This is a genomic window from Rhizobium sp. NPDC092011 (assembly GCF_044756305.1).
Taxonomy (GTDB): Bacteria; Pseudomonadota; Alphaproteobacteria; order Rhizobiales; family Rhizobiaceae; genus Rhizobium.
This window is the reverse complement of sequence record NZ_JBIVSO010000012.1, coordinates 115,343-162,505: the sequence shown is the minus strand read 5'-3', so window position 1 is coordinate 162,505 and position 47,163 is coordinate 115,343. Positions and strand designations below refer to the sequence as shown.

The window sequence follows — 47,163 nt, the reverse complement described above, 5'->3', positions numbered from 1 at the left end:
TGCCTCCTATGTAGGCAGGATAAGGGAAATAGAAGATTCGGAGACGAGGGATGGAAAAGGGATCCGTGGATGCAAGATCTGGTGCCCGCATGGTTGACGTGGCACGCTTGGCAGGCGTCTCGCATATGACCGTATCGAACTGCTTCAAGTATCCCGACAAAGTGATACCGGAAACACGACTGAAGGTGCTCGAAGCGGCGTCCAAGCTGGGTTATGTACCGAACCTGATTGCAGGAAACCTGGTATCCGGGCGCAGCAAGGTGATCGCCGCAATCATTCCGACCATTCAGAATTCAAGCTTCGCGGACATGATCATGGGACTCGAGCAAGAACTCGATGCGCATGGCTATCACTTGATAGTCTCGGTCGTAAGCTCTTCTGATCGAGAATATGATGCCGTGCGAGCACTCATCGGACGCCGCGTTGATGGGATCGTGCTAACTGGCGTTGATCGCGACGAGTCAACCTTCCGGTTGCTTGACCAATCCGGTATCCCCACGGTCGAAACGTGGAGCCTGAACGGGCCGTTCGTCGATATGGGGGTCGGATTCATGGACCGCGCGGCTTCACGCGATGCCACACAATTGATGATCGACAAGGGACTGCGAAGGATCGGCGTCGTCGGCTATGAAACCGGGGAGAAACACAGATACCAGGAGCGGCTGGCCGGGTTCATGGATGCCATGACAGCCGCTGGTTTGCCGACCGATCTTGTTGCGCTGGTGCCTCTGAAACTGGGCTTTCCCGGCGGCAGGATGGCGCTCGCGGAACTCATAGCCAGGGACGCTCAACTAGAGGGGGTTTTCTGTTACACGGACGTTCTCGCTTCGGGCGTGGTTTTCGACTGCATGAGGCGAAATTGGCAGATTCCAGACAGGCTCTCAGTCGTCGGATATGGCGATTATGAGATCGCAGCCGAGTTGTCGCCCGGCTTGACCACTGTGCGATCGCCCGGGGACAAGATTGGCCAGGAAGCGGCGCGAATGATCATCGCGCGGTACTCTGACAAGAAGGTACGAAAGAAAATCGCAGATGTAGGTTACAGCATCATTCGGCGGGGAAGCGTTTAGCAAGCTCCAGTCTAGCATATTGCCGCCTTGAGATAGCGGACCGTCACACTGCTTTTTTCACCGGCAACATCCTGTGGGTCGCCACTGGCGACGATATTTCCACCCTCCTCGCCCGCGCCAGACCGCCCGAGGTCGACTATCCAATCGACCTGGGCAACGATGCGCATGTCATGCTCGACCACGATTACCATATTGCCGGAATCGGCAAGTCCCTGAAGGTGGCGCATCAAGCGGTCGGCATCCATTCTATGCAAAATCGGGTCAAAGAATGCGATCGCTATTCACGGCCACATCTACGCAATCGCGAGAAATCTTCAAACCACTATCCATATACTAGTATGGAGTATATGCGGGTTGCTCGCAGCGAGTAACACATAGTGAGAGATTGCGGCAACCGACAAACCTCGACCGATTGCTGCAACCGTAATTACAGCTTCGCCCGGTCGTCGCATTGTCACGATCTGCTGGAGCAATGGGGCGCAGTCGGTTCCGGCTTCGATCGCACGTTCCAACGCTTCTGCCTGTCCCCTGATGCGCCGTAGACGTGTGATCACCAGCTTCTTCTCTTCTGGTGAATTTCGCATCTTCCTGAATGATGGACGTTACATACTATACAAGGGGGAGTTTCAACCCTGTCTCAAGGCGTCGACATGTGCGCGGCAGTTCTGGTTTTTGGAACTGAGAGGCAGACAGGAAGTCGGAAGGCGATGCCCGCCCAGGGCAGATGGCGGTTCCGCCCGGAAAATCTCAGGCTGACATGGCAGGTGCGATCCAGCATGAGCACGGAAAGCCCAAGGCATGTCCCGCCGGGTTTCGGGTGTCCCGCCCAGAATGAGATGTTATCGGTGTCGCTGAACGTGCTGCCGTCGTCCACGCTCGGCTTAGGAGATCGAACGTGTATTCCCTCCGGGACTGAGTATGCCTCGACGGTGCAATTGTGAGAGGGGTAATAGCATCTTAAAGCAGGAATCTAGGAAAGGCCCTCGCCAAATTTGAACAGCCCAATTGATCAAGAGGACCGGACGTGATGAGTAATGGTGTCTTCCTCTTTCTTGGTTATCTGCCGCTTGTGCAATAAAAGTTTGACCATCTACAGCAAGGATGAATGGTCTAGAATATTCGTCCGATTCATCGATCATGTATTACCTCCTAAATTGACCGCACATTTCCTCAACGGAGCAAAGAAAACCGAAGTTCAATGGTCGCGGCAGGACGGCCTCACACTGCGAGAGAGGCGGTGATCTCGATTTCGACTTTTGCTCCGCGTGCGGGGATTTGGCATATCAGGAACGTGCTGGTGGGCCGAATATCCTTGAACACCTGTCCAAGCACCGGGCTTACGGCCTCGGCGGCTTCAAGATCCGTTACGTACACCCGGCTTGCCACCGCATTGGCGAGGCTTGCCCCCGCTTTCTGCAATGCGTCCTCGATGTCCGCGAACGCATTGCGCGCCTGGTCCGCGGCATCCGGAGGGAACAGGCCCGTTGCCTTGTCGCGCCCCGTCGTGCCGGACACATAGATCGTCGTCCCGTCGATAACGGCCTTGGCGTAGCCCGCGGTCGTTTCGGAAGGGGCACCGGAAAAGATTCTCTTTGGCATTCCTGTCTCCATGGTCATGAGCGCCGATGCCGCCAGGCGGATCAGGCGTTGGATCGTTGTCAGAAGCGCGCCGGCGAGAGAGCCGAGATATCCACCGATGGGGATTGCCCTGCCGCAAGTTCGGCCATGACTTTCCCGGCCATCGGGCCCAGTCCGAAACCATGGCCGCTAAATCCGGTCGCGACGAGAAGCCCTTCGACCGCCTCGACCTTGCCCATGACGGGAACGACGTCGGGAAGGGTATCGATGATGCCGGCCCAAACGGTGTCGATGGCAACTTCCGCCAATGCCGGCAGGAACCTGCGCAATTCGGCCCGGGCCTGCCGGACGCGATGGAGGGCGGGCTGCACGGCTTCGCGGGTCGGCGCGATATCCGCTATCGGCGCGGCGCGATGCGAGGGGATGAAGGGCTGGATGGGACCCAGATAGTTGATCCGCGCCGCATCCGGATTGCCTTTTCTCGTCTCCCGATAATGGCGCATATACCGCCAGGAATCGAGCCGCATATCATACTCTCCCCCCGCCACCGACAAAACGATCGCTCCGTTCACATCCTGTCGAAGGCCGGTCTGCGGCAACGAGATACAGGGATCGATGGTCAAGTGCGGCACGGGCAGGGAGCGCGCGACGGTCGCTCGTATTCTTTCCTGGGGAAGATCGTATCCGACCGCGCGCAGGAGCCTGCCGCTTCCCGTGCCGGCGGCGCAGAGAACCGTATCGGCGCGGCAAAGCCTGCCATCGATCCAGACGCCGTGAATGCGTCCGGCCTGGATATCCAGGCGCTTCACGCTCCCGCCGAGGACGACCGAGACGCCCCGCTCGACGGCGGCCTCGAACAGCGCACGCGTGGCGCGTCCCGGTTCCGCCCGCCCGTCCGAGGCGGTGAACATGGCGCCTCGAACACCGGCCTTTTCCGAAAGGAAGGGGAGTTTTCCGGCAACCTCGGCCGGGGTCAGCAGTTCGGTATCGAGACCGAAGTCCTTCGCCTTGGCCTGCCAGTCCGCCTGATGGGCCATGTCCGCGTCATTGACCGCCAGGACGATGTTGCCGCCGCAAAACCAGCCGACGCTGCGTCCGAGATCCTTTTCAAGACCGTTCCACAGGCGCAGCGAGGCCATGGCGAGAGGAAGCTCGCGGAAGTCCCGTCCCTGCTGGCGGACGAAGCCAAGATTGCGGCCGGATTGCGCGGAGCCCGGCGTGTCGCGCTCGACGAGCAGGACACGCAGGCCGGAACGCGCGGCATAAAGCGCCGCCGAGCACCCGACGATGCCGCCGCCGACGACGATCAGATCCCATGCGTTCGATCCGTGAAGGTTTCCCCGAGCGCCCATTCAATGAACCTTCGCCATGAAGGAGCGGGTACGCTCGAAAGCGGCGCTGTTGAATATCTCGGAAGGCGCTCCCAGTTCCACGATCCTGCCTGCCTGCATGAAGGCGATGCGATTGCAGACCTCGCGCGCGAAGGACATCTCGTGGGTGACCACCATCATCGTAAGGCCCTCGTCCGCCAGGGATCGCATGACGTCAAGGACTTCCCCGACCAGCTCCGGGTCGAGCGCGCTGGTGGGCTCGTCGAAGAGCAGGACCTTGGGCTTCATCGCCAACGCCCGCGCGATGGCGACACGCTGCTGCTGGCCGCCGGACAACATCCGGGGATAATTCTGCATCTTGTCGGCCAGGCCGACGCGCGCCAGAAGCTCGACCGCCAGCGCCTCGGCCTCCCGCCTTGCAATGCCGAGAACATGGATGGGCGCCTCCATGACGTTCTCGAGGGCGGTCTTGTGCCCGAACAGATTGAAGTTCTGGAACACCATTCCGATCCGCGCCCGCTGCCGGGCGATCTGCCTTTCCGACAGCTCGTAGGCGAAGTTTCCCTCACGCCGATAGCCGATCAGCTCCCCGTCGACCGTGATGCTTCCCTGCTCGATCCGTTCGAGGTGATTGACACAGCGCAGGAGGGTCGACTTGCCCGAACCGGACGGGCCGATCAGGCTGATGACCTCGCCGGCCGCGACGTCAAGATTGATGTCGTGCAGCACCGGCAAGCTGCCATATCTTTTCGACACCCGGTCAAAGACAATCATCGGATCTGACATTTATCGAACCTTCCGGCGAAACAGGCGTCCTACAGGGGTAATGGCGGTGACGGTCGACCGGCTGAAATGCCGCTCTATCCGCATCTGGACGGCACTCAGGATCGTGGTCGCCGCCAGATACCAGAGGCAGGCGACGATCAGCAGCGGAATGGTCTGGAAATTCCGGGAATAGATCGTCTGGGCCGAGTAGAGCAGGTCGGCCAGCGAGATCACGCTCACCAGGGAGGAGGTTTTCAGCATGCCAATCGTCTGGTTGCCGGTCGGCGGGATGATCACGGGCATCGCCTGCGGCAGGACGATGCGCCACAGCGCTTTTCCGCTGGTCATGCCCAGCGATTTCGCAGCCTGCCTTTGGCCCGGGTCCACCGACATCAGGCCGCTGCGGATGATCTCGGACATATAGGCACCTTCGTTCAGTCCAAGCCCGAGAACCGCCGCCGTGACGGGCGATATGAGCGTGTTGGTGGGAATGGAGACCCATAAGGATGTAAACGGGATGCCGAGAGAAAGCGCGGGGAAGAGCGCACCGAGATTGTACCAGAATATCAACTGGACAAGAACCGGGGTGCCGCGAAAGAACCAGATATAGGCATTGGCCACGGTCGAGATGACGACGTTGTCCGTCATGGCGAGAATGGCGAAAACCGTTCCCAGGACGACGCCGATCGCCATGGTGACTAGCGTCAGCCACAGCGTCAGCGAGAGGCCCGAAAGGATACGGGCGTCGAACAGATATTCTCCGACGACGGCCCATCCGAAATTGGGATTGGCCGCGATCATGTTCGCGCAATACAGCACGAAGACGATCAAGAGGGCCGCGGCCAGCCGCGTCTTCCAGGCGGTGGCCGGGACATAGGTCAGCACCGGCCGGTCCGATGGGCCCGTCAATGCCAGAGTTGAATCATTCGACATGATCGCTGTCTCTCAATAATGGCCGGTTTGATGCGGCCGGTGGCGGGGGCCACCGGCCGCGATTTTCATTCCGTAGCCGGAACAGTGGCGAGGTTGATGCCCGGCTCGTGTTCCATCGCCATCGGCGTAACGGTCCATCTCTCGTAGATCTTGTTGTATTCGCCGCTCGCCCGGATTTCCTTCAGAGCCGCCAGCACGGCTTCGCCGAGATCCGTTTCATCCTTGCGAAACGCGATGCCGCTCGGCATGCGGGCGAGAACCGGCATGTTGACGACCTTCACGGGACGCGGAGCCGCCTTCTGGATTTCCCCGGCCATGGCCGCGGAAGTCAGCACGAAATCGGTGCGCCCGGAATAGAGGGAAAGCAACGTCGACTCCGACGTTCCGAATTCGGAGACGGAGGGCTTCTCCTTGCCGGCGGCGGCGCAGGCGTCGCCGATCTCCTTCGTGATCATGTCGACCCATTCGGTGCCGCTCTGCGCGGCTCCCTTCAGGCCGCAAAGGCCGAGATGGTCGTCGATCCCGCTTCCTTTTTCCTCAAGGACATAGGCGGAGGAAGTGGTGTAGCCGTAGTCGACGAAGCTGACGACCTTTTGCCGCTCCGCATTGTCGGTGATCCCCTCCATGGCAAGATCCCAACGACCGGACTGGACACCGGGGATGAGCGAGTCGAAAGCGACGGACGTCACCTCGATCTTCACCTTGAGACGGTCTGCGATCGCGTTCCAGAGATCGACTTCGAAGCCGACCATCTCGCCGGCATCGTTGATGGACTGAAAGGGAGGATATTTCGCGTCGGTCACCAGTTTGATGACCCCGGCGTCCTTGTATTTCTGGGGCAGAATGTCGGCCGCCGACTGCGCATTGGCGGTGCCCGCCATGACAAGCAGGCCGATTGCGGCGATGGCGCCCACCGCGGAGACGGAACTGTAGCGTTTTACTCTCTCGAAAATCATGACGTGTTCCCCTTTTGTGGCCTCAGGTTGCCGACCAGCCACTCGGCCTGTTGTGGCTCGCCGTTGTGCCCCGATGAGATCGGCGTTTCGCTTCAGCCGATCACGAACGGATTTGCGATTTCCTCGGCGGTGGAGAGCCAGACGGCCTTGGTCTGGAGATATTCGTAGATTCCGGCCACGCCGTTCTCGCGCCCGAGACCGCTCTTCTTGTAGCCGCCGAAGGGCGTGGTGTAGGAAATGTCGCGATAGGTGTTGACCCAGACGCTGCCGGCCTCGAGCTGTTCGGACATTTTCAGGGCAAGGCGCATGTTCGAGGTCCAGACGCCGGCACCGAGGCCGAATTCGCTGTCATTGGCGATGGCGAGGGCCTCTTCCGGCTCGTCGAAGGCGATGGCCGATAGAACCGGGCCGAACACCTCTTCCCGCGCGATGCGCATATCGTTGTTGACGCCGGCGAAGATGGTCGGCTCGATGAAGAAGCCGGTGCCGCATTCCGCAAGGTCCGGGCGCTTGCCGCCGAGGACGAGCTCGGCGCCTTCCTGGCGGGCGATATCGATATAGCCGAGCACCTTCTCGAACTGCATGCTGTTGGCGATCGGCCCGATCTGGGTCTCGACCTTGCGCGGATCGCCGATGCGCGCCGTTTTCGTGAAGGCGGCGAGCTTCTCCAGGAAACGGTCATGGATCGAGCGATGCACGAGCAGGCGCGAGCCGGCGATGCAGGTCTGGCCGACCGCGCCGAAGATCCCGCCGACCACGCCGCGCACGGCATTGTCGAGATCGGCATCGGCGAAGACGATGTTGGGCGACTTGCCGCCGAGCTCCAGGCTGACGCGCTTGATGTCCCTCGCCGCCAGCGCAGACAGATGGGCTCCCGTCTTCGTCGAGCCGGTGAAACCCAGGTGCCGCGTCAGCGGATGCGTGACCAGCGGCTCGCCCACTTCCGGGCCGTAGCCGGTGACGACATTGATGACGCCGGCCGGGAAGCCGGCCTTCTCGACCAGTTCCATGAGCTTGAGTGCGGTGGCGGAGGTGAATTCCGCCGGCTTCATCACCAGCGTGTTGCCCGCCGCCAGCGCAGGGGCCGCCTTGAGGGAGAACAGCAGCAGGGGCGCGTTCCACGGCACGATGCCGACGCACACGCCGAGCGGCTCATGGCGCGAGAAACTCAGCGCCGGCTTGTCGCAGGGATGGACCGTACCCTCGATCTTGTCGGCATAGCCGGCATAATAGTGATACCAGTGCGGAATGTAGCGGATCTGGTGCCGCATCTCCTCAAGCAGGCGGCCGTTGTCGCGCACCTCGATCTCGGCCAGCGCGTCGGCATGCTCCTCGATGAGGGCGGCGAACTTCTGGATGATACGGCCGCGCTGGGTCGGGTGCATCCTGCCCCAGGGACCCTGCGTGAAGGCGCGGTGCGCCGCACGCACCGCGCGATCAGCGTCCTCGGCATTGCCCCGCGGGATCAAGGCCCATGGCTTCGCGGTAAAGGGATCGACTGTCTCGATATATTCCCCCGAGGCCGGGGCGACCCATTCGCCGTCGATATACATGGATAGTTTCGGCAGGTCTTGCATGGGCATGGTCTCTCCTTTTCGCGGGATGCAATAGCGCTTCAAGCAGCATATCGATATCTGTTTTGATTAAAAGTGATATTCCTATTTGCTGTCAAGGATGGAATTATCGAGTCGATAAATTAGTTCTATGCGCAAGAATTCGTCATTTTTACAATTATATGCCTAAAAAATAAGCAATAATGCCGTCGAAACATCAAAATTCAGAAATTTCCCTTGCCTTCATGGCAAATTTGGTGTGATTTGCGCCTCAGAATAATGATATCATTTTGGAGGACATGGTGGCGCTAGACCAGCCCCTGTACGAACGGATCAAAAGCGCAATCGATCGCCGTATCGAGACCGAAGAATGGCCGCCCAACTTTCAAGTCCCTTCGGAAGAGGATCTTGCCAGCGAATTCGGCGCGTCCCGCCTCACCGTGCGCCGGGCCCTGCGCGAGCTGCAGACGGACGGCGTGCTGCTACGCGTCCAGGGGCGGGGCACCTTCGTCATCGGCCCGCGCATGCAATGCGCCGTGTTCAATCTCGCCGACATATCGGAGGAGATCGCTTTCGGCGGTGGCGCCCATAGCTGCCGGCTCCTCCGGCATTCGGCCCTCACCAGGGACGATCCCGGCTGGAACATGCTCCAGCTTGGCGCCGAGGACACCGTTTTCCATTCGCGCCTGCTTCATCTGGAGGACGGCAGCCCGATCCAGTTGGAAGACCGCTATGTGAATGCCGTGGAGGCGCCGGACTATATCGAGCAGGATTTCTCGAAGGTGAGCCCGCACGGCTGGCTGCTGCGCGAGACCATCGTCACGACCGTCGACAACACGATCCGTTCCATCCGCGTCGACGACGAAACCCGTCTTAACCTGCAGATCGGCGCCGACCAGCCGTGCCTCCTGCTGGACCGCTCGACCTGGCGCGACGGCATTCCCGTCACGCGCAGCCGTTTCATCTATCCCGGCGACCGCTACCGCATGCGCTCCCGGCACGAGGCGCGCACCAATCGCATCGTCACCATCCCCGCCCTATCCGGCACAAGCCGCTGAAGCCCTGGCAGAAGGAGCCGCCCATGAGAAATTTCGTTCGCACACTCCAGGAGCGCGGGGACCTGCTGGTCGTCGACCGCGAGATCGACCCGGCCCATGAGCTCGCCGCCGTCACCCATCTCGCGCAGAAGAAATGGGCCAAGCCCGTGATGTTCACCAATGTGAAGGGCACGCGCTTTCCCGTGGTCACCAATATCTACAGCACCCGCGAGCGGCTGGGCGAGGTGATCGGCATCGACGAGAATGACTTCTGCCGGCAGTGGAGCAAGCTGTCCTCGCTCGGCTCGGCCGAGATGCGCGACCCCCTCGTTCCGGCGAACGAGACCCCGGAATACGAGGAGGTCAGGCTCTCCGACCTGCCGCTGATCACCTATTCGGACCGCGACGGGGCGCCCTATTTCACCTCCGCCATGTTCATCGCCAAGGATCCCGAGACCGGGGTGGGCAACCTCTCCTATCACCGCTCGATGTTCATCAGCGACAACGAGCTGCGCTGCCGCCTCGCCCCGCGCCACCACCTGACGATCTACCACGAGAAGGCCGAAAAGATGGGCCGGCCGCTCGAGGCCGCCATGCTGATCGGCCCGCCGGCCCACGCCTTCCTGACCGCCGCTGCTCCCCTGCCCTATGACGTGGACGAGCTGGAAGTGGCCGCGCGCCTGCGCGGCACGCCGATCGCCATGCGCAAGTGCAACCATATCGACCTTGAGGTTCCCGCCGAGACCGAGGTGGTGATCGAAGGCCGGTTCCTGCCCAACGAGCGCCGCCCGGAAGGTCCGTTCGGCGAGTTCATGGGCTATTACGTCCCCGTCGGCCCCAATGCCGTCTTCGAGGTGCTCGGCGTCACCGTGCGCAAGGACGCCATGTTCCATTCGATCCTCTGCGGCTCGCCCGAGGAGGTGCTGACGCTCGAGCTTTCCGTCTCGGCCAATATCTACCAGCGGCTGAGCGCGGCGCTTCCCGGCATCGTCAACGTGACCTGCCAGCCCTTCGTCAACCATGCGATCGTGCAGATCGAGCCCCAGTTCGAAGGCCATGCACGCCAGGTCATGCTGGCGACCATCGGCGCCGAGCCGATCTGGGCCAAGCAGATCACCGTCGTCGATACGGATGTCGACATCTACGACATGGACGACGTGCAATGGGCGATCCTGACCCGCTGCCGCCCGGACAAGGACACGCTCGTCATCCCAGAGACGCCGTCCTTCTACCGCGACGAGGCCAAGGACCACTGGGGCCGCCTGCTGGTCGACGCCACCAAGCCCTGGGGCCGGGAGCAGGAATTCGAGCGCAAGCGGCTGCGCATGGTGAACGACATCCGTCTCTCCGACTGGTTCGCCGGCGCCTGACCATGAGCACGCAGCGGCTGATCATCGGAATCACGGGCGCTTCGGGTGCGGCCTATGGTATCCGCGCCCTCGAGCTTGCGCGAGCAGCGGGGGTGGAGACCCACCTCGTCGTCAGCCGCTCGGCCCTTTTGACGCTGAACCAGGAGCTCGGCCTGCAGAAGGCCGATCTCGAAGGCCGGGCCGATGTGATCTACCCGGTCGCCGATATCGGCGCGACGATCGCCAGCGGATCGTTCCGCACCATGGGGATGCTCATCGCACCCTGTTCCGTGCGGACGATGTCGGAGATCACCACGGGCGTGACCTCCACCCTGATGAGCCGGGCCGCCGACGTGGTGCTGAAGGAGCGCCGGCGCCTCGTGCTCATGCTGCGCGAGACGCCGCTGCATCTGGGGCATATCGAGACGATGGCGGCACTCACCCGGATGGGGGCCATCATCATGCCGCCCGTCCCGGCCTTCTATGCCAAACCGCAGAGCCTCGACGAGTTGGTCACTCATTCCAGCGCCCGCGCCCTCGACCTTTTCGATATCGATACCGGAGCCGTGCGGCGCTGGGGCGGCCTGAAGGAGAGCCTCACTTGAGCTTCCTGTGTCCCTTGGGGGCCAAAGGTCCGCTTGCGTTGACGACGCGGTTCTGCCGGGCTTCGTGCGAACTGCGCAACCGATAGCGATCGCCCGGATAGAGAAAGCGGCTGCGGGTCATCGGCGTCCCGTCGCGCCAGGTCGACCGGTCCAGCAGGAGACAGGGCTGGGTGCTGTCAATCTGCAAGAGCCGGCACGCCTCCTCGTCCGGCCGGATGGCGCGGATCGTATTGTCCACCGATGTCACCGTCGTCTCGCGAAGCAGGTAGGCGTGCGGCGTAATCTTGGTGAAGTCCTGCTCCAGGAACGACGGGGCCTCGCTGGCATTGACGTAGCGATCCTCGAGCTGGATCGGCGTGCCGTCCTCCAGATGCAGCAGCCGTGCATGAAAGACGACGCCGTCCGGCCCCAGGGCCAGCATGTTGGATTGCGGGTCGCCTCGCGGCACCGCGCAGAGCTCGATCACCCTGCAGGCATGGGCGCCGCCGTTGAGCGCGATTTCCTCGGCCATGTCGGAGATATTGAAGATGGCACATTGCATGCGCCGGCCGACCACGAATGTGCCGCGCCCCTGAATGCGGATGAGGACGCCCTCGACCTGCAATTCACGCAAGGCGCGTCTCACCGTCAGCCTGGACGCCCCGAACTCCTCCGCAAGCTCGACCTCCGCCGGAACCTGGAATTCAGCGGGCCACTCCTCCGCCTCGACACGGCGATCGATTGTCGCTTTTATCTTCTCATAGAGGTGCTGATCGGGTTCGGGCATGCTTGGCCTTGGTAATGATATCCTTTTGAAGGACTAACACATCCATTTGTGCGTGTCACCTTTGCAATCCGGAGTTGAAGCCGGCCTGTTTCTCACCAAAGGCCCGGCTTCGACTTCGCGAAGTGAACTAGCGCGAAAGACGCGACCTATGATGATACGGTCATTCGCGCATGCAGCATCAGCCCCGTGCAAGCGACCATACGACATCCGCGATGAGGCGGGCTTGTGGCACCTCTTCCGGCAGAGTGCGGCCGGCGAAACGTTCGAGAACCATATGTGCGACGAGGTTGATCCGCGCTCGCCCCTCCTCTTGACCTTCATCGCGCGGCAGATCGGCGATCGCTTCCTCCAGCACCGCGACCTCCAGCTTCTCGGCGTCCAGTTCCAGCGCCTTGAGTTCCGAGCGGAAAGACACAACCGGTGGGTGGCTCTCCATCCAGGGATTAGCCTTTAGCTGCACCCTGATCGCGCGCAGGGGGCGGACGACCTCTGCACGCCATCGGCGGCAGTTCTCGTCAAGGTTCCGAATCGCGTCGGAATCAATATGGCTGCCTTTCCCGGCCGCTTGGAGCACCGCAAGGAACAACGGTACGTCAAGTTCAAATCTCTCCTGCAATTCTAAGCACGCCTGGGCGACGCCCGGCATTGCATAGACCTTCCGCATCACGGTCCACAAATCGGTACCAACGAAAGCTTCAACCATTATGTATTTCCTCGCCTATGGCTCTCTATCGTGCCGCACACAACCGTCGATGGCTCGTGTACTATACATCGGCAACGAAAACATACGCAAAAGCACCTCCGTCGGTCTTGTCGTGGGTTGGTGTTCGACGAACGCAGGATCACTCATTCTTCCGTGAGCTGCTAACAAATTGCGGTGTCGATCAACCACTTCCAATAGTTCGGTGTTGGCATACTCTGACAGAAAATTAGTAAAGAAGGTTGTTTACGTAGGTTATAATATCGTTCAACGTGGAAGCGTTTTAGCGACCATAAGCCTCCGGTAGAGCGTGAATGCAGCTTGAAATCGTGGTCTCTCATGCTACCCTCGCGTCAGTAATCTCCTATGGAACATCTTTGACAGTAATGTCTGTGTACTCCTCCCACGCAGTCGTGTAGGGGTCATAACGTGCCGAAATGTCAGCCCAGGGCATCCCCCGTCCGCAGCCGCCAGAAGATGCCGTTCAACACCCCCGGTCATCCACCCGCTTCACACCGCGCACCTTCGACGGCAACAGCGGCTGGATCACGTCCCATTCAAAAGCCGTCAGATCAAAACGCGCCATGACCACCTCCTTCCTGCCGGAAAAGTGAATCATATCGCGATCAACAGCAGAAGCATTTTATGGGTATGTGACCTAATGGGCGCTACTTAAAATATGTCCGCAAAATTTTCATGATAGCCTCCACATTTTCGTCATGAGCCCTGTCGTCGTTCGGATTGATATTGGGACCGAACGTCTCCCTCAAATGGCTCTCCATCACTTCGGTCATTAACCCATTGGCTGCTCCACGTAGCGCCACTATTTGCTGAAGCAGCGGGGCACAATCGGTGCCAGCATCGATAGCACGTTCCAGAGCCTCCGCCTGACCTTTAATACGCCGGACGCGTGTGATTGCCCGTTTTTTGTCTTCTGGTGAATGTGGCATGGTGCTTTCCTAAATTTTTGCGTCACCATACTGTACAGGGGGGGAGTTTCAACCCTTCTTTAGGCCCTTCGCCAGACCTTCTGGAAAATCGATTGACCAAGTGGGCTAGAGATCGAGCCTGTGCATTTAGGCGGCGATCGAATGAGGTGGTGATCGGTTGCGTCTATCTTTCAACGGAAATCCGGCTCCGGGCCTGAAATTCGACTACAAGCTCCGCTGGTTCGATGGCCTGTACTCCTATTCCGCGGAGCTCTTCGAACTCGACGTCCCTTTGGCTTTGGTGGGAGATTTCAATGTCATGCCGTCGGACTTAAGGGTTTAAGCGCTGGAACGCTGACGAGTAGATGGTTTGTCCCGGCCGGAGGTGCACGCAGCTTATTCCGAACTCATTGCCACGAGCTGGACAGATGCCTACAGCGACATCCCGAAGAGCGGATCTATAGGTCTCTAAGTATTTTCGGAACGCAATCGCCCGCGACGCCGTGCTGCGCATCGACCACTTGCGCCTGAGATATTACGTGAAAGTCTGCAAGGTCGCCTTGAGGGCCGAGGTCACAAATCTGAAAATAGGCGACAGGGTTGTGGTGCACGCCAATGCGCACTAAGATATGATAAATCCTTGAAATATATGGATGGTTCCGCTACGGAAACGGCCACTTGGCTTTTGCGACGGACATTCCCGCCGCGCGCACCGTCATCATCTCATCATTGGCTCGATAGGGCCGCACGACCCATTTCTAGCCTTCTCTTTCCGCGTACACTTCCATCGGTTGCCGAACGCCCTTGAGTCGATGGAATCCGGCGCTGAAGAAGTTTTCCGTGTCTTTGATTGGCAGAAGGGACCGAAACGCTGATGAGATTACGAGCGGTCGTCCTATTTCGTTGCATATTGACGCGATTCGACAAACTTCGTTCACGGCTGGACCGATCACTGTAAAATCCAACCGATCACAACTACCGATGTTTCCATAGAAAACCTCACCAACATGAAGTGACAGATAGATCGAGGTTACAACTTGGCCGCTGTCCCAACGGACACGATTGAGCGATTGCAATCGTTCTTCTAGTTCCCTTCGAGCTGCGAGGGCGCTCTGAGCGGCGGTCTCAGGAGACTCCGCGTTAAATATTGCGAGAGTGCCATCTCCGATAAGCTTTAAGACATCCCCACCATTCTTTGTCACGGAGAGAATTGCAGCTTCTGAATAGTCGTTGAGTAGACCGATGAGCTCCCCACTTGCGACCTGCTCTGACAAGGACGTGTAATCCGCCATGTCCGAAAACCAGAGGACGGTGTGAATGCTATCGACCGCACCTCGCGCAATTCGTCCCTGAAGAACCCTGCGGCCAGGATCGCGACCGAGATATACACTAACCAGCGACTGGGCTATCCTCCGGACAGCCGCTGTTTTAATCGATAGAGCAAGCGTCGGGAGGAGCTCGCGAAGAGCTTCCACTTCGCCTTCTGAGAATCCATTGTCTGATTTGCTTGACCACCGCGAGTAAAGATTGTCCATTTCGCCGATAGTATCGACTTCACACAGTCTTTGGATCATTGCGAAATAGTCTGTCTGACCTTCATCTCGGAGTTCGTTCAGTACAAGAAATGGAAGCGTTTCGGCCCCCCGCAACGACACACGCAGTTCAGTCTGTCCGGCTTGTTGCATGGCGTAGAAGGGACTGCGTAGCCAGATTTGGGCATTTTCTTCAGCGTTGTCGCGGAGAAATTGCTGTTGTGATTGCTCTACGCCCTCGTCTTCGTCCCAAAAAAAACCCCAGGATTCGAGTACGGGATGAAGAGTATCAATAAAAAGAACGCCCTGCGAGATCATTATCCCATGTCGGCGACACCCTTCACAAAACCCGACAAGTATCTCACATTCGGTTCGCCCCAGCAGGCCTTGAGAAACCAACCACCGCTTAATTTCGGTCAAAGCCGCGTTTTTCATAAGTGCCCTACTCATCTTGAATACGCAAAAACAATGGGATAATTATGCGATATTACTATCAGCACACGAAGTAATCTTTTCAGGCCGAGTATACCACTAAGGATTTGCTTACGCGAGTGAAGGGTGTTGGCTACAAAGCTGCGATAGCTTTCCAGCTGTCTAAATCCGCAAAGTGTTTCAGGGGGTATCAGGATGACGGGAGTGTCGAGTTGGCCGCGCTGTCCGGTGCGACGAGAGCCCGCCCATGCAGAGCCGGCTCCCCCGTACCGGTATCGCCCGGCTCGAAACGTCGCTCAGTATTCGACTTCCTGAGTCCTTGTGCCGCGACGGCTGGCCTCCAGCGCTGCGGTGAGGGTGCGGGCGTCGTAGCTGCCGCGCAGGCGGCGACCATCGACGAAGAACGTCGGAGTCGCATGCGCCCCGCTGGCGACCGCACTCACAAGATCCCGCTGCACACGCTCGATCACCAACGGGCTATCGAGATCCACGATAAACCTGTCGACATCGAGGCCGAGCTCTGCGGCGTACCCGATCAAGTCCTCTCGCTCCAGGGCATGCTGACGCGTGAACACGAAGTCCAGCCACGGCCAGAACATCCCTTGGTTCGACGCGGCCTCGGACGCCCGCGCGGCGATCGGCCCGTGCGGGTGGTGCGGCAAGTGGCGCACCACATAGCGGAGGTCGTCCCCGAATTGGCCGCGCAGATCATCCCACGAGCCGGTCGCGTGCGCGCAGTACGAGCACTCGAAGTCCACGTACTCAACGAGAGTGAGCTGGGCGTCTTCGGGGCCGCGGATATGGTCGACCTCGGGATCCACCGGAGGCTCAAGCGCCATCGGCAGATCCGCCGTCTCCTCACCCCATCTCCGGGCGGCGACCTTGAAGACGAACCACCCCAGCAACGTAGCGAGCACCATCGACACCAGCACGCCGACCGTAGCCTGGCGGCCCAGGTCGGAGGTCGTGCCGAACGCGAGCCCGATGATGAGCAGGGACACGGTGAACCCGATACCGGACAGTGCAGCACCGCCGAACACGCTCCCCATCCCGACGCCCTCGGGCAGCCGACCCAGGCCGAGGCGGACCGCGGCGAGAGTGATGAGTCCGATGCCCAGGAGCTTGCCAAACACGAGCCCTGCGATGACGCCCCAGGTCACGGGCGAGCCGAAGGCCTCAGTGAGCAGCCCGCCACGCAGGTCCACCCCGGCGTTCGCCAGGGCGAACACCGGCACGATCAGCAGCGCGGTCGGCAGCCGCAGGAACTCGTGCAGCCGGTCGTTCACCGCGATACCCCGGGACAGCCCGCAGTCCACCGCACGGGCCGATGCGGCACTCGGAGACTGCCAGAAATCCCGGAACAGCTGTCTTGCCGCGACGACCTTGTGACGCTGCGTCGCGTAGGCCGGGATCAGGAGACCTGCCACCATCCCGGCAAGGGAGGCATGGATGCCGGAGTACACGGTTGCGAACCACAGCACGATCACGATCAGCACATACGGCGTTGCCCGCCATTGCCGGGTACGGCCTAGCAGCCACAACCCGACGAGACTTGCGAGGGCGATCAGCAGCGGGACGATCCGGATCTCCTCGCTGTAGACGATGCCGATGATGGACACGGCGAGAAAGTCGTCGACCACGGTTAGGGTGAGCAGGAACACGCGCAGCTGACCGGATAGCCGCGGGCCGACGATCGCCAGGGTGCCCAGCATGAACGCCGTATCGGTGCCCACCACCGCACCCCACCCATGCAGGCCCTCACTTCCGGCCAGCCCCACGATAAGGACATATACCAGCGCAGGAAGCACGACCCCCGCGACCCCTGCGATCAGGGCGAGACGGGCACGGCTTCTGTCCCGGAGAGATCCGTGGGCGAACTCTTGGCGCACCTCAAGGCCGATCAGGAAGAAGAAGACGACCATCAGGCCGTCATTGACCCAGTGGTGCAGATCCATGTGCAGGCCGAACGGGCCGAAATTGAACCCGACATCCAGGTGCCACAACGCAAAATAAGCATCGGACAGCGGCGAGTTCGCCCACACGAGCGCCACGACCGTGACGATCACCAGCAATACCGCTGCACCAGGCTCCGTGCGCAGATAGTGGGCAACTCGTCTCCATCTGATACTCGCCGAGGATTCACCGAAAGAAGAGTCTGCCATGTTCTTGTCCTGTAATGCGTGAGGGAGCGATGAGTCGATTTCGGGGAAGATCGGTCAAGCGCCGGCGCTTGGCGACGCTGAGTCATCAAGCGAGCGCAGCCAAGCAAGCCTATCTCCCAGCCTGCGCTCGACGCCTCTGTCGGTTGGCTGGTACCAGCCCGGCCGCGCCACGCCCTCGGGAAAATAGGTTTGCCCGGCAGCATAGCCGCTGGGCTCATCATGGGCATAGCGGTAGCCTTCGTGATACCCCATCTGCTCCATCAACTTCGTCGGTGCATTGCGAAGATGGAGCGGAACAGGATGGGAGCCGCTGCGCTTGACGAATGCCTTGGCCTGGTCCCAGGCGGCATAGGAGGCATTCGACTTGGGGGCGAGGGCGAGGTAAGTCGCCGCCTGCGCCAGCGGTATCTCACCCTCGGGCGAGCCCAGCCTGTCGTAGGCCAGCGCGGCGTTGAGTGCCAGTTGAAGCGCCTGCGGGTCGGCATTGCCGATGTCTTCGCTGGCCATCACCACCATGCGGCGGGTCACCTGGCTCACGTCGCCGCTTCCGTCGAGGATGCGGGCCAGCCAATACAAGGCTGCATCGGGGTCGGAGCCCCGCAGCGACTTGTGGAAGGCCGAGAGCTGCCAGTAGAACTCGTCGCCGCCCTTGTCGAACCTGCGCAGCGATGGGCTGGTGGACAGCCTGGCGAACTCGCCATCGACCACGGCCTTTCCAGACCCCGACGCAGCATTCGTCACCTGCTCAAGCAGATTAAGGAAGCGCCTCCCATCGCCATCGGCGAAGCCCTCGAGCAACTCCAGTGCGTCCGCATCTAACGTGACGCCCTGGAGATGCGGCAGTGCGCGTTCATAGAGCTGGTTCAGCTCGTCGCCGGAGAGCGGTTCGAGGGTATAGACCTGTGCCCGCGAGAGCAGTGCGGAATTGACCGCCAGGCCGGGATGCTCGGTGGTTCCCCCTACCAGGGTCAGAAGCCCCGACTCGACATGGGGCAGCAAGGCGTCCTGCTGCGCCTTGTTGAAGCGATGGATCTCATCGACGAAAAGTACTGTCGATCGACCATGATTGTCCAGTTCAGCCTGGGCCTCGTCGATGGCCTGCCGGATATCCTTTACCCCGGCAAGCACGGCAGAGATTGCGATGAACCGGCTGTCTGTCGTACTGGCGGCCAAGCGCCCCAAGGTGGTCTTGCCCACACCTGGCGGCCCCCAGAGGATGAACGAGTGCAACTTGCCCGCCTCGAAGGCAAGTCGCAGCGGCTTGCCCGGGCCAAGCAAATGCCGTTGCCCGACGAATTCATCTAGCTTCTTGGGGCGCAGGAGTTCGGCCAAGGGAGGCTGGGGCCTTGTTGTGAATAAGTTAGTCAAGATCACCTCACAGTGGAATCGCGACGAACGGCGCAGCGCTCGTACGCCAACCGAATCCACCAGTCGCTCGCCAATGATAAGAATACAGGGATCTACTATATAGTATATTGATCTTGCCGTGCAACCTTACAGCTTCGTGTGTTAGCAGCGCTCATCGTAGATCCTCCGCCCGACAACGCTGCAGAGGTTAAACTTCGCGACCATCTTCCAGAAGATATTCGTCAGGAATATTGATACTGGGAGGGTGTATTCATATATAAGATTGTGGCAGGGTAATCGGGCCTTGTTTAGCCACGTAACTGTTGGACATCCCATCTACTTTAAAGGAGCCGGATATGGCGAACGGTTGGGGACCCGAAGGCGGGATTCAGGACCAGATTGATGCGACTGTAACCGATGCACTATCGGCGGCACGTTCTCGACTTCCATCGGGACACGGTACCGTCGAATGCGAGGTGTGTGGCGAGGAGATCCCGTTGAGACGTCGCCAGGCCATTCCGTCCGTCAGGACATGCATTGCTTGCCAAAGTGAACGCGATAAACGACCAGTGTTCTCCACGATCAACCGCCGTGGCAACAAAGATAGCCAACTGCGTTGATGGGAGTAGCAGATAGGCTCTTAACCTCTTACGGAACGGACGCGAGTTGTCATCTTCGCTCGACGGTGAACGCTCGTTCCTCCTGACCTTGAAGCGCCTTTTATTTGACGCTTGGGATTTTCAGCCCTGCAAGCGATCGAATGATTCTGCGAAGGAATTTTTGAGTTTGACAACTGGTGCTCTCCTCGTCGTCCTAGCATAGGAGGCGTCGAGATCGTGCGGCATGGTCGACGATATGAGGGGCTCACCTTCGAAGGTGTGGCGGGGGTTGGGTAGATAAAGACGATGAGAATATTCACCATTGGATTTACCAAGTCTTCGGCTCAGCACTTTTTCGCGAGGTTGAGGGACTCTGGCGCCAAACGGCTTGTCGATGTTCGCCTCAATAATGTTTCACAGCTATCAGGCTTCGCGAAGCGTGACGACCTGAGATATTTTTCCGAAGCCCTTTGTGGAATGGAGTATGAGCATCTGCCGGAACTTGCGCCGACGAAGGAAATGTTCGAAGCGTACAAGGTAAGAGGGGGAGACTGGAACACCTATGCCGCAAGATTTCTAGATCTAATTACGCGACGCCGGATCGAAATGATCGACAAGGAGAAGATTGAAGATGGATGCCTGTTGTGCAGCGAGGACAAGCCTCACCACTGTCACCGACGACTTGTCGCAGAATACCTAGCCGCAAAATGGCCTGACGTTGAGATCGTGCATCTGTAGAGCATCGAGATGGCCCCCACGAGGGCCCCCAACTTTGGGTTTACGCACGTCTGCTGGAAAATTCGATCAGGCGTTTTACGCATCCCCACGGGACCGTGCACTATTGTGCCGCATCTGGTCTCCGCCGCGCTCTGGCCAGCCACAGCTCCACCGAACTCGGACGCGGGTTGCTTGACTTCTCGGTTACGGATAGGTCGCGGGTGACGAGAATTTCGTTACCTGGAACATGAGCACCATATGTTCATTATAGGGCGCGGCGAGACGCGCGGCAGCGGCGCAGAAAAACGGCCGTCTGCCTGCGAGATCGCCGCCTTTCCAGTCAGGGGCCGCAAGGGCCAAACGGTGCTTGTCAGCGAGGACGAGCATCCGCGCGAGACAACGTTCGAGAAGCTCGCCAGCCTGCCCACGCCGCTTCGGTCCAACGGCACGGTGACCGCCGGAAACGCCTTGGGCGTCAACGATGGCGCACAGCCCAGGTCCTCGCCTACCTGCGCGCCGTCAAACGCCATCGCCTTCAGCCGCTTGCCGGCGTCGGTCCTACGGCCATAGTCAGATGACAAAGAGCCATGGTGGGTTTTAAGCGGTAGCCGCTGTCATAGCGCATTCGATTGAGGCTCGGTAGTCCAGCAAGAAAGCGCTATGAACCCAAATCAACCGATGCTCTTCGCCATGTAAACGACAATGCCTCCGTTCATGGCTTCCTTTCGTTCAACCTGGTACCCCAACGAGCTGTAAAGACGTAAGTTTTCCTCGAACTTGGCGTTCGTGTAGAGCCGTATAGCGCTCAATCCGTCTGTTGCTGCAATCTGCTCGGCGTGAGCGATCATCCTCCTGCCAAAACCACGCTTTTGGTAAGGCGGGGCTACCGCGACATTCTCTATCAGCAAGTATCGGGGGTGTTGGATCGTTTCGATTAGAGCGGCAATTTCCTTTCCGACAATTAGAAGGTCGGCGCGGTGGTCGCGGATATGGGCGGCATGGTCTGCCTTCATCGGCAGAGGTTCCCGACCGATATGCGGAACCCACTTTGCATATGCTAAGCGGGTTATCGTGGTGACAGCCTCAGCGTCTTCGATAGTAGCAATTCGGATTGTCTCGGTCATACTACATCCATTGGCGTTTACAGGGACTAGCGGAAGTTGGTCGCCCCCCTCTTTTTCAGTTGGAGCCACGGAGCGAAAAGCCCGCCTACCAAACGCTGACGGTGGTACGGGCGATCCTTAATCAGAAGAAGGTCGGTCGGAGTGTTGCCCCTCTTCAGGGTAGCGCAAATAAGACGACCGTAAGCCAAACCATTCTACCTGACGCGATTAACGCCTTCGTAGGCGAAGCTACCACACAATCTTGCTCACCCCATTTTGGTGTTTTGATCCCTAAGTATCTCCCGCGCCGCATTATGACCTGGAATGCCTGTTACGCCGCCGCCCGGATGCATTGAGGATCCACAGATGTAAAGCCCGCCAATCGGTGTGCGATAATCAGCGTAGCCGGAGACCGGGCGTTGGAAGAACAACTGGTCGGCCGACAGCTCACCATGGAAAACATGGCCCTGCGGCAGATTCACGATCCGCTCCATATCGGGCGGCAGTAAAAGCTGGGCCTCGATCACATCGTTGCCGAAGCCGGGCGCGTAGCGCTCGATGGCGGCAAAGACGTTCTTGCGGAAATTATCCTTTTCCTGCGCCCAGTCGCCGCCCTTCAGGCTGTAGGGCGCGTGGCCACCGTAAAAATTGATGACATGTTTGCCCTCCGGTGCCAGCGTGTCGTCAATGAAGCTGGGCGTGACTTGTGTCATATACGGTTGTGATGAGTACCATCCGTACTTCGCATCGTCATAGGCGCGTTCGAGGTAGTTCACGTCAGGCGCGATACGGGTATAGGTCGGGTAGGGGAAATCACCCAGCATACCGTCTCGCCGGATGCGATCGAGGATTTTGTATTGCGGCGGCCGATGGCAGGCCACGTTCATCTTGAATGCGGTCGCAAACGTGCGGTAGCCGCGAATCTGACGCAGGACCTCATCGGGAAGATGCTGCTCACCTACCATATCAAGGTAGAGTGTCTTGGCGGATACGTTGGAAGCGATAACCGGCGCCTCGTAGGTCCGTCCTTCTTTCGTGACAACGCCGGTTGCGCGGCCGTTGCGGACAATAACTTCGCTGATTTCCGCGCCGGTGACGATCTCCACACCCTTCGAGCGGCCGTAGTCGGCGAGGCACTCGGTGATCTTGCCCATGCCGCCCTTGACGAAGCCCCATCCGCCCGCCTCACCCATGATATGATGCATGATGACATAAGCGGTGCCCGGGCTCTTCGGCCCGGCGAAGGTGCCCATCGATGCATAATAGGCGATCACCGCGATGACCCTGTCGTCTTCGAACCACTCCTTCAGAAAATCATAGGCGCTCATCGTCATCATATCGATGATCCGATACATTTTCCGGCCGACCTTGCGGTAGCGCCAGAGCAGCGAACTTGCATGCTTGAAGGTTTTCCAGTCTCGCCGGCTGAGATCCGGTGGTGTCTCCCACAGAAGCTGACGCACGACCTCCGTCGCTTCGCGCAGATAGGCGTCGAAGGCGGGATAGATATCGGCATCCTTTTCGGAGAATTTGCGGAACGAGGCCTGCGTCTTGGCCATGTCTCCTGAGAAGAGAATGTAACCTTCGCCCTCGTCCACGGGGGCAATCATGTCCGAGCAGGGAAGAACCTCGTATCCGCGGCCGGGTAAATCGAAATCGCGGATGACGCGGGGATGGAGCATGCCCGTCATGTAGGAGAAGATCGAGGCACGAAACCCCGGGGTGAACTCCTCGGTTACAGCGGCGCCTCCGACGATGTGCCGGCGCTCGAGAACGAGAACCTTTCGCCCCTCTCGAGCGAGATAGTTGGCGCAGACGAGGCCGTTGTTGCCTCCGCCGACAATGATCGCGTCATAGTGCGAATGCGATGCTGCCTGTTTCTCCGTCATATCCCCTGATGCCTTCCGTTGCGCGCTCGGGTAAAGATGTGTATGGCTATAAATATATAGTCATCTATAAAGATGTACATCTCTATAAGGAGAATCACCAGCACTTATCTGAAAAGGCCGCTGCAAAGCCTGGGGACGCGATCGGATTGATCCGACCATCGCTGCGCTTTCGAACTGTCTGATCGGGTCTCAGCGATGCCGATGACGATCGCACCATTCTATCGCGGGGACCGTGACTGGACGGTGGCCTGCGCTGCGGATGAACCTTAACCGACAACCAAATCTAGGAAGCCGTGACATGACGCCTGAGAAACAAACCGCTGTCGACTGGGTCAATGCGAATAAAAATGCCCTGTCCGATTGGCATACGACGATCTGGGATTTTCACGAGCCTGCATGGCGGGAATACAAATCGGCGGCCTGGTACGTGGAGCGTCTGCGAGCGGAGGGTTTTACGGTCGAGGCGGGGTCGGCCGGAATGCCGACGGCGTTTTGCGCAACGTGGGGGGATAGCGGCCCGATCATCGCGTCTTACGCTGAATATGATGCGGTGCCCGGCAACTCCCAGCAGCGCACCCCCTATATGGCGCCGCGCGAGGGCGTCAATCGTTGGGCTCCCGGCCACACCGACCCTCATTCCGCCCTCGGCATCGGCGCACTCGGCGGCATACTGGCGGCCAAGGCGGCGATGGAGAAGCATGGCATCAAGGGGCGGCTGAAATTCTTTGGCGAACCGGCAGAGAAGGTTTGCGGCTCGAAGCCGGTGCATGCGGCCCACGGTTACTACGACGATATCGACGCCGCCATCAGCTATCATCCGGGCTTTAGGCCGGGGCTGTCGAATACCTGCATCTGGGACAGCCATTGTGGGGCGTACTGGAGCAAGATTTATACGTTCGAATGCACGAAGCCTGAGACCTGGGCAGGCATGGCGGCCACGTCGAATACGTCGATATCCAGCGTCGCGCGCGCACCAGGGGCCATCGATGCGGTGTGTTTGATGTACACCACCACAAAATACACCAAGGAGGCGATGCTGCCCCATAGTGGCACCTGGATCCTCAACGAGGCGATCCTGGCGGCCGGGCAGGCGACGTCGGACAATCTGCCGCCGCGTTTCAGCCAGATCCAATATTCTTGCCGCACCCCGACACTGGAGATGGCGGAGCGGGTTATCGCTGTGCTCGACCGCAATGCCGAACACGTCGCCAAGATCGCGAATTGCGAGGTTCGTAGCGAGTGGGTCGCAAGGACACGCGTTGGCCTCCCCAATCACGCAATGGCCGAGATCGCCTATCGCAATCTCGAACTCACCGGACCGCCGGAATTTGGCGACGAAGCCAAGGCTTTCGCCCGCGCGATACAATCAAACCTGGGCCTGGCGCCCATGGATGAGCCATTTCAGGCCGGCATGAGCACGCTGACCACGCCCCAGGATGGAGAGGCGCACAATCGCGAGGTCATGCCGTCCTGGCAGCTCAACTATGGCGCTGACGACTATGTCGACTACACTTGGCACGCGCCGACGGTGAGGCTGATCATAGGCCGCCCCAAGCTTGAGCAGCCTGAAGGCGGCTATCAATATCCTGAATGGGTGTGGAATGCGCTCGGCGGCTTTTCCCCAGCCATCGACCCCACGATTTTCTCTGCCGCGCGCTGCGTCGGCGCGACGATCATCGATCTGCTGACCGACCCCGAAGGCCTGGCCCGTGCTAAAGCCGAGTTCGAGATGCGCACCGGCGGCGGCATCGGCGGCACGAAGTGGGTCAAGCCGCTGCTGCCGGCAGATTTCGCCGCGCCCATTCATTATCGTTGGCCGGAATATGTCACCACGGTGCGCGGCACGGAGTGGTGGATACCCGAACGGGCCTGAAGCAATCTCCGACGCCGAAGCGACTTCGCTTCGGCGTCGGACAATAAGGAAATGCTCTAGCGGTTCACCTTTGGCCAGGACGGATCGAGAAAGCGCTGAATCTCGATGAGATAGCCGGCCGGATCCCTGAGGAAGCAGTTGTAGACATTATACTGGCTGTTGAAAGCCGGCGGTTTTTCGAACGCAACGCCCTTTGCTTTTATGTGTTCGTACCAGCCGTCGACGTCCTCGGTTACCAGGGTAATGATGACGCGATCACGGGCAAACAGCGAGCCGTCCTTGCTGCAGACGGCGACAAATCCCGAGCCCGAGCTGTAGATTCGGCAAGCTCCCTGATCGAGAGCCAGAGGAAGTTCCAAAACGCTTCCGTAAAAATGAGCGGATGCGTCGAGGTCGTCGGTAAAGAGGAACGTGACAAGCTGGTCGAAGGGGGGAGGCGTCATGGGGTATGTCCTGTGAAGGTTTGATGTAGAGATCTCGCATTGCGCTTGCGATGTTCGTCGGCAGGATTGCGGACGCCGTCGGCTTTTCAGTCGAGCCAGCGCGCCGCCTTGTCCAGAAGGCGGTATCCGCTGCCTATTATCGGCAGGAACCAGGGTTTGCCGTTGTAGAAATATAGCTGAGGGAACCGGCTTCCTATGATGCCGCGATCCGTATTCGGCCGGCCCAGCATGTGTTCGGCAATACGATGGCCCAGATAGGTCTGGCCTGAAATGCCGTTCCCGTTGCAGCAGGAAACGTAATAGATTCCGTCGCTCATGCGGCCGCCATGCGTGCAGAAATCCAGCGCGAAGCTGACATTGCCCAACCAGGCATGGGATAATGCGACGCCGCGTGTTTCGGGGAATGTGTGCTCCATGAAGCCGCGCAAGCCTTTGGCGCCTTGTTCCGCGGTCGAGTTCCGGAACCGCGCTCGACCGCCAAACAGGATACGCTTTCCGTCAGGCGAGCGGCGAAAATAATAGAGCACACGTTTGGTGTCGAAGACCGCGCGGTTTTGTGGGATCAGCCTTTCGAGCAGGTCGAAAGGCATTTCCTCCGTTGCGATCATGTAGCTCTGCACCGGGATCGAGCGCTTTCGCAGCCATGGCGTCTCGGGACCGGCATAGCCGTTCACGCCGAGGAGAATCCTGTCGGTGCGGATCTCGATTGGATCTCGATTTTCCACATCTTGCAGACGCGCTACATGACCCTGCCCATCTTGCCGGGCGCCGAGGAAGCGCCATCCGGTGAAGATGCGGACGCCCAACTCCAGGGCCCGCCTGGCCAAAGCCTGAACATATTTTCCGGGATGGATCGTGCCCTGGCCACGAATGACCATGGCGCCGCGATAGATGTCGGTCTTTAGAACAGAATGAACCTCGTCCTGCTCAAGGATGTCCATGTTTTGTTGGTTTTCGGAAGCGAGGTGACCGCGCATCTCACGCAGCCTGACCAAGTCCTTGCGCGTGTAGGCCGCGACGACGGCGCCGGACAGGTTCAGGTCAATCGGGTCGCTCAATGTGGCTGCGCGCTGAATCATGAAGGACATGGAGGCGCCGTAGTCATCGATGATTTCTGTTGCCCGCTTCTCGCCAAAGCGCTTGCTTGCCTGAGCGAGCGTGAATTTCGCGCTATTGCCGATCATCCCTCCATTTCGAGAGCTGGCACCCTCACCGATACGCATCGCATCGACGACAACGACGTCGGTCAGGCCCGCCTCGGCCAATGTGATCGCCGCCGAGAGCCCCGTGTAACCGGAGCCGATGATCAGAGCGGTGCAGGTCGTCTTGTCGAAAGACCGCTCGCCGTGTTGAGGCTCGGCTTCTTCCCACCAGAAAGGTGTTGTCTTCATGAACGCTTCTCGTTTCGTTGATTTCGGAACACCCGGCTGGACGAAGGTGAGATGGGCTCACAGCCGCGTGGAGAAATAGACCTTCTTGACGGCGCTCACCGTCTTCCAGCTGCCGGTAAAGCCTGGTTCCAGCACGACCAGATCGCCGGAACCGAAACGCTTCGGAGTGGGAACGCCGTCTTCGAAAAGATCGATCTCGCCTTCAAGAATATAGAAGCTCTCGATGAAATTGTTGTCCCGGACCACCCGGTGGTGGCCGGGTGTCGCCGACCATGTGCCGGTCATGATCGGTCCATCGATCAGGGGCCAGGTCATAAATGCCGGCGCTCCATCGATCAGCAGTGCTGGATCTGGAAGGCCTGGCTCTCCCTGGCCCAGATCAGCCCTCCGCGCATATTTGAGTTTACAGACGATCTTAGCTTCCTGATCCAACAGAATGGTTCCTTCTGATAACGCGCCTGTACCGGGATCTCTTGCTTGAGTTCGCCGTACCCTTGCATTGTCGTGGTTCCCGGCGATATCCCGTCCGGCTTGACGCTCATGAGGCTTCCGGTTAGAAATTTCCGTGAAAAATAGGGTATAATTAAAAAACTTGTCAATGGATTTTAACATAGGTAATTTTTTAAGTCTCAAAGACGCGCCAACAAGGAAACAATCGCAGTGCAGCCTGATCTAAGCCTTCTCGATGTGGAGTCCGATGCGAGCGTGGTCGGGTCGACGTTGCGGCGACGCCGACAAATACGCGGCTTGTCGCTCAAGCAGGTGGCCGACACCTCGGGAATTTCCGTCGGCATGCTGAGCCAGGTCGAGCGCGGGCTCGCCGCCCCTTCGATCAAAACCCTCAGGGCGATCTGTGCTGCGATGGACATGCCTGTCAATTGGCTTTTCCAGACAAACGACGGGCCGGAAAGCCAGGCTGCCGAATATATCGTGCCGCGCGACGCCCGCCGGTCGCTATCCTATCAGGATGGGCTGATACTCAAGGAACTGCTCACGCCCGACACGCAGCCGGAAATCCAGATGATCCGTTTTGTGCTCAAGCCGGGGGCCTCTTCGGGTGAGGCTTACAACAACTCAGAGGGGGGCAAATGCGGGATCGTTCTGGCCGGAACACTTGGACTTGAATTGAACGGTACTGGTTTTGTCGTTCAAACGGGTGACAGTTTCGCCTTCCCCGCGACGGATATGGTGCGCTTCTGGGCCGTTGGCGATGAGAACTGCGAGGTCATCTGGGTTGTGGCGCCCGCCACGGTGTAAATAGAAAACGGCGGGCGGAAGGCGACCGCGCGTAACGTGTTTGTGCGGAGCGGCTCATTTTCAGCATGCATCATGCGGGCGTCATATGAGCGACAATGTGCGCCGGGTTCGGACAGGTTTTGACCGCGACCGTGGTGCCTTCGCGGCGTTAGCCGCCGTCTCGCCTGTTTGATTTTTCCGCCGATCAAAGCCTGCGCCGGGCGCAAGGGGCAGCGATGTCGGCCAGCGGCGTTCATCGGCTGATCGCTTTCGGTGGTGTGCGCCGATGCTATGCCTGAATCGCGCGGCCGGCCGCTTCCTTGTCGTAAGATTTCTGTCCGGAAAAGTTACCTATATTAAAAATGCATTGCATAAGTTTTAATATTGCCCAATTTTCCTCGGTGTCCATAATTCTTGCGCCCGTGCGCAGCACGTCGCGCGCGATATCGTCGAGAGCCGTTGCCCTACAAGTTTGCGGCAAACGTGAGCGCGAGAATCTGCTGCAGAGCGCTTTTTCATATGATGCGGCCTCTAATATATAGCTGTCTATAAAATGATAGTTGACTTTAATTTTGATGTCAGCTTACGTGATGGGAACGGGGAAGGAGGCCCGATCCGAAAATGAAGTCTGGAACCGAACTCTTGATGATCCCGGGGCCGACCACTCTGCCGGCCGAGGTGCTGCGGGCCTTGGCCCGGCCTTCGATAGACATCTATCAAGGGCCGCTGCACGACGTGTCGATCGACTGCATCGCAGGCCTGCAGGAGCTCTTCGGCACGCGTGAAAAAACCTACATTTTTACCGCCAATGGCCACGGTGCCTGGGAGGCGGCGCTCTGCAACACATTGAGCCGCGGCGACCTTGTGCTGGTGCTGGAATCCGGCTTTTTCGCCGTCGACTGGGCCGACACTGCCAAGCAGCTGGGTCTTGAGATCGAGATTCTGCCGGGCAGCTGGCGCGCTGCTGTCGATCCGCAGGCGCTGGCTGAACGGCTGGCCAAAGATACGGACCGGCGCATCCGCGCCGTGCTCACAACGCAGGTCGATACCGCATCGGGCGTCTGCAACGACATTCCGGCGATCCGCCGCACACTCACCGATACCGGCCATGACGCGCTGCTGATGGTCGATTGCATCGCATCGCTCGGGGCGACAGAATTCCGCTTCGACGAATGGGGCATCGACCTTGCTGTCGCCGCATCCCAGAAGGCGCTGATGACGCCGCCGGGCCTCGCTTTCCACGCCGTTGGCCCGCGCGCACGTCAGCGCCACCAGACGGCCGGTCTTCGCACGAACTACTGGGACTGGACGTTGCGCGATCGACCGGACCACTACTATTGGCACTCCGGCACGCCGCCTGTGAATCTCCTCTTTGCCCTGCAGGCTGCGTTCGGCCTCATCCGTCGGGAAGGCCTTTCGGCCGTCATCGCCCGACACGACCTCCTGGCCGAGGCGACCCGGCAGGCCGTGTGCTGCTGGTCGGTGCCGGGCGGTGTCGAACTCAATATCCCGGCTGCGGGTGAACAGGCCAATTCCGTGACCCTCGTGCGCATTCCGGAGGGGACGGTGCGCCCGGTGGTGGAATTCTGCCAGCAGCACTGCGGCGTCCTCTTCGGCGAAGGTATCGGGCCCGCGCTGCGTGGCCGGGCGATCCGTATTGGCCATATGGGCCATGTCGGCGCCCCGCAGCTCCTTGGCGCGCTCGGCTGTCTGGAAATTGCCTTCAAGGTGTTGGACATCCCCCATGCCGAGGGCGGGGTCGCGGCCGCGATCGCACACCTCGCCAAAGCTTCGCAGGGCGGCAACGTCCTTGCCATCGATCAGCATGTCCAATGCATAAAAAAGAGAGGAACGTGACATGACCAGACTTCTGGCAGCATTGCTTTTGTGCACAGCGGCGACTGTCGGCCTGAGCCCGGCCTTCGCGGAGGACAAGCCGGCTCTTCCGGAGCGTATCGTTTCAACGGGTACGGTGCGCGTCGCCGTCAATGCCGCCTATCCCCCCATGGAATCGCGCGACCCGACGACCAATGAATTTGTCGGCTTCGATATCGACCTCGGTAATGCACTTGCCGCCGAGCTCGGCCTGAAGGCCGAATGGATCGACGGTCAGTTCTCGCAAACGCTCCCGTCGCTGGTCTCGAAGCGTGTCGATCTCATTCAAAGCTCCATGACCGACACCTGGGAGCGTCAGAAGACCGTTGATTTCGTCGACTATATGGTATCGGGCGATCAGGTCTATGCGATGGTCGACGGCCCGATCAAAACGGTCGAGGACATTTGCGGTCAAAAGGTAACCGTAAGCCAGGCAACGACAACAGAGAAAACGCTCCGCAAATGGAACGAGGATAATTGCATCGGCAAGGGTAAGCCTTCCGTCGACATCGTTATCGACAGCAGCTTCGGCCAGCAGATCGCCAACATGAAGCAGAAACGCACGGTCGCCGGCGTCCAGGGGGTGGAGGGCATCGGCCTCATCATCAAGGACTCCAAGGGCACGATGAGGACCGTTGGCGAACCGCTCGCCGTCAGCCACACGGGTCTTGCCTTCCTCAAGGAGGACACGCAGCTGCGTGACGCCTACATGTGGGCGCTGAAGCGCCTGCACGCCAACGGCACCTATGACAAGCTCCTCGAAAAATGGAATCTTGAGGGCGCGGCCTATCCTGAGCCGACGATCAACAAAGCCACGGAATAGGGTGCATGGGACCATGGTCCCTGCCTCGCCGCGGATCCGCGGCGAGGCCTCTGCGATCGATCAGCATGCCAAATCCATAAAAAGAGAGGAACGTGACATGAGTAGACTTCTTGCAGCATTGCTTTTGTGCACGGCGGCTGATCCGGCACGCTGACAATGTCCGCGATTACCACCTAAGTCATTGATTGTACGTCGATCTATCCCGCGAAATGCACCTAAAACCTGAGTTTCGCACCTGTAACGATAGCCCGGTTTCTTAGAGCTATCTGTTAACAAGACAAACAAAAACCCGCCGGTGAGGGCGGGTTTTGATAAGGCTGGCTTTCTCGGATCTTATTGATCGACGTCGTGTCGATAGTAAATTCTCGATTGGCAACTTTTGGCGTCTATGGCCGGAACGATGTTGCGGTTGTTGAGCTTGCGGAACATTTCGGTCGGCTTTTTCCCATTAAGTTTTGCAAGTGCTGTGAGTGAAATATGGCGGCGATTAAAGTCCGTCAGCAGCTCCTTCGTCGTAAGCAAGTGTGTCTGCTTCCGATGCTGAACGGGCTGAGACTTCAGAAACCCTTTTCTCATCAGCGCCATCGCGTCCGCTTCGCAGACGTCGATCTCTTCGGCCACGTCGTAGCAAGATACCCAACCTTGATCTGGCCCGTCAGCTTTGGCGCGCAGCTCCTTTGTCGAGACGTGAATCCCTTCGAAGAATTGATCAGGCACGAAGAACACCTGTTCGAGTTTGCCGTCGGCGAGCATTTCGATAACATCGTCGACAAAGCACAAGCCTGGACCCGCTGCTTCGCAAATACGACGCATGTCCGGCGTCTTGGTCTCACTTGCAATGCGAGTGAGTTTCGCAAGCAGGTTCTCCGCCTCGGTGATCGAGTAGAGGCGATTGATACCTGCGGGGTCCGGACGCGGCTTCAATGCATTCGGGCCTTGCTTTGCGAAGATCGCAGTATTCCGCAACCGCTCCAATCGCATGCGCTTCACTAGATCCATACGTGGCAGCAACTCCTGGCGTGGGAATGCGCGCTCGGCCAGTTCTGCATCAAAAACGATCCTGCTGTGAGCTTCACGGTGAAAGCCGCTCTGCGGAGGAATGAAGCCCTCTCGGGTAAGGTTACCTTCGGCCACGAGTGGGCTGATGCCGTACTCGCGTGCGAAAGAAATAACGCTATGCCACCGCCGCTTTTTCGGTGATCCCAAGAACGAATCCGTTGGACCGATAGGCAAGGCGTCAGTGGCGACGTCCCGAAGTAGATCGCGCAGACCTTTGTGGTCGTCGTCCTGATGGTTGTCCAGATAGCGGTAGAGGTTCCCAAATAGATGCTGGGCGCCTTTGGGACGCGACGAATGCCAGAACGCACTTGTCAGATTTTCGAGGTGCCACCGAAGACTGCCTGCGGTGTCCCCGATCAGATTAAATCCGCGTTCACGGACGACCGCCAATTCTTCAACAGAGGTGGGAACATGCGCATCGGGACCGCTCGCATCGAGGACCCCTAACCGTTCGCAAAGCTGCTTGGCCACGTAGTAGGGAAGCGCATCGAGATCAGGAACGGGGTCGGCCTCGTGATCGAGACGGGCCGCGAAGTAGCGGTCTGACTTGGAAAGTTCAAGCGGCTCAACGCGACTGGCTTTGAACTCGACCATCGAAATTCGCTCGGAAACAGCCTTCACGAACTCGCGGCGCAGTTCATCCGGACCGCTGGCATGGTCCAAGACGACTCCATGCTTGTGGCAGCCCGCAACGTCCCTGATTGTCCAAGAGAAACGTTCGAACGGACGAACGACCGGACGGCCGGTGCGCTTATCAATATCTTCCATAACGCAGAGCGAGCAGAAGCGAGGTGCAGATCGTGATACTGTGCGGCCGCTGACAACCGAACCCCCAACGTTGATGCTGAACTTGTCATGCCGGTGGATCGACGCTTTTGCGAATGTGTCCGCCGACATGCCCGTATAGGCGCTGAGAGTTTCGTACACGGGATCGCTCGGCCGGTCGAAGCCCATGTAAGAGATCCCAAGATGCCGGACCATGGCTCGGGCATTGCCCGAGCCATTGATCGCAGCAAGACGAGCGATGATGCTGAAGATCGTTTCGGAGGATGCGACCTCCACAGGCTTCAACATCATTTGCCACCTCGTTTACGGTTGCGCTCACCGGCTTCGATACGCGCATCGGCGACAGCCTGGCGCGCAACCAGTTCCGCAAGCGGCACTACAGGCGTCAGGTCCTTCCAGTCGGCAGCCAGGAAGATGTTGTGATGCGGCTGGCATCCTGTCAGGAAATCGTAGCACTCAACGAAGTGCGCGAGACCGACAACGTCCGATCCGACTTCGATCGCAAAATCACAGGCCATACGAACCAAGTCGATGATGGTGCCGAAGCCACCTTCGGAAGCGTGGATCAGGCGGTGCACGAGATCCTCGGTCAAAGCCTTGCGAACCTTCTTGACCTTGCGCCCCCCTACAACATCTTCCACCTCCATGTCCTGCAGAAGCGCCCCGTCGACCTTCATGCCGGCGTGAGTTTCGATAATGCCCTGTGCAATGACGCGAATGCGTTCGAGGTCACCGGGGAAGGTGACGCGCTCGAGTTCCACGACCAGGCTGCGGTTGCGGAGCTGGGGTTCGTGCTCGATGAACTTGGCTAGGGCGGGTACGCCGGCCAAGACGAGGTGGAGCGGCCAGTCTTCGATCTGCAGCAAGCTCTTGAGGATGTCGGCAAGGTTGCGGATGGTCGCCTTGTCGGTCTCCTTCAGAGCATGCTGAGCCTCATCGATGAAGAGCACCAGCACCGAGTACTCCTTGAGCACACGCTTCGCCAATTCGAAGAGATCGTACTCAGGAATGCGATCAGCATTGATGAGCGGATAGCCGGTCGCCTTGATGATCTTGGTCGCAAGCAGACGCAGCTTTAGCGGCTTGGGCATGTCGAAGTAGATCATGGGGCTGATCATTTCACCCTCATCGTTGCGATAAGGCTGAAGCTCCGCGCGTTTGAGGAGCGTGTTCTGAAGAGCCGTCGATTTACCGGAGCCGCTTTCGCCAATGACAAAGAGCGCGCGGCGACGACCAGAGGTGCCGTGCACGGATGCCGCAGCGTTCTCGACGATCTTGGAGACGGCACGCTCGACACGCTGGTGGCGGTCGGAAGTAATGTAGGCCGAGTAGAGACCGCCGCGCTTCTTGGCGCGATCGGCGGCTTCTGGAGTGAGGACCGACAGCAAACGCGCGGCGGCCTTGTTGAAGAAGTTCTTGGCGTCAAAATTGGTCATAGCGTAGCCCTCCTTTAGAGCTGGATGTCGCTGGCAGACTTGATAGTGACCGGGGCCGCGGAGGCGGCAGCGATCGGCGCGGGGGAGACGTAGCCGGCGATGCCGGTGATCGGATCGACGGTGAGGATTTCATCGTTGACACCGGGGATGCCGTGCATCAGCGGATCTTCGGCGACGATGAGCGGCACCAGGATCGGATCGCGGTCCTCCAGATCATCGATGAGCGTGATCGGGTCGAAGTAGCGGAGCTGGAGCTCTTTCATCTTGACCGCATCCATCGAAACGGTCGCAAGGTTGGCGCGAGCGCGGGCCGCATCGCCGGCGAGACGCAGGCGGTTGACTGCGTCGAGCATCGTGGAGAGATGAAGCTTGCGGTTTTCCGCATTCTCCAGTGCGACTTCGCGGCATGCACCCGTCCACTCCCAGATCGACAGGTCGTTCGGGATGGCGGCGGTCGCATCGACGCTCAGCCAGCCGGTGCCGTTCCAGACGCTGATCGTTTTCAGGTCGTACGGATCGACACGGATATCGACCGTGGCCTTGGTCTTCATACGCAACGCCTGGAGTTCGCGGGACTGATAGTAGATCCCGAAGCTTTCGACGCCGTGGTCGGTAACGATGCGCGTAACCTTGGAGCCGAAAATATGGCGGCGAATGCGCGACGGAGGCGGCGGCATGACGCCGTACACCTTGGCCAGACGCATCCAGGCGTTATGCGGCGTCTCACCGGAGAGACCCTCGTGCGGGACATGATGATAGATATCGATGATTGCCTGGCCGAGGAGCGTGTTGACCTCGTCCATAGCCAGCGTCACGCGCTTCGTGGGATCAAGATCGCCCTTCTCGAAGATGTCGCCAAAGGTGCGGCCTTCGAACCAGTGCATGAACTGCTTCGAGAAGGTTTTGAGAACCGACTCGATGGCACCACGCATCTGGGGGCGGCCGGCCTGCGGGAACATGTGCATCATGCCCATGGCGCGGGTGACCGAACGAACACGGTAGTTGTTGAAGGCGCCGCCGTTATCGGTCACCAACAGCTCGGGCGTAAGATGATACGGCCACAGCGAGGTCGCACCACAAAGCTTGGCGAGATAAGCCTTGTCCGTCACCATCATCTCGATGGCATCGATGGCATGCTGTCCGTCAGCAGCGCCCTGCACAAAGCGTAGAGCAAGGATGCAGCGGGTCGCCACGTCAATTGCCACAATGACACGCATACGCGTCGATTTCAGCTTCGCGCGCTGCTCGGCAGTGAGATGGGCGACCATGCCGAGCCAGCCGACCCACTGGAGCAGATCGATCGTCCACTCGTCCATTTCGACGCGTTCGCCGGGGCGCTGGACATCGACCCCCTTGGAGCTGATCTGGTACTTGCGCAAAGCAACATCCATACCCTCGCGGGCCTGGCAGACATGGAAGCCGTCCATGTCCTTGATAAGCTTTTCGAAGACCTTGCGGGTCGGCATCTTGTGCGGCAGGAGAGCGTTGGCTGCGCGGGCCGCGTTGAGCTCGTGGAGCTTAGCTTCGAGCTCGCGATAGAGCACTGCCATCGTCGGTTTGCGCGGATCCGCAAACTCAGCAGCCTTCTCCATCCAGACCAGCATGTCGCCCGCATCATGCACGCTGGGGCGACCCTTGGAGCCGCTGCAGCGTTTCACGAGAGACATGGGTTCGTAGCCGCCTTCGATGTAGCGCTTATAGATACGACGGAAATGACGCTTGCCAGGCAAGGTGATAGTGGTGCGCTTGCCGGCACGCTGCTTGCCGTCCAGCTCGGCCTGGATGAGCGGCATGATGCGGTCAAGCGATTCGTCGCTGAGCGAGACGCGCGGCAACTTGCGGTCGGCGCGGGCTTCTTCCTTCATGCGAAGTACGATGTCGCATGCCGCCGCGTAGTAGGTAACACGGGCCTGCTCGTCGTCTGAGAGATCGACGACGCGTGCTTCATCGAAGCGTGCGCGAGACTTTGCGCGACCTTCGGCGAAGTGATCCTGGTCGAAGTCCAACTTGCCGGAGTGGACGAGATCGTAGATCTGGTCGTGCGTGAAGAACTCGCGCATGGCCGTGTTCTCGCATGGGACGAACACCTGCCCGATATCCGTCACCTGGTATGTGCGGTATTTGGTCTTGTCGATGATGATGAGCGCCGTCGGTGCGAAGTAGTAACGCTTGCTGGCGTCGACGAAATTGCGGGTAAAATTGGTCATGTCTGATCTCCTTTCGATCAGTTGATGTTCAGGGAAAGAGCTGGGTGGGCGGTGGCCGCGAACGGCATGCAGGCGTTGTCCAAGAAGGGCTTGCGACCGCGGCCGTGGTAATCGCCGAAAGCGTTGCGTCCGACCGGCGAAGTGAGCGAGCGCAATTCCTCCTCTGCTTCCTCGAATAGGTGCGGCCAGATCGAACGGCGGCGGCGTTTCAAGTTCTTGGAACGGGGGCGGGGCGTTTGGGCGCGCAAACTCTCCCAAAATTCTTCCAGGCTCTTCTGATCACGCATTGCTTTTGTCATCCCGTCAGCCTCCGCGTCGGTCATGCCGGACGAGCGGTATTCAACGCCGCCTTCGATGGTGCGGATCGCGGTCGAAGCAGCGTAGCTGGACGGAGAAACCGTAGGCAGGCTGGCAGTTTCGATGAGCAGATTCGTCATGTCTGATCTCCTTTCGATCAGTGAATGTTGATGATGAACTCGAGCGACTGAGCCGCCTTGGCGCGGGCGCGCTCGTATTCGCGCAGAGCGCGGCGGAAACCATGCGGGCCGGGCAAATCGTCGTTCGCGGTCGTGAAGCCGGAATTGAGGAGCACCGTCTTGACCTTCTTCAGAAAGTCTTCGAGCAGATCGTCGCAGCGGAATCCCTTCGGACGATTTGGGTCGTCCATCACCGAGCTTTCGAGCGTCAGGTAGATGCGGCACGCCTGGGCGAGGATCTTCGTGCTGCGTGTGAACGAGGCCTTGGTCTGAGCGCCGTGACCGACGCCACGCATCTGTTCAAGCATGCGAAGAACGGCGGTGCCGTGGATGAAGTCGGCCGAGCTGATGGAGTGCGTAGGCGTAGTCATGGAAGGATTCTCCTGTCCGATGGGGGAATTGGTTTCCGAAGCCGCCGGAGCGGCTGCGGACTTGTTCGGGGCGGCGCCAGCGAGGCGACGAAGCAGGCGGGAAAAAGCGGTCATTGGGAGCACCTGTTAGTTGGAGGTTGCGCGGCGGAGGAAGGAGAGGTCGTCGATGCGGCCTGTACCGACGGGAACCAGGACGGCTTCGTCGATGAGGTTCCAGAGCGCGATACGGCGGCCGGCAGAGCACTTCGCGCCCTGGAGAAGATCGTGGAAGCGGACCGAGCCATTGGTTGCGGAGACCAGTCCGAACGCCTCGAGGTATTCGGACTGATTGCGCATGCGTCGGGCATGCAGCTTCCAGCCGGCATTGAACGCTGCGTCGTGGTTCGCGTAGACTTCGGTGACGAGAGCGACGCGATCAGCGAAACCGCCGATGCCCTGGGCCTGCACCGCCGCCAACGTGTCAAGAATGCCGGAGCTGCGCACTTTCGACACGGGCTTGACTGCGACGGCGATACACGTTCCGTCGGCAAGGCGGATCCAGAAGTCGAACGTGGTCTCGTGAACCTCGCCGTGCTGATCCACCCATTCGACGCGTGGCCACTGGTCACGGATTTCAACGATGTCGCGGCGGCTCATCGCGATGACGATGAAGCGGCCCTCGATCGTGCTTTCCATCACGAGCTGGCGGTTGAAGTCGGCATAGTTCATCGCGCCGCGGAAACTTGCGGTGCTCACGAAATCTACGTCGCGGGTGCCGGTCGTCGAGCCGGGCTCGATCCACACCTCACCGGTGGGGGAGCCGTCCTTGGGCATCTGAATGACGCCGAAGTGGTTGCGGTCCGGTACGAGGTACGTGGTCGTATCGGGAATGGTGTTGTCCATAGTGACACCGGCACGGGTGTAGAGCACGCGCTTGAGCGCGGCTTTGGCCTTACGCATCAGGTTCTCCATCAAAGTGGCGAAGGAATTGAGGATGGTCGTCGAGCGGAGGCCGCCAATTGGCAGGCGTCCCTCTCCGGGATTGCGCTCCGCACTCGGCGCGAGCGGTTTTCCCGGACTGCGTTTCGCTCCGGTCGCGAGACCGTGGTCTAGGGTGGTGCCAAGGGCGGTTTTGGTCGTCGTGTTCATTTCGTGCTCCTTTCGAGGGCGCAGTTCTCCCGTCGCCGGAGTGGGCCGGACGCTTGAGGGGAGGTTTTGAATGGGGAGGAGATCTAGCCGGGGTCGGCTAGCAGTTGCGGCGAAGGCGTATCGTGCGATCCGGCATCATCTCGAAGGCGGCGAGTACAGCCTGCATGACGACAGCCTCGAGCTCCTTGGAGCGGATCGAACGCTTTCCACCCTTCGTCGCTGCGGTCTGCGCCGCGCCCGCGCTTTTCACGCGCCGACGGAAGGTGGTCTCCGACGGAACGATCGCGATGCCGAGACCTTCCTTTAAAGCCGTCCATTGGAGCTGGCGATGATAGTCACGCACGGACTGGCGACGGGCATTCGTCAGGCATTCCGAGACTGCCTCGTTGAGAAGCGCCAGCATCTTCTCGCGCGTCTTCTCGACGTTACGACGCTCCAGACGAAGGCATGCACGAGCAATGCGGCGATGAACTTCGGGCGGGGTCGGCTTTGCGAAGGGAACATCGGCATTGGCGAGGTTTAGGTGCGTAGTCATTGGCGCTCCTTTCAGGACGACCGTGGTATTCAGATGGAAACCGTCCCCGTCAGGCAGGCACGGCAAAGGGCATGCGTGTTCGTTCTGCGACACGGCAGTTCTCCTTGCAGGATTGGGATCGGGGTAAGTTAGAGGACGTGCAGGCTACCGAGCGGGGCGCGGGAGACCGTGCCAACTATTCGATCCGCCTTTGCAGCCAGTTCATGAGCGAAAATCGCCTTGACGAATTTCGGATTGCGAGGATCCGCGACGAGTGGTTCGCCACCGACGCGTGAGGCAGCAACATTGCGGATCTCCACCGCGAAGTTGGACCATTCCCGGAAAGTGGGAACGCGTTGGGGACGACGGCTGAGACTTGCAATGAGGCGGATCCGCATCACCACTTCCTGGTGGCGCTTCGCCGACGTCATATTGCGTTTCGTTAGTAACTGCGAAATCTCGGTCAGCATGAGGACGTGCGTGCCACTCACACGGCGCCCAAACCGTGCTTTCAGGAACTCGACAAGCGCTGGCTTGAACGTGTCCAGTTCAGTGATATCGAACATCTTCATCTGCGTACTCCTTACAAACCGCGATGAGCGTGTTGCTCAGCGTTGAGGGATTGGTAGCAGTGCATTTGCCTGCTCGTCTACAAGGAAAAAGCCAGCAAATTCCGGTCTTTAACACCTGTTGCATTGAGCGATGCAACAGGTTTTCGGGCCCAACGAATCCATGTTCGTTTCTGGGTTTGTTCTTTTTTGCGCAGGAGTTTAGGAATTTATTCCTTTGCCGGTTTCTTGGCTCAGGACGAGGGGGTTTTTACCCGCGACCGCGCGATCAGTTGGCCTGTGAGCCTATCGCCCGAAACGGGCTATGTATTCGCGCTATCTTCATCGGAAGGATCCGTGTGTTGAAGAACTCGCGTATATAAGGACGCCGACTGTCGCGGGCGTCAATGTCCGCATTTTAGTAAAATTTTAACTATGGTTAACGCGGCGATTTCCCGGCAACCCGATCAGGGGCTGTTCGCCGCTTTGGCTCGGCGGAGCGATAGACAGCTCTAACTCTTGATACACGCCGAATCCGTTTGTCTCATGCGAAGCACCCGGCGACGATTCTCGGATATCCAATCGAGACGAGGGCTTACGCAATGTACATCGAGAACAGATTCCGCGAGATTGAAGATGCACTTCGGCCGCTGCTGAAGGTGCTCCGCCTGGTGCCAGTACGCGACGAGTACGGACCGTATCATCGGATTTCGTTTCATCGACCGGGCGAGGGCGATTGGCGATCGCCGGTCATGATCATGTTCCCGAACGAGTATCAGACGCAAAAGGCCGAAGCGGAGTGGGAGGATGCCTATGGGGGGATCCAAGACTTCTCCGTCTACGACATCGGAACGAACGGCTGGCAGGCGTATAGATCTCACGGTATCGCCCACGGTCCGATCCTTGGCGGCAAGGACGCAGTTTTGAACCGCACCGCTACGGACCTTCGTGACTACGATCTGCGGCCGTTTGCGAAGGAAGTGCCATTCGTGATCGACAACTCGTACCTAATCGAGGGCTGGGAGAAGCTCAATCAATCCATCTATAACTTTGGTGTCACGGAGATGGAATGCGCCCGAGACGAGACCGGCGAATCCTTGACCTTTGAGTATGCGGGGCATGAGTTCGTTCTTGCTTATCCGGAAGATGGGAACAAGGTTATTCTAACCGTGGACGGCGAACTCGCCGGCGACCCATTGAAGCGTGACCAGAATGCCATCCGAATGTTGTTGGTTTCGACATTCATGGACATCGATCGACGGTCTCGCCCGACTATCTAATCGATATCGTGGTCATCAAAATCGGAGTCATATGGGCCGTATGGGCTTGGGAGGCCGAACTCCCTGGCCCACGCTTCTCTTAACTCGATCGCTGGATGCACGACCTGTCGAAGCGTCTTGCGTGGCTTGATTGGAACTAGCCGGGGATGAATGCCATAATATGAGTTCCCGAGTTTGTATCCGGCTGGAATCTCCGGAAGCAAAGGCTCCGACAGTGCTTTGGCGAAGTCGACCGGCCTGCCGGTCAGAGACGAGTAAATCGCGAGACCTATCATCTTGGCAACTGCTGGCGGCATCGACGAGGTCCCATTGAGTTCCTGTTCCAACGTCGCCCCTTGAATTGCCCAGCCGTGAGGATGCCCTTGGATCGTTTGCATCATTTTGATGGTGAGAGGAATTAGCTCGCCCGTTTTAACTCGAGGGTCGCTTGAGAAGCCCAATCCAAGTTTGGCCCACTCCTCAACGTTCCTTTCGTCGTCCGGTCCTTTGAAAAAGGGAGGCGCGATCTGGCCGGCGCAAAGGCTCAGCCACGTTGAATACCGTCGCGCCGCCGATGTGCGACCAAAGTGAGAGAGCTCCTTTTCGACCAGCTCGCCGATTACCTCGGGAAGAAAGCGGCGCGGAGCATCGGAGAAGGCTGGAAGGATAGGTTTGTCTATACCGCTGCGCACGCCGGTGATCACGCCGATCGTTCTGGACTGGGCAAGTCCGAAGTGGGCGGTATCAAGTGCGTGCCATGCTACGTCGAATCCTTCCCCGGCAAGATCGCGCTCGATTTCCGCACGGCAATGCACGGCTTTGTCTTCCAACATTGATGAGTGGACTTCGAAGAAAAACGCCTTTGGTCGCACTGCCGCGGTGGCAGCCAGGGAGCGCTGATAAAAAGAGCGTTGGTAGTCTTCAGACGTGGAAAATGGGCGCCAGACCGGAAGCGCAGTTATCAAATCGACTTGTTCTGTACAAAGTTTCTTTAGGTGCCATGCAGCGGGTTCTGATGCCAACGGCCACGATGGCCGATTTATCTGCACTGTCGCGAACGCACTACGCCAGCTCTCGTACAACGCCACGGTTCTGTATCCCGCGCTTTGCAAGCCAAGCGCTGCGCAACCGATGCCCGCTCCGAAATCGATGAACGTCAGATCGGCGTTTGCACGGCTAACTGGCGCTCTCTCGGTCGAAAGTGGGACGGCGACTGAGCGGCGGCCTGCGAGAAATTCGATCGCGGGCCGGACATTGTGCAAGTGGCCGGCTGAATTCTCGATATCCTCCCGATACAGCGGCGAGGTTTCAAGCTTCCGCAGAGCATACCAAGCGAACGCGATCGACGCCTGAACGTCGTTGACGAGAGCCAGATCGATCATGCTCGCCAAATCGGCATGTTGGTCGCCAAACAAAATCACAAACAGGGTTCGGGTGACGTTTGCACTGGAACGTATTGGCTCTAACAGGGAAGCTTCAGAGCACGGCTCTTCACAATCCATCGATGGGAGATAAACCACCACCTCATCAAGGCACTTTAGCAACTTCGAAGCGGCGTCCTCGAGTGCCGCAGTGAGGTCCGGCCCCGCAATGCGTCCAGCCGTCTCGAGCGTTTGACTCCGCCGTACGTCGCGCGCTTCTCCAACGGGAAGCCGGGAAAGGAAAGTATCCTGGCCGAGTTTTTCAACAAGCTCGGCATCGACACTTCGGCCCGATTGAAGGCGTGAGAAGAAGTCGCACCTAACTTCCTCGTCGCTATCAACCAAGCGATCGAGCACTTCGGATTGTAGGCCGGCATCCACAGTCGCCTGGGCGTTGTCACCTAAGCATGCTTTGAGCGATATGGCGGTGGTGGCCTCGCGCGGCGACATCCCGATCTCCGATACCAGCCATTCCTTGGTTCGCTCTTTCGTCCATTCCTGAGTTGTTTTCGTGGACTCTACAAGTTCTGCGGTTTCAACAAGGCACCGGGTCAGGTTCGATCGTGCCTTGAGCAGCGCCGCTTTAGCTCTCGTAAGGCGTCTCAGCCGGGCGTCGGCTTCTTTTCTCTCTGCTTTCGCCCTGGACTTCTCATCAGATGGTGCGGTCATTGCGGTCTCCTGTTGGAGACCTCTTACAAAAATCACATTGCGCTTCTCCCAAAAGAAAAGCTCAAGTTGTAGTCGTCAAGGTCAAGGTTCGGTAAGTGGCAAGGGACTTGATCGTGCTGCGCGAAATCCGCGGCGCCGGATTCCTACTGTCTTCGTGCATCGCTGAAAGAGGTCCACGTATGTCTTCGGCCTCGAATTCCGCGACAACGCCCGCGGTGGATGGGACTTGACCTCCTATAACGCAATTTCGATATATGGTCCGCGCCGGCCGGCTGCATCCCTTCCTCTTTAACAGCGAGCTTCGATGGACTATCAGATTGATGTGGCAGATGACGTTCGCATGGCCGAAATCGAGGCATGGTTGGATGCGGAACAGGTGGCATACGATATTGCCGCGCGCAAATGGAATGAAAGCGATTGGCAGGAGCCTCATCCGGTCGAGGGGTTCCGATGCAATTGGGACTCCGTCAAGAGGGCTTGGCAGGAAGGTTCGTCAACAATCCATGTACTCATCGTCAACGACGCGGCGGTTGGGTTCCTCGATGGAACCAACATCCTCGAAATCAGGCCAGACGTGCGCGACAAAGGTTACGGCCGCATTCTAGCTGGTTTCATGGAAGGGTGCGCGCGTGCGGAGGGGCGCTCCGTCCTCGAGATCGAAATTGCGCCGAGAAGCGCCAAACCATTCTGGAAGCGCATGGGCTTCATCCCTGTTGAAGAAAGCCGCGTTGTGAACGGACTCTATGCGTTCAAAGTCTTGCAACGCAATTTCGCTCTGGGTCGTGGCGATCGCGTGCCGTACTCGATCTCGTTCTTTGAGCAGGAAGAGCGGTTTAAGGAAAATCCGACGCCTTTATCCGAACACGTGGGTGAGGGTGAGCGTCTGCCCGATGGTACGATTCAGTTGCCTGAGCGCGTCTTCTGCTTCAACCCGCTGAACCCGCGATACATCGACTACTTCGTGAAGGTTGAGGTGCACGGCGCGGAAATCCTCTACGACAAAGCCAAGTATCCGGAGAGCAAGAAAATCGGAGTGGAGTGCGATCTGGGAGGGATCTTCTTCATTGAGCGGATCGACCTGTGACGACCTAGTCTGATAGCTCCTCCCGCGTAGCGAGCATCAAGTTCGACTGTCGGCGACTTACTTCCGGACCGATTTCGTGCCGTTTCGGTCGGTCGGTCGCAGAGAGCACGTTGTCATCGTTCGCATTGTTGTCCATTCCCCAGCCGACGGGAGGGCCGAGTACCCATTCGTCTATCTGAGGGTTGTAGAGACCGGGCAAGGGGAAGTGGCGATCGATGAGCACGAAGTCCTTCACGTTCATCGAAGCAATTGGCAGGCCGTAGGCAATAGACATCGCCGCGATCATCGCGTCCGCGCCGAGCTTGATCTTCTCATTTTTGAGGTGTTCGCCCCATTTGTTTATTTTTGGTTGCGTTTCGAACAATTGCCTGAGGTGAGAGCAGGCGGCCATTTCTCCCAATATCCGCGATGCTGGCAAGTTCATCTCAAGGAAGTACATGCGCGTGTTCAAAAGCTTCTCAAACCAATCCAGAACAAAACATGCGGTCTCGGAATTCGAGCGCTCGCACAACCGTATTCCATACTCTATCTCGTAGACCGTCACCCACGATATGGCGACGGCTTCTGGCCCCAGGCGGCGGAACCAATTGATCAGCCACGTTGGCGGCTCGGGTAGATGCGCGATGCTGACAACGTTGGTATCGAGTATGACTGCGCCCATGATTTGCCGGGTCCCGCGTGGGTCGATCGATATGGACCTAGGCTAAGGCGTCGGCATTTGCTAAGTGTTTAATTATTGAGTCCTTGGAGACACTCGATGGAATCTCGGAAAATCTGGACCGCAAAAGACGCGCAAGGAGACTTCGAGCGACTGCTTGACGCTGCCAGAAAAGTTGGACCTCAAGAAATTCAGCATGATACAGGCGTTTATGAGCTTCGAGTGAGGCTCGATAGAACCAAAGGCGAAGCGGCCGACTTCCTTGCTCGGCGTTCCTAGCCACGGATTTTCTGCGCGTTCTGGTAAGGATTCGTTAAGCATGAAACCCGTTTCATCCTGAAATACGATACCTACGAGTTCATAAACCGACCGGTCGGTCAGTCCGCCCCCTTCAGCTTCAAATTCCATCTTATGCTTCGAATAGACCACAGAGCACCGTCCGGCGCCTGCCTGGTGGAAGATCAGTACGCCTGCCTAGTCTCCCGGCTTTATGGCAGGGGTGCGGCCAGCGCGACGGCTTTTGATGAAGGTAGCGATCAGCTCGGCGGTCAGATTGGTGGCCTGGTCAAACGAGTCAATCAAGTCGAAAAACCATTCGTCGGGGCGGGAGGCATCCGTTCCTAGCAAGTGAAAAAAGAGTGTAGGGGTGTCAGCGCGAGACCACAGGCCTGTTTTGATGTGCAGCGCGGAAAGATGTACGTATGACGAACCATCCTCATACGCTTCCGTCAGACCCGGATATTGTTCGTTGAGCTTGCGATGAAGAAAAGCGTCGGTGAGGGGGTGGTTGTCCCGTGATCGAAGCTTGAGGTAGCTTTGGTCATTCATCAGCCAAGTGCCCGCGGCCTCTACATCGGCAACCAGCGATAGCCCGAAGATGCGCATGGCGGTGTCGAGTTGAAGCCTTACCAGAGCGGCAGCGGCTAACGTGTTCCGTGTTCGTACAAGGGCGCAGAAAGCGTGGCTCAGCGACGCCGTCTTCTTGATTGCCCCAAGCGCGTACCATTCCACGTCTGCAATAACGGTACCTTGAGGGCCAAGATAGTCTGTAGGAAGGTCCGACAGAGCTCGTGCGACACTCTCAATCCTAGAAAGGCGTTTATCAAGGCCGACAGTGTCGGAAATCGTCGCGTCCACTTGGATCGCCTCCAGCGCTACGCCGCGCACATTATTCAAAAAAGTGTGACGAGAAAGCTCGATGCACAATGCATCTCGGTTCAACACGGCTTCAGTGTAAATTCAAGGCAGAACTTCTGTTGGCCGGTTGTGTGGCATGATCTCACCGCACAACATATTATCGCCGCTCTATTTTAAAATTCCAATTGACGCCAAGAATTTTGTTCGTATTTTGTTCACCATGATGATCGCTCTCCTACGAATACGTCGAATACGTTGAGTCCTTAGCGCCGCATGACGCGGCTAGGGTCAATCATTGTTCGGGTATCGTTATGAGCCACCAGCATTTTGAAATGCCGCAGGCGCTCCATGCTGCGTACAAGCATGCCATTTCCCAAAAATTCTACCCGCTCGGCACCGTGAGGTGTTCCGGCGACGTGATGTTCCGAACTCAGGGGGCACGCGATCTTGGTTGCCTTTTAGATGTCGACGACGACATCGTTGCGTGGCTGTGCCTCCCGATCGAGTTCCCGACGTGCGATGGCGTCCACGTCCCGGATTTCATGGTCGACTACAGAAACGGTAGGCGCGAGTTCCTCGATGCCTGCGATCTGGATGGAGACGCTGCTGTTTCCGAAGGCGCCGCCTGCAGTCACATCCACCACCGTTTCATTTCTCGCGGGGAAATTGAAGAAGGATGGCGGTTGGCGAACGCGAAAGACATGCTGCGCTACGCACATTATCGAACGCCCTTGAACGACAGGCTCCGCATGCTAGCCGTCTTGGACGAGGTGGGCTCGATGGCTATCGGTGATTGCATGAACCTCTTCAGGGAGGTTCAGCCGATGACCGGGATTTCGTGGATGATCCTCAATCGCCTGATCTCTGTAGATCTCGACGAGCGCATGCTTGGACCCGAGACGGTGCTCCGGCGTTTCGTTGCGGGAGGTCCAAGATGATCGACCACCGCAGGGGACCAAGCATGCAGCCAACTTTGGAGCGCCTTGCCTATGGTGTCGCTCTTAAGCACGCCGTCCGCCTCGGCGGAGGCGTCAAGGTGCCCGATCACCGGCAGCATGTCGTCGTGCTACGCCTCCCAATCGGGGCGAACTGCAAGGAGTACGAGAGGGCCGCGCTTGATCTCGTGTGGCGGACCACCGAGCTATCGAACGTCGACGCGGTCTGGCCACGGGTCGATCGACGCGGCAAGCTCCAACTTGATTTGGTGCTTGATGCCATGAACGGCCGAGGGTCATTTGTGATCATTTGGCCGCCGGGCCACGATCTGCCCGAAGAGTTCGACGTTGCGGCTGATCAAATCATCGACGTCGATCCCGTCAGGCCCTATCACCTCGTTGCGGCTGCAAAGTCATTGTCAGGGCAGGTTCTCGGACTCGCCGACGCCAAGGCTCTCCTTGATTTTCCTCTCACTTCGAT

45 protein-coding genes and 3 pseudogenes (1 of these 48 running past the window's edge) are annotated in these 47,163 nt (G+C 58.8%); 16 read left to right on the top strand and 32 right to left on the bottom strand.

All coding sequences use genetic code 11. From position 1 onward, the window contains the following. The first annotated feature begins 50 nt into the window (after positions 1–50). Positions 51–1,070 (top strand): LacI family DNA-binding transcriptional regulator, encoded by a 1,020-nt coding sequence (locus ACIQJ2_RS31035; RefSeq protein WP_006470642.1) that lies wholly within the window; start codon positions 51–53, stop codon positions 1,068–1,070. A gap of 11 nt (positions 1,071–1,081) precedes the next feature. Here the strand turns inward: ACIQJ2_RS31035 and ACIQJ2_RS31030 are convergent, their stop codons facing one another. The 8 genes and pseudogenes from ACIQJ2_RS31030 to ACIQJ2_RS30995 form a co-directional block, all read right to left on the bottom strand. After that, the gene (locus tag ACIQJ2_RS31030) at positions 1,082–1,297 is read right to left on the bottom strand and encodes a DNA helicase UvrA (protein WP_400674209.1); all 216 of its coding nucleotides are present in this window, start codon (positions 1,295–1,297) and stop codon (positions 1,082–1,084) included. Between the two features lie 219 nt (positions 1,298–1,516). Further along, a pseudogene (locus tag ACIQJ2_RS31025) lies at positions 1,517–1,654 on the bottom strand (metal-sensing transcriptional repressor); the annotation flags it as partial. 634 nt (positions 1,655–2,288) lie between these two features. Next, positions 2,289–2,669, bottom strand: coding sequence for a RidA family protein (locus tag ACIQJ2_RS31020; RefSeq protein ID WP_006470639.1), 381 nt, complete (start codon positions 2,667–2,669; stop codon positions 2,289–2,291). A gap of 59 nt (positions 2,670–2,728) precedes the next feature. Then, positions 2,729–4,000, bottom strand: a complete 1,272-nt coding sequence (locus tag ACIQJ2_RS31015) for an FAD-binding oxidoreductase (RefSeq protein WP_151577126.1) — start codon at positions 3,998–4,000, stop codon at positions 2,729–2,731. Further along, positions 4,001–4,765, bottom strand: coding sequence for an amino acid ABC transporter ATP-binding protein (locus ACIQJ2_RS31010; protein WP_151577125.1), 765 nt, complete (start codon positions 4,763–4,765; stop codon positions 4,001–4,003). It abuts the gene before it with no gap. Then, positions 4,766–5,677 carry an amino acid ABC transporter permease gene (locus ACIQJ2_RS31005; protein ID WP_151577124.1) on the bottom strand — a complete coding sequence of 304 codons (912 nt, stop codon included), beginning with the start codon at positions 5,675–5,677 and terminating at the stop codon, positions 4,766–4,768. Positions 5,678–5,742: 65 nt separating this feature from the next. Next, entirely contained in the window at positions 5,743–6,633 is an 891-nt protein-coding gene (locus ACIQJ2_RS31000) for an ABC transporter substrate-binding protein (RefSeq protein WP_151577123.1), read from the bottom strand. Between the two features lie 92 nt (positions 6,634–6,725). Then, on the bottom strand, positions 6,726–8,210 hold the full coding sequence (locus ACIQJ2_RS30995) for an aldehyde dehydrogenase (RefSeq protein WP_151577129.1): 1,485 nt from the start codon (positions 8,208–8,210) through the stop codon (positions 6,726–6,728). Positions 8,211–8,485: 275 nt separating this feature from the next. On the opposite strand from ACIQJ2_RS30995, the gene ACIQJ2_RS30990 reads away from it, so the two are divergent. Genes ACIQJ2_RS30990 through ACIQJ2_RS30980 form a run of 3 tightly spaced genes read left to right on the top strand, consistent with a single transcriptional unit; the run spans position 8,486 to position 11,177 of the window. After that, entirely contained in the window at positions 8,486–9,244 is a 759-nt protein-coding gene (locus tag ACIQJ2_RS30990; protein ID WP_192800582.1) for a UTRA domain-containing protein, read from the top strand. 23 nt (positions 9,245–9,267) lie between these two features. Then, the gene (locus tag ACIQJ2_RS30985; RefSeq protein ID WP_006470632.1) at positions 9,268–10,593 is read left to right on the top strand and encodes a UbiD family decarboxylase; all 1,326 of its coding nucleotides are present in this window, start codon (positions 9,268–9,270) and stop codon (positions 10,591–10,593) included. A gap of 2 nt (positions 10,594–10,595) precedes the next feature. Then, the gene (locus ACIQJ2_RS30980) at positions 10,596–11,177 is read left to right on the top strand and encodes a UbiX family flavin prenyltransferase (protein ID WP_006470631.1); all 582 of its coding nucleotides are present in this window, start codon (positions 10,596–10,598) and stop codon (positions 11,175–11,177) included. On the opposite strand, the gene ACIQJ2_RS30975 is transcribed toward ACIQJ2_RS30980, so the two are convergent. From ACIQJ2_RS30975 to ACIQJ2_RS30960, 4 genes and pseudogenes are all read right to left on the bottom strand, one after another. Next, complete coding sequence (locus tag ACIQJ2_RS30975) at positions 11,170–11,943, bottom strand: UTRA domain-containing protein (RefSeq protein WP_006470630.1); 774 nt, start codon at positions 11,941–11,943, stop codon at positions 11,170–11,172. The genes ACIQJ2_RS30980 and ACIQJ2_RS30975 overlap by 8 nt on opposite strands. Positions 11,944–12,121: 178 nt before the next feature. After that, entirely contained in the window at positions 12,122–12,646 is a 525-nt protein-coding gene (locus ACIQJ2_RS30970; RefSeq protein ID WP_151577121.1) for a TIGR02444 family protein, read from the bottom strand. A 406-nt stretch (positions 12,647–13,052) separates the two neighbouring features. Beyond that, positions 13,053–13,229, bottom strand: a pseudogene (locus tag ACIQJ2_RS30965) (transposase); the annotation flags it as partial. A gap of 82 nt (positions 13,230–13,311) precedes the next feature. Continuing rightward, positions 13,312–13,593 carry a metal/formaldehyde-sensitive transcriptional repressor gene (locus tag ACIQJ2_RS30960; protein ID WP_006470627.1) on the bottom strand — a complete coding sequence of 94 codons (282 nt, stop codon included), beginning with the start codon at positions 13,591–13,593 and terminating at the stop codon, positions 13,312–13,314. A gap of 146 nt (positions 13,594–13,739) precedes the next feature. Here ACIQJ2_RS30960 and ACIQJ2_RS30955 point away from each other — a divergent pair. Continuing rightward, positions 13,740–14,102: pseudogene (locus ACIQJ2_RS30955) on the top strand (exodeoxyribonuclease III); the annotation flags it as partial. 228 nt (positions 14,103–14,330) lie between these two features. Here the strand turns inward: ACIQJ2_RS30955 and ACIQJ2_RS30950 are convergent. From ACIQJ2_RS30950 to ACIQJ2_RS30940, 3 genes are all read right to left on the bottom strand, one after another. Continuing rightward, entirely contained in the window at positions 14,331–15,539 is a 1,209-nt protein-coding gene (locus ACIQJ2_RS30950; protein WP_006470625.1) for an adenylate/guanylate cyclase domain-containing protein, read from the bottom strand. Positions 15,540–15,832: 293 nt separating this feature from the next. Beyond that, entirely contained in the window at positions 15,833–17,698 is a 1,866-nt protein-coding gene (gene nhaA, locus ACIQJ2_RS30945) for a Na+/H+ antiporter NhaA (RefSeq protein WP_036564676.1), read from the bottom strand. A gap of 54 nt (positions 17,699–17,752) precedes the next feature. Next, positions 17,753–19,066, bottom strand: a complete 1,314-nt coding sequence (locus tag ACIQJ2_RS30940; RefSeq protein WP_151577120.1) for a replication-associated recombination protein A — start codon at positions 19,064–19,066, stop codon at positions 17,753–17,755. 335 nt (positions 19,067–19,401) lie between these two features. On the opposite strand from ACIQJ2_RS30940, the gene ACIQJ2_RS30935 reads away from it, so the two are divergent. The 3 genes from ACIQJ2_RS30935 (at position 19,402) to ACIQJ2_RS30925 (ending at position 20,931) form a co-directional block, all read left to right on the top strand. Beyond that, positions 19,402–19,665, top strand: coding sequence for a DksA/TraR family C4-type zinc finger protein (locus ACIQJ2_RS30935; RefSeq protein ID WP_006470622.1), 264 nt, complete (start codon positions 19,402–19,404; stop codon positions 19,663–19,665). A gap of 285 nt (positions 19,666–19,950) precedes the next feature. Beyond that, positions 19,951–20,382, top strand: a complete 432-nt coding sequence (locus ACIQJ2_RS30930) for a DUF488 family protein (protein ID WP_006470621.1) — start codon at positions 19,951–19,953, stop codon at positions 20,380–20,382. 237 nt (positions 20,383–20,619) lie between these two features. Then, positions 20,620–20,931, top strand: coding sequence for a hypothetical protein (locus ACIQJ2_RS30925; RefSeq protein ID WP_192800581.1), 312 nt, complete (start codon positions 20,620–20,622; stop codon positions 20,929–20,931). A 101-nt stretch (positions 20,932–21,032) separates the two neighbouring features. Here ACIQJ2_RS30925 and ACIQJ2_RS30920 read toward each other — a convergent pair whose 3' ends face one another. Together ACIQJ2_RS30920 and ACIQJ2_RS30915 are read right to left on the bottom strand one after the other, a co-directional pair. Continuing rightward, entirely contained in the window at positions 21,033–21,485 is a 453-nt protein-coding gene (locus ACIQJ2_RS30920; protein WP_151577119.1) for a GNAT family N-acetyltransferase, read from the bottom strand. 245 nt (positions 21,486–21,730) lie between these two features. Further along, complete coding sequence (locus ACIQJ2_RS30915) at positions 21,731–23,353, bottom strand: NAD(P)/FAD-dependent oxidoreductase (RefSeq protein ID WP_006470615.1); 1,623 nt, start codon at positions 23,351–23,353, stop codon at positions 21,731–21,733. A gap of 298 nt (positions 23,354–23,651) precedes the next feature. On the opposite strand from ACIQJ2_RS30915, the gene ACIQJ2_RS30910 reads away from it, so the two are divergent. Then, positions 23,652–25,226, top strand: a complete 1,575-nt coding sequence (locus ACIQJ2_RS30910; protein WP_151577118.1) for an amidohydrolase — start codon at positions 23,652–23,654, stop codon at positions 25,224–25,226. Between the two features lie 56 nt (positions 25,227–25,282). On the opposite strand, the gene ACIQJ2_RS30905 is transcribed toward ACIQJ2_RS30910, so the two are convergent. From ACIQJ2_RS30905 to ACIQJ2_RS30895, 3 genes are all read right to left on the bottom strand, one after another. After that, positions 25,283–25,669, bottom strand: a complete 387-nt coding sequence (locus ACIQJ2_RS30905) for a VOC family protein (RefSeq protein ID WP_151577117.1) — start codon at positions 25,667–25,669, stop codon at positions 25,283–25,285. A gap of 86 nt (positions 25,670–25,755) precedes the next feature. After that, positions 25,756–27,060: an FAD-binding oxidoreductase gene (locus tag ACIQJ2_RS30900; RefSeq protein ID WP_151577116.1), complete on the bottom strand. Its 1,305-nt coding sequence runs from the start codon at positions 27,058–27,060 to the stop codon at positions 25,756–25,758. A gap of 57 nt (positions 27,061–27,117) precedes the next feature. Beyond that, positions 27,118–27,375 (bottom strand): cupin domain-containing protein, encoded by a 258-nt coding sequence (locus tag ACIQJ2_RS30895; protein ID WP_192800580.1) that lies wholly within the window; start codon positions 27,373–27,375, stop codon positions 27,118–27,120. 345 nt (positions 27,376–27,720) lie between these two features. On the opposite strand from ACIQJ2_RS30895, the gene ACIQJ2_RS30890 reads away from it, so the two are divergent. The 3 genes from ACIQJ2_RS30890 (at position 27,721) to ACIQJ2_RS30880 (ending at position 30,994) form a co-directional block, all read left to right on the top strand. Next, positions 27,721–28,317, top strand: a complete 597-nt coding sequence (locus ACIQJ2_RS30890) for a helix-turn-helix domain-containing protein (protein WP_151577114.1) — start codon at positions 27,721–27,723, stop codon at positions 28,315–28,317. Between the two features lie 600 nt (positions 28,318–28,917). Then, positions 28,918–30,153: an alanine--glyoxylate aminotransferase family protein gene (locus ACIQJ2_RS30885; RefSeq protein WP_151577113.1), complete on the top strand. Its 1,236-nt coding sequence runs from the start codon at positions 28,918–28,920 to the stop codon at positions 30,151–30,153. 1 nt (position 30,154) lies between these two features. Further along, positions 30,155–30,994, top strand: coding sequence for an ABC transporter substrate-binding protein (locus tag ACIQJ2_RS30880; RefSeq protein ID WP_006470608.1), 840 nt, complete (start codon positions 30,155–30,157; stop codon positions 30,992–30,994). Positions 30,995–31,327: 333 nt separating this feature from the next. On the opposite strand, the gene ACIQJ2_RS30875 is transcribed toward ACIQJ2_RS30880, so the two are convergent. From ACIQJ2_RS30875 to ACIQJ2_RS30840, 8 genes are all read right to left on the bottom strand, one after another. Then, positions 31,328–33,130: a TniQ family protein gene (locus tag ACIQJ2_RS30875; protein WP_047627476.1), complete on the bottom strand. Its 1,803-nt coding sequence runs from the start codon at positions 33,128–33,130 to the stop codon at positions 31,328–31,330. Continuing rightward, complete coding sequence (locus ACIQJ2_RS30870) at positions 33,127–34,275, bottom strand: TniB family NTP-binding protein (RefSeq protein WP_130270581.1); 1,149 nt, start codon at positions 34,273–34,275, stop codon at positions 33,127–33,129. The genes ACIQJ2_RS30875 and ACIQJ2_RS30870 overlap by 4 nt, the downstream gene beginning before the upstream one ends. Positions 34,276–34,289: 14 nt before the next feature. After that, complete coding sequence (locus ACIQJ2_RS30865) at positions 34,290–36,482, bottom strand: Mu transposase C-terminal domain-containing protein (RefSeq protein WP_047627473.1); 2,193 nt, start codon at positions 36,480–36,482, stop codon at positions 34,290–34,292. A 17-nt stretch (positions 36,483–36,499) separates the two neighbouring features. Beyond that, positions 36,500–36,919, bottom strand: a complete 420-nt coding sequence (locus tag ACIQJ2_RS30860; protein ID WP_047627472.1) for a hypothetical protein — start codon at positions 36,917–36,919, stop codon at positions 36,500–36,502. Between the two features lie 17 nt (positions 36,920–36,936). Beyond that, complete coding sequence (locus ACIQJ2_RS30855; protein ID WP_147413885.1) at positions 36,937–37,329, bottom strand: hypothetical protein; 393 nt, start codon at positions 37,327–37,329, stop codon at positions 36,937–36,939. Between the two features lie 126 nt (positions 37,330–37,455). Further along, complete coding sequence (locus ACIQJ2_RS30850) at positions 37,456–38,457, bottom strand: hypothetical protein (RefSeq protein WP_052227463.1); 1,002 nt, start codon at positions 38,455–38,457, stop codon at positions 37,456–37,458. A 97-nt stretch (positions 38,458–38,554) separates the two neighbouring features. Next, positions 38,555–38,992 (bottom strand): hypothetical protein, encoded by a 438-nt coding sequence (locus ACIQJ2_RS30845; protein WP_047627470.1) that lies wholly within the window; start codon positions 38,990–38,992, stop codon positions 38,555–38,557. 128 nt (positions 38,993–39,120) lie between these two features. Continuing rightward, positions 39,121–39,543, bottom strand: coding sequence for a hypothetical protein (locus ACIQJ2_RS30840; RefSeq protein ID WP_047627469.1), 423 nt, complete (start codon positions 39,541–39,543; stop codon positions 39,121–39,123). 578 nt (positions 39,544–40,121) lie between these two features. Between ACIQJ2_RS30840 and ACIQJ2_RS30835 the strand changes: the two genes are divergently transcribed. Then, positions 40,122–40,799 (top strand): hypothetical protein, encoded by a 678-nt coding sequence (locus ACIQJ2_RS30835; protein ID WP_047627468.1) that lies wholly within the window; start codon positions 40,122–40,124, stop codon positions 40,797–40,799. On the opposite strand, the gene ACIQJ2_RS30830 is transcribed toward ACIQJ2_RS30835, so the two are convergent. Beyond that, the gene (locus ACIQJ2_RS30830; protein WP_047627466.1) at positions 40,796–42,868 is read right to left on the bottom strand and encodes a DNA cytosine methyltransferase; all 2,073 of its coding nucleotides are present in this window, start codon (positions 42,866–42,868) and stop codon (positions 40,796–40,798) included. The genes ACIQJ2_RS30835 and ACIQJ2_RS30830 overlap by 4 nt on opposite strands. A 304-nt stretch (positions 42,869–43,172) precedes the next feature. On the opposite strand from ACIQJ2_RS30830, the gene ACIQJ2_RS30825 reads away from it, so the two are divergent. Then, positions 43,173–43,952 carry a GNAT family N-acetyltransferase gene (locus tag ACIQJ2_RS30825; protein WP_047627465.1) on the top strand — a complete coding sequence of 260 codons (780 nt, stop codon included), beginning with the start codon at positions 43,173–43,175 and terminating at the stop codon, positions 43,950–43,952. Positions 43,953–43,956: 4 nt separating this feature from the next. Here the strand turns inward: ACIQJ2_RS30825 and ACIQJ2_RS30820 are convergent, their stop codons facing one another. The 3 genes from ACIQJ2_RS30820 to ACIQJ2_RS30810 form a co-directional block, all read right to left on the bottom strand. Next, positions 43,957–44,613 (bottom strand): type II toxin-antitoxin system VapC family toxin, encoded by a 657-nt coding sequence (locus tag ACIQJ2_RS30820; protein ID WP_052227462.1) that lies wholly within the window; start codon positions 44,611–44,613, stop codon positions 43,957–43,959. 72 nt (positions 44,614–44,685) lie between these two features. Next, on the bottom strand, positions 44,686–45,018 hold the full coding sequence (locus tag ACIQJ2_RS30815; RefSeq protein ID WP_120296419.1) for a hypothetical protein: 333 nt from the start codon (positions 45,016–45,018) through the stop codon (positions 44,686–44,688). A 66-nt stretch (positions 45,019–45,084) separates the two neighbouring features. Beyond that, positions 45,085–45,831 (bottom strand): hypothetical protein, encoded by a 747-nt coding sequence (locus ACIQJ2_RS30810; RefSeq protein WP_130270583.1) that lies wholly within the window; start codon positions 45,829–45,831, stop codon positions 45,085–45,087. A gap of 227 nt (positions 45,832–46,058) precedes the next feature. Here ACIQJ2_RS30810 and ACIQJ2_RS30805 point away from each other — a divergent pair, with 227 nt between their 5' ends. Both ACIQJ2_RS30805 and ACIQJ2_RS30800 read left to right on the top strand, forming a co-directional pair. Beyond that, a complete protein-coding gene (locus ACIQJ2_RS30805) occupies positions 46,059–46,685 on the top strand; it encodes a hypothetical protein (RefSeq protein WP_245432218.1) in 627 nt (208 codons plus the stop codon). Positions 46,686–46,708: 23 nt separating this feature from the next. Next, positions 46,709–47,163, top strand: the 5' portion of a protein-coding gene (locus ACIQJ2_RS30800) for an AAA family ATPase (RefSeq protein WP_047628741.1). Its footprint extends 1,399 nt past the window's final position; the window shows 455 of its 1,854 coding nt (coding positions 1–455); its start codon is at positions 46,709–46,711; its stop codon lies off the right edge, out of view.

Bases quoted from the DNA above. Each gene is read 5' to 3' on its own strand.
- ACIQJ2_RS30920 (WP_151577119.1), bottom strand. From the start codon at position 21,485: ATGACCGAGACAATCCGAATTGCTACTATCGAAGACGCTGAGGCTGTC.
- ACIQJ2_RS30970 (WP_151577121.1), bottom strand. From the start codon at position 12,646: ATGGTTGAAGCTTTCGTTGGTACCGATTTGTGGACCGTGATGCGGAAG.
- ACIQJ2_RS30960 (WP_006470627.1), bottom strand. From the start codon at position 13,593: ATGCCACATTCACCAGAAGACAAAAAACGGGCAATCACACGCGTCCGG.
- ACIQJ2_RS30865 (WP_047627473.1), bottom strand. From the start codon at position 36,482: ATGACCAATTTTACCCGCAATTTCGTCGACGCCAGCAAGCGTTACTAC.
- ACIQJ2_RS30980 (WP_006470631.1), top strand. From the start codon at position 10,596: ATGAGCACGCAGCGGCTGATCATCGGAATCACGGGCGCTTCGGGTGCG.
- ACIQJ2_RS30875 (WP_047627476.1), bottom strand. From the start codon at position 33,130: ATGATGTTGAAGCCTGTGGAGGTCGCATCCTCCGAAACGATCTTCAGC.
- ACIQJ2_RS30895 (WP_192800580.1), bottom strand. From the start codon at position 27,375: ATGACCTGGCCCCTGATCGATGGACCGATCATGACCGGCACATGGTCG.
- ACIQJ2_RS30900 (WP_151577116.1), bottom strand. From the start codon at position 27,060: ATGAAGACAACACCTTTCTGGTGGGAAGAAGCCGAGCCTCAACACGGC.
- ACIQJ2_RS30860 (WP_047627472.1), bottom strand. From the start codon at position 36,919: ATGACGAATCTGCTCATCGAAACTGCCAGCCTGCCTACGGTTTCTCCG.
- ACIQJ2_RS31035 (WP_006470642.1), top strand. From the start codon at position 51: ATGGAAAAGGGATCCGTGGATGCAAGATCTGGTGCCCGCATGGTTGAC.
- ACIQJ2_RS31000 (WP_151577123.1), bottom strand. From the start codon at position 6,633: ATGATTTTCGAGAGAGTAAAACGCTACAGTTCCGTCTCCGCGGTGGGC.
- ACIQJ2_RS31015 (WP_151577126.1), bottom strand. From the start codon at position 4,000: ATGGGCGCTCGGGGAAACCTTCACGGATCGAACGCATGGGATCTGATC.
- ACIQJ2_RS30935 (WP_006470622.1), top strand. From the start codon at position 19,402: ATGGCGAACGGTTGGGGACCCGAAGGCGGGATTCAGGACCAGATTGAT.
- ACIQJ2_RS30850 (WP_052227463.1), bottom strand. From the start codon at position 38,457: ATGAACACGACGACCAAAACCGCCCTTGGCACCACCCTAGACCACGGT.
- ACIQJ2_RS30830 (WP_047627466.1), bottom strand. From the start codon at position 42,868: ATGACCGCACCATCTGATGAGAAGTCCAGGGCGAAAGCAGAGAGAAAA.
- ACIQJ2_RS30825 (WP_047627465.1), top strand. From the start codon at position 43,173: ATGGACTATCAGATTGATGTGGCAGATGACGTTCGCATGGCCGAAATC.
- ACIQJ2_RS30925 (WP_192800581.1), top strand. From the start codon at position 20,620: ATGTTCATTATAGGGCGCGGCGAGACGCGCGGCAGCGGCGCAGAAAAA.
- ACIQJ2_RS30885 (WP_151577113.1), top strand. From the start codon at position 28,918: ATGAAGTCTGGAACCGAACTCTTGATGATCCCGGGGCCGACCACTCTG.
- ACIQJ2_RS30870 (WP_130270581.1), bottom strand. From the start codon at position 34,275: ATGACCAATTTTGACGCCAAGAACTTCTTCAACAAGGCCGCCGCGCGT.
- ACIQJ2_RS31030 (WP_400674209.1), bottom strand. From the start codon at position 1,297: ATGCGCCACCTTCAGGGACTTGCCGATTCCGGCAATATGGTAATCGTG.
- ACIQJ2_RS31010 (WP_151577125.1), bottom strand. From the start codon at position 4,765: ATGTCAGATCCGATGATTGTCTTTGACCGGGTGTCGAAAAGATATGGC.
- ACIQJ2_RS30855 (WP_147413885.1), bottom strand. From the start codon at position 37,329: ATGACTACGCCTACGCACTCCATCAGCTCGGCCGACTTCATCCACGGC.
- ACIQJ2_RS30910 (WP_151577118.1), top strand. From the start codon at position 23,652: ATGACGCCTGAGAAACAAACCGCTGTCGACTGGGTCAATGCGAATAAA.
- ACIQJ2_RS30820 (WP_052227462.1), bottom strand. From the start codon at position 44,613: ATGGGCGCAGTCATACTCGATACCAACGTTGTCAGCATCGCGCATCTA.
- ACIQJ2_RS30995 (WP_151577129.1), bottom strand. From the start codon at position 8,210: ATGCAAGACCTGCCGAAACTATCCATGTATATCGACGGCGAATGGGTC.
- ACIQJ2_RS30905 (WP_151577117.1), bottom strand. From the start codon at position 25,669: ATGACGCCTCCCCCCTTCGACCAGCTTGTCACGTTCCTCTTTACCGAC.
- ACIQJ2_RS30880 (WP_006470608.1), top strand. From the start codon at position 30,155: ATGACCAGACTTCTGGCAGCATTGCTTTTGTGCACAGCGGCGACTGTC.
- ACIQJ2_RS30805 (WP_245432218.1), top strand. From the start codon at position 46,059: ATGAGCCACCAGCATTTTGAAATGCCGCAGGCGCTCCATGCTGCGTAC.
- ACIQJ2_RS30915 (WP_006470615.1), bottom strand. From the start codon at position 23,353: ATGACGGAGAAACAGGCAGCATCGCATTCGCACTATGACGCGATCATT.
- ACIQJ2_RS30840 (WP_047627469.1), bottom strand. From the start codon at position 39,543: ATGAAGATGTTCGATATCACTGAACTGGACACGTTCAAGCCAGCGCTT.
- ACIQJ2_RS30990 (WP_192800582.1), top strand. From the start codon at position 8,486: ATGGTGGCGCTAGACCAGCCCCTGTACGAACGGATCAAAAGCGCAATC.
- ACIQJ2_RS30985 (WP_006470632.1), top strand. From the start codon at position 9,268: ATGAGAAATTTCGTTCGCACACTCCAGGAGCGCGGGGACCTGCTGGTC.
- ACIQJ2_RS30845 (WP_047627470.1), bottom strand. From the start codon at position 38,992: ATGACTACGCACCTAAACCTCGCCAATGCCGATGTTCCCTTCGCAAAG.
- ACIQJ2_RS31020 (WP_006470639.1), bottom strand. From the start codon at position 2,669: ATGCCAAAGAGAATCTTTTCCGGTGCCCCTTCCGAAACGACCGCGGGC.
- nhaA (WP_036564676.1), bottom strand. From the start codon at position 17,698: ATGGCAGACTCTTCTTTCGGTGAATCCTCGGCGAGTATCAGATGGAGA.
- ACIQJ2_RS30815 (WP_120296419.1), bottom strand. From the start codon at position 45,018: ATGGAATTTGAAGCTGAAGGGGGCGGACTGACCGACCGGTCGGTTTAT.
- ACIQJ2_RS30835 (WP_047627468.1), top strand. From the start codon at position 40,122: ATGTACATCGAGAACAGATTCCGCGAGATTGAAGATGCACTTCGGCCG.
- ACIQJ2_RS30950 (WP_006470625.1), bottom strand. From the start codon at position 15,539: ATGAAAAACGCGGCTTTGACCGAAATTAAGCGGTGGTTGGTTTCTCAA.
- ACIQJ2_RS30975 (WP_006470630.1), bottom strand. From the start codon at position 11,943: ATGCCCGAACCCGATCAGCACCTCTATGAGAAGATAAAAGCGACAATC.
- ACIQJ2_RS31005 (WP_151577124.1), bottom strand. From the start codon at position 5,677: ATGTCGAATGATTCAACTCTGGCATTGACGGGCCCATCGGACCGGCCG.
- ACIQJ2_RS30930 (WP_006470621.1), top strand. From the start codon at position 19,951: ATGAGAATATTCACCATTGGATTTACCAAGTCTTCGGCTCAGCACTTT.